Annotated in this window: 54 protein-coding genes (1 of these 54 only partly in view); 37 read left to right on the forward strand and 17 right to left on the reverse strand. The window is 65.6% G+C overall.

Annotation, left to right across the window (positions count from 1 at the left end; translation table 11 throughout):
• Window positions 1–59 precede the first annotated feature (59 nt).
• Entirely contained in the window at window positions 60–1,373 is a 1,314-nt protein-coding gene (locus tag H4P35_RS05900) for an MFS transporter (RefSeq protein WP_056321854.1), read from the reverse strand.
• A gap of 144 nt (window positions 1,374–1,517) precedes the next feature.
• Here H4P35_RS05900 and argE point away from each other — a divergent pair, with 144 nt between their 5' ends.
• The 7 genes from argE (at window position 1,518) to H4P35_RS05935 (ending at window position 9,548) form a co-directional block, all read left to right on the forward strand.
• Complete coding sequence (gene argE / locus H4P35_RS05905) at window positions 1,518–2,669, forward strand: acetylornithine deacetylase (protein WP_062840548.1); 1,152 nt, start codon at window positions 1,518–1,520, stop codon at window positions 2,667–2,669.
• A gap of 120 nt (window positions 2,670–2,789) precedes the next feature.
• Window positions 2,790–3,989, forward strand: coding sequence for a tryptophan synthase subunit beta (trpB, locus tag H4P35_RS05910; protein WP_056322725.1), 1,200 nt, complete (start codon window positions 2,790–2,792; stop codon window positions 3,987–3,989).
• 2 nt (window positions 3,990–3,991) lie between these two features.
• On the forward strand, window positions 3,992–4,855 hold the full coding sequence (trpA, locus tag H4P35_RS05915; RefSeq protein WP_180099034.1) for a tryptophan synthase subunit alpha: 864 nt from the start codon (window positions 3,992–3,994) through the stop codon (window positions 4,853–4,855).
• 37 nt (window positions 4,856–4,892) lie between these two features.
• Window positions 4,893–5,768 (forward strand): acetyl-CoA carboxylase, carboxyltransferase subunit beta, encoded by an 876-nt coding sequence (gene accD / locus H4P35_RS05920; protein ID WP_056321862.1) that lies wholly within the window; start codon window positions 4,893–4,895, stop codon window positions 5,766–5,768.
• A gap of 283 nt (window positions 5,769–6,051) precedes the next feature.
• Entirely contained in the window at window positions 6,052–6,600 is a 549-nt protein-coding gene (locus H4P35_RS05925; protein WP_056321866.1) for an acyloxyacyl hydrolase, read from the forward strand.
• 305 nt (window positions 6,601–6,905) lie between these two features.
• Entirely contained in the window at window positions 6,906–7,913 is a 1,008-nt protein-coding gene (locus H4P35_RS05930; RefSeq protein ID WP_226848406.1) for a tripartite tricarboxylate transporter substrate binding protein, read from the forward strand.
• Window positions 7,914–8,000: 87 nt separating this feature from the next.
• Window positions 8,001–9,548 carry a UxaA family hydrolase gene (locus H4P35_RS05935; protein WP_226848407.1) on the forward strand — a complete coding sequence of 516 codons (1,548 nt, stop codon included), beginning with the start codon at window positions 8,001–8,003 and terminating at the stop codon, window positions 9,546–9,548.
• Between the two features lie 100 nt (window positions 9,549–9,648).
• Here the strand turns inward: H4P35_RS05935 and H4P35_RS05940 are convergent, their stop codons facing one another.
• Window positions 9,649–10,584: a dihydrodipicolinate synthase family protein gene (locus tag H4P35_RS05940; protein ID WP_056321873.1), complete on the reverse strand. Its 936-nt coding sequence runs from the start codon at window positions 10,582–10,584 to the stop codon at window positions 9,649–9,651.
• Between the two features lie 159 nt (window positions 10,585–10,743).
• Between H4P35_RS05940 and H4P35_RS05945 the strand changes: the two genes are divergently transcribed.
• On the forward strand, window positions 10,744–11,640 hold the full coding sequence (locus tag H4P35_RS05945; protein ID WP_056322728.1) for a LysR family transcriptional regulator: 897 nt from the start codon (window positions 10,744–10,746) through the stop codon (window positions 11,638–11,640).
• 98 nt (window positions 11,641–11,738) lie between these two features.
• Here the strand turns inward: H4P35_RS05945 and H4P35_RS05950 are convergent, their stop codons facing one another.
• Complete coding sequence (locus H4P35_RS05950; RefSeq protein WP_226848408.1) at window positions 11,739–14,822, reverse strand: Rne/Rng family ribonuclease; 3,084 nt, start codon at window positions 14,820–14,822, stop codon at window positions 11,739–11,741.
• Window positions 14,823–15,346: 524 nt separating this feature from the next.
• Here H4P35_RS05950 and H4P35_RS05955 point away from each other — a divergent pair.
• The 4 genes from H4P35_RS05955 (at window position 15,347) to msrQ (ending at window position 18,778) form a co-directional block, all read left to right on the forward strand.
• A complete protein-coding gene (locus H4P35_RS05955) occupies window positions 15,347–16,309 on the forward strand; it encodes an RluA family pseudouridine synthase (RefSeq protein ID WP_370638957.1) in 963 nt (320 codons plus the stop codon).
• Between the two features lies 1 nt (window position 16,310).
• A complete protein-coding gene (locus H4P35_RS05960) occupies window positions 16,311–16,973 on the forward strand; it encodes an HAD family hydrolase (RefSeq protein ID WP_180099038.1) in 663 nt (220 codons plus the stop codon).
• A gap of 184 nt (window positions 16,974–17,157) precedes the next feature.
• Window positions 17,158–18,120 (forward strand): protein-methionine-sulfoxide reductase catalytic subunit MsrP, encoded by a 963-nt coding sequence (msrP, locus tag H4P35_RS05965; protein ID WP_226848409.1) that lies wholly within the window; start codon window positions 17,158–17,160, stop codon window positions 18,118–18,120.
• Window positions 18,121–18,130: 10 nt separating this feature from the next.
• The gene (gene msrQ / locus H4P35_RS05970) at window positions 18,131–18,778 is read left to right on the forward strand and encodes a protein-methionine-sulfoxide reductase heme-binding subunit MsrQ (protein WP_370638958.1); all 648 of its coding nucleotides are present in this window, start codon (window positions 18,131–18,133) and stop codon (window positions 18,776–18,778) included.
• Window positions 18,779–18,791: 13 nt separating this feature from the next.
• Here msrQ and H4P35_RS05975 read toward each other — a convergent pair whose 3' ends face one another.
• The 3 genes from H4P35_RS05975 to H4P35_RS05985 are packed head-to-tail and all read right to left on the reverse strand — an operon-like array spanning window position 18,792 to window position 20,889.
• A complete protein-coding gene (locus tag H4P35_RS05975; RefSeq protein WP_226848410.1) occupies window positions 18,792–19,577 on the reverse strand; it encodes an N-acetylmuramoyl-L-alanine amidase in 786 nt (261 codons plus the stop codon).
• A gap of 2 nt (window positions 19,578–19,579) precedes the next feature.
• Window positions 19,580–20,290 (reverse strand): SAM-dependent methyltransferase, encoded by a 711-nt coding sequence (locus H4P35_RS05980; protein ID WP_226848411.1) that lies wholly within the window; start codon window positions 20,288–20,290, stop codon window positions 19,580–19,582.
• A complete protein-coding gene (locus H4P35_RS05985) occupies window positions 20,287–20,889 on the reverse strand; it encodes a Maf-like protein (protein WP_226848412.1) in 603 nt (200 codons plus the stop codon). Before H4P35_RS05985 ends, H4P35_RS05980 begins: the two co-directional genes overlap by 4 nt.
• Before the next feature lie 72 nt (window positions 20,890–20,961).
• Between H4P35_RS05985 and H4P35_RS05990 the strand changes: the two genes are divergently transcribed.
• The 19 genes from H4P35_RS05990 (at window position 20,962) to H4P35_RS06080 (ending at window position 38,024) form a co-directional block, all read left to right on the forward strand.
• Entirely contained in the window at window positions 20,962–21,669 is a 708-nt protein-coding gene (locus H4P35_RS05990; RefSeq protein ID WP_226848413.1) for a DUF177 domain-containing protein, read from the forward strand.
• Between the two features lie 52 nt (window positions 21,670–21,721).
• Complete coding sequence (rpmF, locus tag H4P35_RS05995) at window positions 21,722–21,904, forward strand: 50S ribosomal protein L32 (RefSeq protein WP_006218037.1); 183 nt, start codon at window positions 21,722–21,724, stop codon at window positions 21,902–21,904.
• Window positions 21,905–21,963: 59 nt separating this feature from the next.
• Entirely contained in the window at window positions 21,964–23,031 is a 1,068-nt protein-coding gene (gene plsX / locus H4P35_RS06000) for a phosphate acyltransferase PlsX (protein ID WP_056321895.1), read from the forward strand.
• Entirely contained in the window at window positions 23,031–24,017 is a 987-nt protein-coding gene (locus H4P35_RS06005; protein WP_056321898.1) for a beta-ketoacyl-ACP synthase III, read from the forward strand. Before plsX ends, H4P35_RS06005 begins: the two co-directional genes overlap by 1 nt.
• Before the next feature lie 96 nt (window positions 24,018–24,113).
• Entirely contained in the window at window positions 24,114–25,049 is a 936-nt protein-coding gene (gene fabD / locus H4P35_RS06010; protein ID WP_226848414.1) for an ACP S-malonyltransferase, read from the forward strand.
• Window positions 25,050–25,052: 3 nt separating this feature from the next.
• Window positions 25,053–25,805 carry a 3-oxoacyl-ACP reductase FabG gene (gene fabG / locus H4P35_RS06015; RefSeq protein WP_056321905.1) on the forward strand — a complete coding sequence of 251 codons (753 nt, stop codon included), beginning with the start codon at window positions 25,053–25,055 and terminating at the stop codon, window positions 25,803–25,805.
• Window positions 25,806–25,996: 191 nt separating this feature from the next.
• Entirely contained in the window at window positions 25,997–26,236 is a 240-nt protein-coding gene (acpP, locus tag H4P35_RS06020) for an acyl carrier protein (protein WP_003813816.1), read from the forward strand.
• 183 nt (window positions 26,237–26,419) lie between these two features.
• Window positions 26,420–27,649 (forward strand): beta-ketoacyl-ACP synthase II, encoded by a 1,230-nt coding sequence (gene fabF / locus H4P35_RS06025; RefSeq protein ID WP_056321908.1) that lies wholly within the window; start codon window positions 26,420–26,422, stop codon window positions 27,647–27,649.
• A 1-nt stretch (window position 27,650) separates the two neighbouring features.
• Window positions 27,651–28,145, forward strand: coding sequence for a hypothetical protein (locus H4P35_RS06030; protein ID WP_226848415.1), 495 nt, complete (start codon window positions 27,651–27,653; stop codon window positions 28,143–28,145).
• A complete protein-coding gene (rpoE, locus tag H4P35_RS06035; protein WP_008161984.1) occupies window positions 28,142–28,741 on the forward strand; it encodes an RNA polymerase sigma factor RpoE in 600 nt (199 codons plus the stop codon). Before H4P35_RS06030 ends, rpoE begins: the two co-directional genes overlap by 4 nt.
• A gap of 12 nt (window positions 28,742–28,753) precedes the next feature.
• On the forward strand, window positions 28,754–29,266 hold the full coding sequence (locus tag H4P35_RS06040) for a sigma-E factor negative regulatory protein (RefSeq protein WP_056321916.1): 513 nt from the start codon (window positions 28,754–28,756) through the stop codon (window positions 29,264–29,266).
• A complete protein-coding gene (locus tag H4P35_RS06045) occupies window positions 29,266–30,354 on the forward strand; it encodes a MucB/RseB C-terminal domain-containing protein (RefSeq protein ID WP_226848416.1) in 1,089 nt (362 codons plus the stop codon). The genes H4P35_RS06040 and H4P35_RS06045 overlap by 1 nt, the downstream gene beginning before the upstream one ends.
• Window positions 30,355–30,392: 38 nt before the next feature.
• A complete protein-coding gene (locus tag H4P35_RS06050) occupies window positions 30,393–31,874 on the forward strand; it encodes a DegQ family serine endoprotease (protein WP_056321921.1) in 1,482 nt (493 codons plus the stop codon).
• A gap of 291 nt (window positions 31,875–32,165) precedes the next feature.
• Entirely contained in the window at window positions 32,166–33,959 is a 1,794-nt protein-coding gene (gene lepA, locus H4P35_RS06055) for a translation elongation factor 4 (protein ID WP_062840561.1), read from the forward strand.
• A gap of 22 nt (window positions 33,960–33,981) precedes the next feature.
• A complete protein-coding gene (gene lepB / locus H4P35_RS06060) occupies window positions 33,982–34,869 on the forward strand; it encodes a signal peptidase I (RefSeq protein ID WP_056321926.1) in 888 nt (295 codons plus the stop codon).
• A gap of 2 nt (window positions 34,870–34,871) precedes the next feature.
• Window positions 34,872–35,633 (forward strand): ribonuclease III, encoded by a 762-nt coding sequence (rnc, locus tag H4P35_RS06065; RefSeq protein WP_056321930.1) that lies wholly within the window; start codon window positions 34,872–34,874, stop codon window positions 35,631–35,633.
• On the forward strand, window positions 35,630–36,520 hold the full coding sequence (era, locus tag H4P35_RS06070; RefSeq protein ID WP_056321933.1) for a GTPase Era: 891 nt from the start codon (window positions 35,630–35,632) through the stop codon (window positions 36,518–36,520). Before rnc ends, era begins: the two co-directional genes overlap by 4 nt.
• Window positions 36,513–37,100 carry a DNA repair protein RecO gene (gene recO, locus H4P35_RS06075; protein ID WP_175122946.1) on the forward strand — a complete coding sequence of 196 codons (588 nt, stop codon included), beginning with the start codon at window positions 36,513–36,515 and terminating at the stop codon, window positions 37,098–37,100. The genes era and recO overlap by 8 nt, the downstream gene beginning before the upstream one ends.
• Window positions 37,101–37,115: 15 nt before the next feature.
• Window positions 37,116–38,024 (forward strand): LysR family transcriptional regulator, encoded by a 909-nt coding sequence (locus H4P35_RS06080; protein WP_226848417.1) that lies wholly within the window; start codon window positions 37,116–37,118, stop codon window positions 38,022–38,024.
• Between the two features lie 9 nt (window positions 38,025–38,033).
• Here the strand turns inward: H4P35_RS06080 and H4P35_RS06085 are convergent, their stop codons facing one another.
• From H4P35_RS06085 to H4P35_RS06125, 9 genes are all read right to left on the reverse strand, one after another.
• The gene (locus H4P35_RS06085; RefSeq protein ID WP_226848418.1) at window positions 38,034–39,134 is read right to left on the reverse strand and encodes a pyridoxal-phosphate dependent enzyme; all 1,101 of its coding nucleotides are present in this window, start codon (window positions 39,132–39,134) and stop codon (window positions 38,034–38,036) included.
• A 3-nt stretch (window positions 39,135–39,137) separates the two neighbouring features.
• Window positions 39,138–40,118, reverse strand: a complete 981-nt coding sequence (locus H4P35_RS06090; protein WP_226848419.1) for a succinylglutamate desuccinylase/aspartoacylase family protein — start codon at window positions 40,116–40,118, stop codon at window positions 39,138–39,140.
• A 43-nt stretch (window positions 40,119–40,161) separates the two neighbouring features.
• Entirely contained in the window at window positions 40,162–41,118 is a 957-nt protein-coding gene (locus tag H4P35_RS06095; RefSeq protein ID WP_226848420.1) for a tripartite tricarboxylate transporter substrate binding protein, read from the reverse strand.
• 90 nt (window positions 41,119–41,208) lie between these two features.
• Entirely contained in the window at window positions 41,209–42,498 is a 1,290-nt protein-coding gene (locus H4P35_RS06100; RefSeq protein WP_226848421.1) for an NTP/NDP exchange transporter, read from the reverse strand.
• A gap of 4 nt (window positions 42,499–42,502) precedes the next feature.
• Window positions 42,503–43,420 carry an aldo/keto reductase gene (locus tag H4P35_RS06105; RefSeq protein ID WP_180099049.1) on the reverse strand — a complete coding sequence of 306 codons (918 nt, stop codon included), beginning with the start codon at window positions 43,418–43,420 and terminating at the stop codon, window positions 42,503–42,505.
• Window positions 43,421–43,519: 99 nt separating this feature from the next.
• A complete protein-coding gene (locus tag H4P35_RS06110; protein WP_056321955.1) occupies window positions 43,520–44,230 on the reverse strand; it encodes a Bax inhibitor-1/YccA family protein in 711 nt (236 codons plus the stop codon).
• 85 nt (window positions 44,231–44,315) lie between these two features.
• Entirely contained in the window at window positions 44,316–44,729 is a 414-nt protein-coding gene (locus tag H4P35_RS06115) for a hypothetical protein (RefSeq protein ID WP_226848422.1), read from the reverse strand.
• Window positions 44,730–44,784: 55 nt separating this feature from the next.
• Entirely contained in the window at window positions 44,785–45,246 is a 462-nt protein-coding gene (locus tag H4P35_RS06120; protein ID WP_180099051.1) for a DNA polymerase III subunit chi, read from the reverse strand.
• 22 nt (window positions 45,247–45,268) lie between these two features.
• A complete protein-coding gene (locus H4P35_RS06125) occupies window positions 45,269–46,777 on the reverse strand; it encodes a leucyl aminopeptidase (protein ID WP_128827676.1) in 1,509 nt (502 codons plus the stop codon).
• 57 nt (window positions 46,778–46,834) lie between these two features.
• Here H4P35_RS06125 and lptF point away from each other — a divergent pair, with 57 nt between their 5' ends.
• Window positions 46,835–47,938, forward strand: a complete 1,104-nt coding sequence (gene lptF, locus H4P35_RS06130) for an LPS export ABC transporter permease LptF (RefSeq protein ID WP_226848423.1) — start codon at window positions 46,835–46,837, stop codon at window positions 47,936–47,938.
• Window positions 47,939–47,965: 27 nt separating this feature from the next.
• On the opposite strand, the gene H4P35_RS06135 is transcribed toward lptF, so the two are convergent.
• Window positions 47,966–48,886: a LysR family transcriptional regulator gene (locus H4P35_RS06135; protein ID WP_226848424.1), complete on the reverse strand. Its 921-nt coding sequence runs from the start codon at window positions 48,884–48,886 to the stop codon at window positions 47,966–47,968.
• A 214-nt stretch (window positions 48,887–49,100) separates the two neighbouring features.
• Here H4P35_RS06135 and H4P35_RS06140 point away from each other — a divergent pair, with 214 nt between their 5' ends.
• The 4 genes from H4P35_RS06140 (at window position 49,101) to H4P35_RS06155 (ending at window position 53,477) form a co-directional block, all read left to right on the forward strand.
• Window positions 49,101–50,318, forward strand: coding sequence for an ABC transporter substrate-binding protein (locus H4P35_RS06140; protein ID WP_063955259.1), 1,218 nt, complete (start codon window positions 49,101–49,103; stop codon window positions 50,316–50,318).
• Between the two features lie 93 nt (window positions 50,319–50,411).
• Window positions 50,412–51,905, forward strand: coding sequence for a CoA-acylating methylmalonate-semialdehyde dehydrogenase (locus H4P35_RS06145; RefSeq protein WP_056321975.1), 1,494 nt, complete (start codon window positions 50,412–50,414; stop codon window positions 51,903–51,905).
• Window positions 51,906–51,999: 94 nt separating this feature from the next.
• A complete protein-coding gene (locus H4P35_RS06150) occupies window positions 52,000–52,944 on the forward strand; it encodes a CysB family HTH-type transcriptional regulator (protein WP_226848425.1) in 945 nt (314 codons plus the stop codon).
• Window positions 52,945–53,153: 209 nt separating this feature from the next.
• Window positions 53,154–53,477: a DUF2325 domain-containing protein gene (locus H4P35_RS06155; protein ID WP_035212827.1), complete on the forward strand. Its 324-nt coding sequence runs from the start codon at window positions 53,154–53,156 to the stop codon at window positions 53,475–53,477.
• 194 nt (window positions 53,478–53,671) lie between these two features.
• On the opposite strand, the gene H4P35_RS06160 is transcribed toward H4P35_RS06155, so the two are convergent.
• Window positions 53,672–54,331: a C40 family peptidase gene (locus tag H4P35_RS06160; RefSeq protein ID WP_056321982.1), complete on the reverse strand. Its 660-nt coding sequence runs from the start codon at window positions 54,329–54,331 to the stop codon at window positions 53,672–53,674.
• A 289-nt stretch (window positions 54,332–54,620) separates the two neighbouring features.
• Between H4P35_RS06160 and H4P35_RS06165 the strand changes: the two genes are divergently transcribed.
• Window positions 54,621–56,090 carry the 5' portion of a propionate--CoA ligase gene (locus H4P35_RS06165; RefSeq protein ID WP_255616265.1) on the forward strand. Its footprint extends 420 nt past the window's final position, so only the first 1,470 of its 1,890 coding nucleotides appear in the window; the start codon lies at window positions 54,621–54,623; the stop codon falls past the right edge of the window.

Genomic DNA, 56,090 nt, shown 5'->3' on the forward strand with positions numbered 1-56,090 from the left:
CGCCGCTGCCGGAGATCGCCCCGCGCGCTGAACAACGCGGGGCGGGGGCGGTTCAGGCCTCAGTGCTCCAGGTCTTCATGCGCGCGATCACGCATGTAGAACGCGGCAACCAGACCCAGGGCCACGCCAAACATCACGTAGTAGGCGGGCGCCATGGGCGAGCCGGTGGTCTTGATGAGCCAGGTCACGATGAACTGCGCGAACCCGCCAAAGATCATCACGGCCACGTTATAGGCCAGCGACAGGCCCACCGAACGCACGCGCGCCGGGAACAGCTCGGCCATCACCGTGCTGAACACACCAAAGAACGCCGACACGAAAATGCAGACCACGACCTGCACGGTCAGCAGGCGGCCGATCGACGGCGCGTCCGACAGCCAGAAGTACAGCGGGTACAGCACGATCAGGTAGCCGATCAGCGAGCCGATCACGAGCGGACGGCGGCCGATGCGGTCGGACCAGGCGCCCATGAACGGGGTCAGCACCACCATCAGCGCCGCGCCCGCCATCTGCACCAGGAAGGTCTGGTTCAGCGGCAGCATCAGCACCTTGGTCGAATAGGTGACCAGATACGTGAAGGTGATGTAGATGGACACCGTGGCCGTCACCACCAGGCCCACGCCGATCAGCGTCTCGCGCGTGTGGGTGCGCAGCATCTGACCCAGCGACAGGCGCTTGACCTCGCCGCGCTCGGCGGCCTGGCGGTCGGCTTCCTTCATCTGCTTGAAGGCGTCCGTTTCGTCGACGTTGCGGCGGATATAGATGGCGATCGGCACGATCACCAGGCCGAAGGCGAACGGCAGGCGCCACGCCCAGTCGGCGATCTGCTGCTCGGTGAAGAACTCGGTGATCAGCGTGCCGCAGGCCGCGCCAATCAGCAGCGCCAGCATCTGGCCCGCCATCTGCCACGAGCCATAGAAGCCGCGCTTGCCGTTGGGCGCCATTTCGATCAGCAGCGCCGTCGACGTGCCGAATTCGCCGCCGGCCGAGAAGCCTTGCAGCAGACGAGCGATGAGGATGAAGATCGGCGCCAGGATGCCGGCCGCGTGGTAAGTGGGCGCCACCGTGATCAGCGCGATGGACACGGCCATCAGCGAGGTCACCAGCACCATGGCGGCCTTGCGGCCCTTGCGGTCGCCGTACAGGCCCAGGATGATGCCGCCCACCGGGCGCATGAAGAACCCGACGCCGAAGATGGCGGTGGTCATGAGGATGGCGTTCAGTTCGCTGCCGGGGACGCTGGGGTCCGTGGGAAAGAACAATTTGGCGATGATCGGCGTCATGAACGCGAACACCAGGAAGTCATACCATTCGAGGGCGTTGCCGATTACCGCTGCCACGATGTTGCGTGTGGGGACTGCTTTGTGCTGCACGGGATCTCCTTGGGGGCTTTTTAAAATCCGGCCGACATTCTAGGCGGTGCCGCCCCGGGCCGTCCCGGCAATCGTCCGGATGGGGGCCGAGACGCGGCCGCTGCCTGGCTTTACACTGCGTCTTTTCCCCACGAGAGTAGTGACATGAACGCGCGCACCTGGCTGGAAACGCTGGTTGGCTTTGACACCACCAGCCGCAATTCCAATCTTGCCCTGATCGAAACCGTCCGTGACTGGCTCAAGGGCCAGGGCGTCGAGGCATGGCTGGCGCACAACCCCGAGCGCACCAAGGCCAACCTCTTTGCCACGCTGCCGGCGCAAGACGGCAACCAGCAGGGCGGCATCGTCCTGTCGGGCCACACCGACGTGGTGCCGGTGGACGGCCAGGACTGGAGCACGGACCCGTTCAAACTCGTCGAAAAAGACGGTCTGCTCTATGGCCGCGGCAGCTGCGACATGAAGGGCTTCATTGCCGGATCCCTGGCTCTGGTGCCGGAATTCATGGCCATGCCGCGCAAGAAGCCCATCCACCTGGCGTTCTCCTACGACGAGGAAGTCGGCTGCGCGGGCGCGCCGTACATGCTGGCCGACCTGCACGAACGCGGCATCCGTCCCGAGGGCTGCGTCGTGGGCGAACCCACCGGCATGCAGGTCGTGGTGGCCCACAAGGGGATCAATCTCTTCCGTTGCAAGGTCCACGGCAAGGCGGCCCACTCGTCGCTCACGCCCCGCGGCTGCAACGCCATCGAATACGCCGCCCGCCTGATCTGCCGCATCCGCGACCTCGCGGACAGCTTCAAGGCCAACGGCCCCTACGATCAGTTCTACGACGTGCCGTTCTCCACGATGACCACCAACCAGATCCGGGGCGGCATCGCGGTCAACACCATTCCCGAACTGTGCGAATTCACCTACGAATTCCGCAATCTGCCGGGCATGCGTCCCGACGACATCCAGGCCGAAGTCGAAAAATACGTGCGCGAAGAACTGCTGCCGAAGATGAAGGCCGAATTCGACGGCGCCAGCATCGAAATCGAGACCGGCGCGGCCGCGCCCGCCCTGGAAGCCTCGGAAGAAGCCGCCATCACCCAGCTCGTGCGCGCCCTGACCGAAGACCGCGCCACGCGCAAGGTGGCCTACGGCACCGAGGCGGGGCTTTTCCAGGGGATCGGCATTCCCACGGTGGTCTGCGGCCCCGGCCACATCGAACAGGCCCACAAGCCCAACGAATACGTGGCGCTGGACCAGCTTGCCGCCTGCGAAACCTTCCTGCGCCGCATGGGGCAGTCGCTCTGACGAGCGGACCTCCTGGGGGCGGGCGGCACGCCGGTGCCGTCCGCGTCAGGTAAAATGACGGGTTGCAAACCGGATTTGCGGCCGGCAGTGGCCTGCCGCGATGCCGGGGGAGATGCTTTGGTGAAACCTTACGACTTTCCGGATGCCAAGGGCCATTTCGGGCCCTATGGCGGTGTTTTCGTGGCGGAAACGCTGATGCACGCGCTCGATGAACTGCGCGCGTCCTATGACCGTTATCGGGTCGATCCCGCCTTCCTGGAAGAGTTCAACTACGAACTCAAGCATTTCGTGGGCCGGCCCAGCCCCGTCTACCACGCCCGGCGCTGGTCCGAGCTGGTCGGCGGCGCCCAGATCTGGTTCAAGCGCGAAGACCTGAACCACACCGGCGCGCACAAGATCAACAACTGCATCGGCCAGGCCCTGCTGGCCAAGCGCATGGGCAAGCCGCGCGTCATCGCCGAAACCGGCGCGGGCCAGCACGGCGTGGCCACCGCCACCGTCGCGGCCCGCTACGGCATGGAATGCGTGGTGTACATGGGCAGCGAAGACGTGCGCCGCCAGGCCTCCAACGTCTACCGCATGAAGCTCTTGGGCGCGACCGTGGTGCCCGTGACTTCCGGTTCGCGCACCCTGAAGGACGCGCTGAACGAAGCCATGCGCGACTGGGTCACCAACATCGAAAACACGTTCTACATCATCGGCACGGTGGCGGGTCCCGACCCCTATCCCCGCATGGTGCGCGATTTCCAGACCGTCATCGGCAACGAATGCCTGACGCAGATGCCCGAGGCCATCGGCCGCCAGCCCGACTACGTCGTGGCGTCGGTGGGCGGCGGCTCCAACGCCATGGGCATCTTCCATCCCTACATCCCCCACGAAGAAGTGCGCCTGATCGGCGTCGAAGCGGCGGGCGAGGGCATGGACAGCGGCAAGCACGCCGCATCGCTGGCCGCGGGCCAGGTGGGCGTGCTGCACGGCAACCGTACCTACGTCATGCAGAACGCGGACGGCCAGGTTCAGGAAACGCATTCGGTCTCCGCCGGCCTGGACTACCCGGGCGTCGGCCCGGAACACGCGTGGCTCAAGGATTCGGGCCGCGCCGAATACGTCGGCATCACCGACGAGGAAGCCCTGAAGGCTTTTCACGATTGCTGCCGCATCGAAGGCATCATGCCCGCACTGGAGTCCTCGCACGCCATCGCGCAAGCCGTCAAGATGGCCGCCACGCTGCCGCGCGACGCCGTGATCCTGGTCAATCTGTCGGGCCGCGGCGACAAGGACATGCACACCGTCGCCGAACGCGCCGGCATCGAGCTCTGAACATGACAACCCGCACTGATCGCATTGCCGCGGCTTTCGCGCGCACCGCAGAGTCCGGCCGCGCCGCGGCCCTGATTCCCTACATCGCCGCCGGCGATCCTTCCCCCGGCGCCACCGTGCCGCTGATGCACGCGCTGGTAGAGGCCGGCGCCGACGTCATCGAACTGGGCGTGCCGTTCTCGGATCCCATGGCCGATGGCCCCGTCATCCAGCGCGCCGCCGACCGCGCCATCGCGCAGGGCGTGGGCCTGGCCCGCGTGCTCGAACTGGTGGCAGATTTCCGCCAGCGCGACACCGCGACGCCGGTGGTGCTGATGGGCTACGCCAATCCCATCGAACGCATGGGGCAGGCGGAATTCGCCAGCCGCGCCGCCGAGGCCGGCGTGGACGGCGTGCTGGTCGTGGACTATCCGCCCGAGGAAGTCATCGAGTTCGCCGCCACCCTGGGTGAGCACGGCATTGCGCCCATCTTCCTTTTGGCGCCCACGTCCACCGAAGAACGCATCAAGGCCGTCGCCACGGTGGCGCGCGGCTACGTGTATTACGTGTCGCTCAAGGGCGTGACGGGCGCGGGTTCGCTGAACACCGACGACGTCGCCGACCGCGTGGCCCTGATTCGCCGCCACGTCCGCGACATTCCGGTCGGCGTGGGATTCGGCATCCGCGATGCCGAAAGCGCCCAGCGCGTGGCCCGATCGGCCGATGCCGTGGTCATTGGCAGCAAACTGATTGAAACCATGGAGCAGGCGGTCGCCAACGCACCGGCTGCCCAGCAAACCGACGCCGCAGTCGCCGCCGCCAGCGGCTGGCTGCGCACCATCCGGCAGGCGCTGGATCAAGTAAAACGAGAGAACGCGTCGGCCTGAGCGGCCGGGTCGCGATCTCAAACGGGATGAATACTCAATGAGCTGGATCGATAAACTCCTGCCTCCTCGCATCAACAAAACCAGCGACAGCGGCGCCCGCCGCGTGCCCGAAGGCCTTTGGGTGAAATGCCCGTCGTGCGAATCGGTGCTGTATAGCGAAGACCTGGCAGCCAACCTTCACGTCTGCCCCAAGTGCGACCACCACATGCGGATCGGGGCTCGCGCCCGGATCGATTCGCTGCTCGACATGGAAGGCCGCGTTGAAATCGGCCAGACCACGCGTTCGGTCGACACCCTGAAGTTCAAGGACACGCGCAAGTATCCCGAGCGCCTGCAAGAGGCCGTCAAGGCCACGGGCGAATCCGACGCGCTGGTGGTCATGAGCGGCTCGATCCGCGGCGTGCCCGCCACGCTGGCCTGCTTTGAATTCGAATTCATGGGCGGCTCGATGGGCTCGGTGGTGGGCGAGCGCTTTGCGCGCGGCGCGCAGGCGGCCCTGGACAACAAGACGCCGTTCATCTGCGTGGCCGCTTCGGGCGGCGCGCGCATGCAGGAAAGCCTGCTGTCGCTCATGCAGATGGCCAAGACGAACGCCATGCTGACCCGCCTGTCGGCCGCCGGCCTGCCGTTCATCAGCGTCCTCACCGATCCCACGATGGGCGGTGTGTCGGCCAGTTTTGCGTTCATGGGTGACGTCGTCATTGCCGAACCCAAGGCGCTGATCGGCTTTGCCGGCCCGCGCGTGATCGAACAGACCGTGCGGGAAAAGCTGCCGGAAGGCTTCCAGCGCGCGGAATTCCTGCTGCAAAAGGGCGCCATCGACATGGTTGTGGATCGCCGCCAGCTCCGCGAAGAAATCGCCCGCCTGCTGGCGCTGCTGACCAATCAGCCGGCCGACGTGGTTACTGCCTGACAATGCTGCCGGCCGCGCTGCCGCATGACGGCCGCGCCGGCTTAGGAAATGCCGCCGGCGGCTTCGTGCTTCGGGCGGCATTTTTGTTTTTGTGCGCAGGTTTAAAGCTTGGGCACGCCACTTGCTAAGGCGGCCTAGCGCAAAATCGCAAGCTTGAATTACGCGTGGCCCGGAACAGTCTTTTTCATGTCGGTTTGTTGCCATATTGCGACAGGCGTAAGGCGGCTTGGTCCGGATTTTGCTAATGTTCCCCGTTAGTCCAGAAATAGATGGAGTTAATCCCATGCAGTCGACGAAGAAGAAAATGCTGACGCGCCTTGCCGGCCTGGCCCTGGCAGGCGTTGCCACCTTTGCCAGCGCCCAGTCGTCCGAGGGCACGCAGGGCGGCGTCAGCCTGCACTACGGCATTGGCGATCACTACAAGCGCCTGACCCTGAACTACGAGACTGCCTCGCTCTGGACCTATCAATTCGGCGGCAACTGGGGCCGGCTGGACCTGACGCCGGAATTCGGCGCCTCGTACTGGCAGGCTGACGGTTCGCGTTCGCCCGGCCATGTGTGGCAGTTCAGCGCCATCCCGATGTTCCGCTGGTGGACCGGCGAACGCTTCTACATCGAAGCGGGTATCGGCGCCACGCTGTTCTCCAGCACGCGCTTCGCCGACGAAAACATCAGCACGGCCTTCCAGTTCGGCGACCACGTCGGCGTTGGCTTCCTGCTCACGCCGAACAACCGCATCGGCGTGCGCTATTCGCACTTCTCGAATGCCAGCATCAAGCGCCCGAACCCGGGCCTGGACGTGGTGCAACTCACCTACACGTACCAGTTCTGATCGCATCGTGACGTCCTGAGCGTTCCCGCCTGCCGGAACGTCCCGGGCGAAGATCTTGAAAACCACCCGTTCGCGGGTGGTTTTTTTTGTGCCCCGCCTCGGACGCCGGTGCTCCCTCGGCTACCCCTGAAACCACAAAAAAAATTATCGTTTGACTGCGTGTTCACGTACTTGTTGGTGTTGAGTGCAATGGCCAGAATGCCCTGGCAACACCCAAAACCACAACGAGCCGTCGTGGGAGGCTTCGATCCGCCGCTGTATGCGTGATCGGGGCAGGGCCCGGCAGGCGGCACACGGAGACGCAGATGAAATACCCCTGTATGAAGGCGCGCCGCTTGGCGCGCATTGCCGGCGCCGCCGGCCTCGCCCTGTCGCTGGCGGCCGCCCCGGGCGCCGTGCTGGCCGACGAATTTCCCGCCAAGCCCCTGCGCATGGTCGTGGGCTTCGCGCCGGGCGGCGGCGCGGATATCGTGGCGCGGCTGGTGGGCGCCAAGATGGCCGACAGCCTGGGTCAGCAGGTGGTGGTGGAAAACCGCGCCGGCGCCACGGGCACGATCGCGGCCGACAACGTGGCCCGCTCGCCCGCCGATGGCTACTCGCTATTCCTGGGATCGCAATCCACCATGGTCGTGGCGCCATCCCTGTTCCCCACGCTGCCGTTCAAACCCGAGACCGATTTCGAGCCGGTCTCGCAGATCGTGACGATGCCCCTCATCCTCGTGGTCAACCCCGCGATGATCGATGTGAAAAGCGTCGGCGAGCTGACCGAGCACATCCGCAAGGCGGGCAACGGCGCGCTCAGTTATGCGTCCTCCGGCCAGGGCGGCCCGCAACACATCGCGGGTGAGTTGTACGCGCACCGGGTCGGCACCAAGGTCACGCACGTGCCCTACAAGGGCGAATCGGCGGCGATCGCCGACGTGCTGGGCGGGCACGTGCCCTACATGTTTGCGAACCTGCCGGTGGCGCTGCCGCACATCGCCTCGGGCAAGGTGCGTCCGCTGGCGATCACCAGCCTGAAGCGCGATCCCAAGGCGCCGCAGATTCCCACGCTGGCCGAATCGGGCTTCAAGGACTTCGAGGTGTCGACCTGGTACGGCGTGTTCGCGCCGGCCAAGACGCCCAAGCCGGTGATCGAGAAGCTGTCCAATTCCATCCGCTCCGCGCTGGCGCAACAGGACATGCAGGCCAAGCTGAGCGAGCAGGGGTTCACGGTGGTGGGCAGCGATTCGGCGGCCTTCAGCCAATTCGTGGGCGCCGAACTGCCGCGCTGGTCGGTGCTGATCCGCGACATCGGCATCAAGCCGGAATAACGCGGTCACCACGTGCTGGCGCCCCTGGGCGGGCGTCAGCGGGAGCCGTTCACCGGCGGCTCCCATTCATTCACCCGAGACAATGACATGATCGACTTCACCGAAAAACGCGCCGCCGGCCCCGTCATCCGGCTGCATTCCGCAGACAACGTCGTGGTGGCGCGCGTGCCCATCGGCATCGGCACTGCCGTGCCCTCCGAAAACCTTATCAGCCGCAGCCAGGTGCCCGCCGGTCACAAGATCGCGGCGCGCGATCTGCGCGCCGGCGAACCCATCCTGAAATACAACGTCTGCATCGGCTTTGCCGCCACCGACATCCCGGCGGGCACGTACGTGCATTCGCACAACATGGATTTCCAGGAATTCGACCGCGACTATGCGCACGCGCGGGACTACGTCCCGACGCAAATCCTGCCCGAATCGGAGCAGGCGCAATTCCAGGGCATCGTGCGCGCCAACGGGCAGGTGGGCACGCGCAACTACATCGGGATTCTTGCCACGGTGAACTGTTCGGCCACGGTGGTGCATCGGATTGCGGCCGCGTTCACACAGGATGTCATGGACGCCTATCCCAACGTGGATGGCGTGGTGGCGTTGAGTCACGGCATGGGCTGTGGCATGGAGATGTCCGGCGAGCCGATGGATCTCTTGCGGCGCACGATGGGAGGATACGCCTGTCATGCAAATTTTGCGGGCGTGCTGATCGTGGGCCTGGGGTGCGAACGCAATCAGCTCGATGCGTTGCTCAAGGACCAGGGCCTGGAGGCGGGCGCGCGGCTGCAGACCTTCATCATGCAGGAGACGGGCGGCACCCGAAAAACGATCGAGGCCGGCGTCGCCGCGGTGAAGGCGATGCTGCCGGCCGCGAACGACGTGCGGCGCGAGCCGGTGCCGGCGCGGCACCTGAAGATCGGCCTGCAATGCGGCGGATCGGATGGCTTTTCGTCGATCACCGCCAATCCGGCGCTGGGCGCGGCCATGGATATCCTGGTGCGGCATGGCGGCACCGCCATCCTGTCGGAGACGCCGGAAATCTATGGCGTCGAGCATACGCTGACGTCACGGGCACGCAACCGCGAAGTCGGCGAGAAGCTGGTCCAGCGCATCCGCTGGTGGAAGGAAGAGTACTCGCCGGGGCGCGACGTGCAGATCAACGGCAAGGTCAGCCCGGGCAATCAGATGGGGGGCCTGGCCAACATCTTTGAAAAATCGTTGGGCTCGTCGATGAAGGGCGGCACCACGGCGCTGATGGAGGTCTACCGCTACGCGGAACCTGTCCGGCAGCCGGGCATGGTGTTCATGGACACGCCGGGGTTCGATCCCGTGTCGGCAACGGGGCAGATCGCGGGCGGCGCCAACATCATCTGCTTTACGACCGGCCGCGGCTCGATGTTCGGCGCCAAGCCGGTGCCCTCGATCAAGCTGGCCACCAATACGCCGATGTTCGACCGGCTGACTGAAGACATGGATGTCAACTGCGGCGACATCCTGGACGGCACGGCAACGCTGCAAGAGGTGGCGCAGCGGATCTTCGAGGAAATCCTGCGGGTGGCCTCCGGCGACCGCAGCAAGAGCGAGTTGCTGGGACTGGGGGACCACGAATTCGTGCCCTGGAATATCGGCGTGGTGAGCTGACCGCCTTGCAAGACGGCGGCGCCGCGGACGGTCAGCGTATTTGACCGTCCGCGTTTGGGATCGTCCGCGTGTTGACCCTTTGCGTGTGGTGCAAAAACGCTCAGGCGTCGGACAGCGCGGCGGCGCCCGGCATCTCAAACCCGTTTGCCTGCAACGCGGCCTTCAGCCCCTCTGTCTGCGAGGCATTCAGTTCCACCAGCGGCGGCCTTACCGTGGCCCAAGCCGCATCGCCGGACTTCCAGGCGATGGCCGCCTTCATGGCGGGAATCATCGGAAATTGCTGGAACACGTTGCGCGTGGCGTTCAGGCCCGCCTGACGCTCGTCGGCATCCGCCTCTTGCCAGCGCTGCTGGAGCGCCACGATCGGACCCGGATTGACGTTGCCCGTGGCCGTGATGCAGCCCACGCCGCCCGCGCGCAGGGTCTGCAGCAGGAATGCCTCGCTGCCCGCATAGACCTGGAATCCGCGGGGCGAAAAGCGCTCGATCATCGCGGCAGTGTTGGCCCAATCGCCGCCGCTGTCCTTCACGCCGGCGACGATGCCGGGATAACGATCGAGCAGACGCTCGATGAGGGCCAGGCTCAGGGGCACCTGGCTCACGGGCGGGATGTGATAGAGATACATGCGCAGCTTGTCGTCGCCCACGCCCTCGATCAGCTCGGCGTAGTACCGGAAAAGGCCTTCGTCGCTGACCCCTTTGTAATAAAAGGGCGGCAGGACCAGCACGCCCATGCTGCCGCTGCGCACGGCATGCTGCGTCAGCGAAATGGCATCGGGCAGCGCGCAGGCGCCCGTGCCCGGCATCAGCGCCGACGGTTCCACCCCCGCTTCGAGCAGCGCGTCCAGCAGCGTGTGCTTTTCTTCCAGCGACAGCGAGTTGGCCTCGGAGTTGGTGCCGAAGATGGCCAGTCCGACGGACTGTTCGCGCAGCCAGCGGCAGTGCTTTACGTAGCGCCCCAGTGCCGGGCGGTAGCGCTCGTCGAACGGCGTCAGGACAGGAGAAAAAACGCCGGGAATGCGGGCAGGGGTCGTCATGTCTCTACTCGTTATTGGAAGGATGGAAAAAGCGCGCCGCGGTCGCGCGGCTGCGATTTCCGATTCTGGCATTGATCTGTCCTGCGAACATCTGCTGTTTAATGGCTTCAATCCATAAAATTGTTGTGGTTTGCCACACGTCAAGAAAAGGGGGAGACCGTGGATACGCGCTATGTGCAGAGCTTTGTGTCGGTCATCGAGAGCGGCTCGCTCGCCGAGGCCGCGCGGCGGCTGGACCTGACCCCCGCCGCCATCGCGGCGCGCGTGCGCACGCTGGAAGAAGAGCTGGGCGCCACGCTGATCAAGCGTGTGGGCCGCAGCGTCAAGGCGACCGAAGCCGGCCTGAAGGTGCTCGAGCGCGCCCGCAGCGTGCTGCGCGAGGTGCGCGATCTGCGGGCCAGCGCCGCGGACGACGCGCCGCTCGGCGAGCTGCGCCTGGGCGTCTCGGCGTCGGCCTTGACCGGCATCATGCCCATCGTGCTGGCCCGGCTGTACCGGCGCATGCCCAAGCTGGCGGTCTTCATGGAACCTGGCACTTCCAACCATCTGTACCACCGCGTCATCAATGCAGACCTGGATGCGGCGTTCATCGTCAAGCCGCAATTCAACCTGTCCAAGGGCTATGCCTGGAAGCAGGTGACCGAGGAGCCGCTGGTCGTGCTTGCCCCGCCCGACACGCCGGGCAACGACGCGCACGAGCTGATGCGCACGCAACCCTTCATCCGCTACGACCGCAATGTCTGGGGCGGGCGGCTGGCAGACCAGTACCTGCGCCAGCATGGCATTGCGCCCCGCGAGCGGCTGGAGGTCGATGGCCTGATGGGCATTGCCTGCATGGTCTCGGAGGGGCTGGGCGTGTCGCTGGTGCCGGATTGGGCGCCGGATTGGCTCGACAGCCGCCGCGTCAAGCGTGTGCTGCTGCCCGGCCGAGCGCCGCTGCGCCGGATGGGCATTCTGTGGGCGCGTCACATGCCGCATTCGGCCCTGGCGGAAGCCTTTGTGGAGGAAGCGGGCCGCGCTCTGGATCCGCAGGCGCGCCATTCGGCAAGCGACTGACGCCGCTCGAGGCAAAAAAACACCCCGCAGACCGTTTCCGGTGTGCGGGGTGTTGTGCTTCTCAGGGCCAGGCCCTGGGGGCCTGGCGGTCTAGCGGCTTAGTGGCGCGTTTCGACCTGAACCAGCGGCTCGTTCGAGACGGGCGTCACGGGCTTGCGCTCGCGGCCCAGGCGAGCCGGCGCATACGAGGCGGCAATGCGTTGCTGCGTCTGTGCGTGGCGTTCCGGATCGGTTTCCACCCACTTCAGGCCAGCGGCGTTGACCACGTCGTGCAAGGCCTGCGCCTTGGCGGCGGGGGCAGCGGCGGGCACCACGATGGGCTGCTGCGCGCTGGCCGGAGCCGCCGGCGCGGGGGCCGGCGCGACGGGCGCGGGGGCGGGCGCAGCTGCCGGGGCCGGGACCACCGGCTCGACGGCGGGCGCTTCCACGGGCGCCTGCACCGGCGCGGCGGGGACCGAAGCCTCGCTCGCGGGTTGCACGGCGACCGGCGGGGTCGCTTCGGGAGCCGTCTGGACCGGTTGGGCGGCGGGTTCAGCCGGGGCCTGGGTCAAGGGTTCGACTGCGGGCTCGACTGCAGGCTCTGCGGCGGCCTGGACAGGTTCAGCCTTGGGCGCTTGAACCGGTTCGGCCGGGGCTTGCTCGGGCTGCGCGGCGGTCTGCACGGGCTGGGCCGGCGCTTGAACCTGCTGGGCCGGGGCGGGCGCTGCCTCGGCGGCTGCGGTTTGAACCGGCTCAGCGGCTTGGGCGTCAACGCCTTCGGCCTGCTGCTCGCCAGCGTCTTCGGCGCCGTCTTCCTGCTGCTCGTCGCTGCCGGCCAAGCCAGCTTCGTCCTGGCTGCGGCGGCCACGGCGGCTGCGGCGGCGGCGGCGCTTGCGCTCCGGATCGGCCGCGCCTTCGGCGCCTTCAACGCCCGGGATCGCGTCGGCGGACAGATCGTCGGCGTCAGCGGTGTCCATGGCAGCTTCGGCGGCGGGCTTGGCATCCGACTTGGTGTCGGGCAGCGCGGTGGCGACCGTCTGGGCCAGCGCGGCGACCATGCTTTCCTGTTCGCTCATCGGCGCGTCGGCCTGGCCTTCCTCGCGGCGGTTGCGGCCACGACCACGACGGCGGTTGCGGCCTGCGCCGGTGTCCTCGCCATTGAGCTCAGGGGTTTGTTCAGGACGGGCGGACGCCAGGGCTGCCTGGGTGGCGGCCGGCGTGTCGCGCTCGCCGCGGCCTTCGCCACGGTTGTTGCGTTCGCCGCGTTCGGCGTCCGAGCGGCGATTGCCACGCACGTGGTGACGGCCGCCTTCGGTGGCCTCGGCGCCTTCGCCACGGCCTTCGCCGCGGCGATTGCGGTTGCGGTCGGAACCGTGGCGTTCACCGCGGCGGTCCTGGCCGTCGTGACCGTTACGGCCCTTGCCACGGGCCGGAGCGGCGCGCTTGGCGGTTTCCTCGGCGGCGGCAGGCGCGGGCTTGGCGGGTTCGGAGCCGCCGGTCAGCCAGCCGACCAGCCGCTTGAACAGACCGCCCAGACCGGCGCCTGCTGCGGGCGCGGCAGGTGCTGCGGCCGGCGCTGCGGGCGTGGAGACAGGAGCGGGCTGCGAGGGCGTGATGCCCTTGACCAGGGCTTCCGGGCGCGACTTGATTTCGCTTTCGCGGGGTTGCCAGGGCGCGTCCGTGGCCGGCGCTTCCACCAGTTCGAAGCTGGTCTTCACTTCTTCCAGGCGGGGATCGTCGTGGCGCAGGCGCTCGATGTGGTGGTGCGGCGTTTCCAGATGCTTGTTGGGGATCAGCATCAGGTTGACCTTCAGGCGGGCTTCCATCTTGGTGATGTCGGCGCGCTTTTCGTTCAGCAGGTAGGTGGCCACGTCGACGGGCACCTGGGCGTGGACCGCCGCGGTGTTCTCCTTCATGGCTTCTTCCTGCAGCAGGCGCAGCACGTGCAGGGCGCTGGACTCGGCGTCGCGGATCACGCCGGTGCCGTTGCAGCGCGGGCAGGTGATGTGCGAGCCTTCGTTCAGGGCGGGGCGCAGGCGCTGGCGAGACAGTTCCATCAGGCCAAAGCGCGAGATCTTGCCCATCTGGACGCGGGCACGGTCGAAATGGAGGGCATCACGCAGGCGCTGTTCGACGGCGCGCTGGTTCTTGCTGTCTTCCATGTCGATGAAGTCGATGACGATCAGGCCGCCCAGGTCGCGCAGGCGCAACTGGCGGGCCACTTCGTCAGCCGCTTCCGAGTTGGTGCGCAGCGCGGTTTCCTCGATGTCGGCGCCGCGGGTCGAGCGGGCCGAGTTCACGTCGACGGACACCAGCGCTTCGGTGTGGTCAATGACGATGGCGCCGCCCGAGGGCAGTTGCACGGTGCGCGAGTAGGCCGTCTCGATCTGGTGTTCGATCTGGAAGCGCGAGAAGAGGGGGATGTCGTCACGGTAGCGTTTGACGCGCTGGACGTTGTCCGGCATCACCACGCTCATGAAGGCGGTGGCCTGGTCGGCGATCTCGTCGGTATCGATCAGGATCTCGCCGATTTCCGGCGAGAAGTAATCGCGGATCGCGCGGATGACCAGGCTGGATTCGAGGTAGATCAGGATGGGCGCGGAGTTGTCGCGCGCGGCGCCGTCGATGGCGGTCCAGAGCTGCAGCAGATAGGACAGGTCCCATTGCAGCTCTTCGACGTTGCGGCCGATGCCTGCGGTGCGAGCGATGATGCTCATGCCCTGGGGCAGATCAAGCTGCTCCATCGTGTCGCGCAGTTCCTGGCGGTCCTCACCCTCGACGCGGCGCGAAACACCACCACCGCGGGGGTTGTTGGGCATCAGGACCAGGTAGCGGCCGGCCAGCGAGATGAACGTGGTCAGGGCAGCGCCCTTGTTGCCGCGTTCTTCCTTTTCGACCTGGACGATCAGTTCCTGGCCTTCGCGCAGAGCGTCCTGGATACGGGCGGTGCGGACATCGACGCCTTCCTTGAAGAAGCTGCGGGCAACTTCCTTGAAGGGCAGAAAGCCGTGGCGATCCTCGCCGTAGTTGACGAAGCAAGCTTCGAGGCCGGGTTCGATCCGGGTGATGACACCTTTGTAGATGTTGCCTTTGCGCTGTTCGCGGCCGGCAGTCTCGATGTCAAGGTCGATGAGTTTTTGCCCATCGACGATAGCGACGCGTAATTCTTCCTGATGCGTCGCATTAAACAGCATGCGCTTCATGAGAGGGTTTCTCCGTTGTCATGACGCGCCGATATCGGCGCGTGACCTCGGGCCACTCGGGCTGCGGCTGAAGCGGGCAAGAAGATGCGGACCGTACCTGGGCGGCGCCCAGGCGTATCCGCCGCGGGTCAGGCGGGCACGTCGTGCCGTGGGGCACGGGGTTCTTTCAGCAGGAGGGTCAGCTTCACTGAATGTGGTTTGACGGAGTTGTGCTGGGGAACGGCAGCTGCGGTCGGATTGGTTGCCTACACGCAGCTGGTGCTTTAAATATGCGACGATTCTTGCAGTGCTTCAGAGCCGCTTGCGGCATGCAACGGACCTGCCGGAAAAGCGGGCAAGATGAATGCCACACCACTATTCCACAGGGCTCGGTTGCGCCGGCGACCAAGAGACCCAGGGGTTGAGTGAGCAGGCAGTACAATGGCGGCCCGCGCGCTCGACGGAGTTGCGTGTTGGTTGCATCTCTACGCCAGGCGGCTTGTTCAGCCCCTTTAGGCTGTCCCGATTATATGTCGCTTTCCGCAATGCGCAAAGAAACTTCCTCCCCTGTATCCGCCTCTAAAGCAGCCCCCGCCGTCCGCATGGTCGAAGTGGGCGCCGAGCACGCCGGCCAGCGCCTGGACAACTTCCTCATGCGGCTGTGCAAGGGGGTGCCCAAGACGCATATCTACAAGGCCATCCGGGGCGGCGAAGTGCGCGTCAACAAGGGACGCATCCAGGTCGATTACCGGGTGCAAGAGGGCGATGTGGTCCGCATTCCGCCCTTGCGCCTGCCCGACCCCGGCAAGCCCCGCCCCGTGCCCGCGGCCGAATTCCCCATCGTGTTTGAAGACGATGCGATGCTGGTGGTGGACAAGCCCGCCGGCGTGGCGGTCCACGGGGGCAGCGGCGTGTCGTTCGGCGTGATCGAGCAATTGCGCGCGGCCCGTCCCCAGGCAAAGTTCCTGGAATTGGTGCACCGGCTGGACCGCGAGACCTCCGGGCTGCTGATGGTCGCCAAGAAGCGCAGCGCGCTGTTGGCCCTGCACGCCATGCTGCGCGAGGGCCGGAGCGACAAGCATTACTTCGCGCTGGTCGAGGGCGATTGGGTGAACGATCGCCAGCACATCAAGCTGTCCTTGTCCAAATGGACCACGCAGTCGGGCGAGCGCCGCGTCAAGGTGGACCCGGACGGGCAGACGGCGCACACCATCGTCACGCTCAAGCAACGTTTTGGCGGTTACAGTCTGGTCGACGCCGAGCTGCGCACCGGGCGCACGCACCAGATCCGCGTGCATCTGGCCGCAAGCGGCTTTCCCATCGTCGGCGACGACAAATACGGCAGTGACGACGTGCGGGCGCAATTTGCGCGCCAAGGCTTCAACCGCATGTTCCTGCACGCCCACAGCCTCACCCTTCCTCACCCCCTGACGGGCGAGGTCATGACACTGACCGCCGAGCTGCCGCCTGCTTGCCGGAACATACTGAAATCACTGGAGTCTGCCTGATATGTCGTATTCGCTGGTCGTCTTTGACTGGGATGGCACCCTGATGGATTCCACGCACAGCATCGTGGCCGCCATCCAGGGCGCGTGCCGCGACCTTGAGCTGGCGGTGCCGTCCGCCTCCGAGGCCAGCTGGGTCATCGGCCTTTCCCTCGAAAGCGCATTGCGACGTGCCGTCCCCGAATTGACGCAGGCCATGTTGCCGCGCTTCCTTGAACGCTATCGCACCCACTACCTGCTGCGCGATCCCGAATTGCGCCTGTTCGAGGGCATCAACGAGTTGCTGACCGACCTGGCCAACCAGAACGTGCGGCTGGCGGTCGCGACGGGCAAAAGCCGCGTCGGTCTCACGCGTGCGCTGGCCGCCACCGGCCTGGGCCCCCTTTTTGACGCTACCCGCACCGCCGACGAGACCTTCAGCAAGCCGCATCCGGCCATGTTGCACGAATTGATGCAGGAGCTGGACGTGGATCCGTCGGGGGTCATCATGGTGGGCGATACCTCGCACGATCTGCAGATGGCCTGCAATGCGGGCGTGCACGGTCTGGGCGTTACCTATGGCGCGCATACCTTGAAAGAGCTTCAGGGGTGTGCCCCCCAAGCCGTGCTCGACTCAGTGCCGCTGATGCGTGAATGGCTGATGCCGCGCGTCGTCGCAGGCGGTTAACCGGTTGCAGGCAAGGGGCGGCAGGAACGTCCGCCCGGCAGGCAGGTCTATCCGGAAGGTGCGCCGCGTGTATTGCGTGGGGGTTTCATGTTGCAGGCCGGCGGCGTGGAATAACTTGGTCCCGTCCTTCGTCCATGATTGATGCGGGGCGCGCGCAAGGCGCGCTGCCATACCGGAGATTACGATGCTGATACGCAAGCCCGACGACGTTCTCCCTTCCGAGATCACCTCCGAGGCGGTGTGGCGATCCCGCCGCGACCTGATGCTGCGGGCCGGCGCCGCTGCGGCGGCTGTCGGGTTATCCGGCTGGGCAACGCGCGCCGCGCACGCCCAGGAGGCCGGTGCGCTGCCCGGCAAGCCCAGTCCCGCGTTCAGCGTCATGGACAAGCAGACGTCGCTGTCGGATGTCACGTCGTACAACAATTACTACGAGTTCGGCGTAGATAAGGGTGATCCGGCCAAAAATGCCGGCAAGTTGCAGACGCAGCCGTGGACCGTCAGCGTCGAGGGCGAGGTCGGCAAGCCCCGCACCTTCACCATCGAAGATCTGCTCAAGCTCGCGCCAATGGAAGATCGCGTGTATCGCCTGCGCTGCGTCGAAGGCTGGTCGATGGTCATTCCATGGGTGGGTTATTCCCTGTCCGAAGTGCTCAAGCAGGTGGAGCCTACCGGCAACGCCAAGTATGTCGAGTTCGTCACTGCCGTGCAGCGGGAAAACATGCCCGGCGTGCGTACGGCCATCCTGGACTGGCCCTACGTGGAGGGACTGCGCCTCGATGAGGCCATGCACCCGCTGGCGATGCTGGTCTTCGGGGTTTATGGGCGCGTGCTGCCCAACCAGAATGGTGCGCCGCTGCGGTTGGCGGTGCCCTGGAAGTACGGTTTCAAGTCCGGCAAGTCGCTCGTGAAGATCCGGCTGGTGGAAAAGCCGCCGGTGACTTCGTGGGTGAAGTCCGCGCCCCAAGAATACGGCTTTTACGCCAATGTGAACCCCAACGTCGCGCATCCTCGCTGGAGCCAGGCCACCGAGCGGCGCATCGGCGAGGACGGCCTCTTTAGTCCCAAGCGCAAGACCTTGATGTTCAACGGCTATGGCGACCAGGTGGCATCGCTCTATCAGGGCATGGACCTGAAGGCCAATTATTGAGGGCGCCTCCGTGTCTGTGACGCCCCGCGCGGCCCCGGCTGCGGCTTACCCGAAGGCGCAGCTTTCGGCCCGCACCGTCGGTCGCTTCAAGCCGCTGCTGTTTCTGTTGGGCATCGCGCCCTTCGCCCGCTGGATATGGCTGGGCGTGAACAATGGGCTCACTGCCAATCCGGTGGAATTCCTGACCCGATCCTCGGGGACCTGGGCGCTGGTCTGCCTGCTGGTCACGCTGGCAATCACGCCGCTGCGGCGATTGACGGGCCAGCCCGCGCTGGTGCGCGTGCGGCGCCTGTGCGGGCTGTTCGCGTTCTTCTACGCCGCGCTCCATTTCATGGCCTGGGTATGGTGGGATCGTGGCTTCGATCCGGCGGCAATGGTGCGTGACATCGCCGAACGCCCCTTCATCATGGTGGGATTTTCCGCCTTCGTGTTGATGACGGCCCTGGCTGCAACGTCAACGCAGTGGGCGATGCGCCGGTTGGGAAAACGCTGGCAGACGCTGCATCGGGCCATCTACGCGATTGGCCTGCTGGCGATCTTGCACTACTGGTGGCACAAGGCCGGCAAGAATGACCTGACAGAGCCGGCCATCTACGCCGCCGTGCTGGCGGTGCTACTGGGGTGGCGCCTCGCCGCCTGGTGGCGGCGGCGGGCGTAGGGCGGCAGCGAGGCTACAGGATGGCCAGCATGATGGCCGCGGTTTCCGCGTCGGGCTGGCCGTCGTGCAGGGTAGGGCGGTAGTGCATCTGGAAGGCGGCCAACGTGTTGATCGTGGCACGGTCCAGCACGCCGTCCTGGGGGCACGCGTAGCCTAGCCGCAGAAGCTGCTTCTGAAACCACGCGATGTCCGGAACGCCCTGGACCTGCAGGCGCGCCAGGTGCTCGGCCGCGCCAGCCTCGTTGTACCAGCGTCCTATCCCCGCATCCGCCAGCGACTTCCACGGAAAGAGGGGGCCGGGGTCCACCTTGCGTTGCGGCGCGATATCGCTGTGGCCCACCACGTTTTCCGGTGCGATGTTGTGCCGTTGGACGATGTCGCGCAACAGGATGGTTAGCGCCCGCACCTGGCGGCTGTCATAGGGATGCCAGACGCGCTCGCCGTTGCTCCCCTCGGTCCAGCCGGGATTGACGATCTCGATGCCAATGGACGTGCTGTTCATCGCGATGTTGCCGTACCAGGAGCTGGCCCCGGCGTGCCATGCGGCGCGGTTTTCGTCGACCAGCCGGTACGCGCGACCGTCCAGGTCAATCAGGTAGTGGGCGCTGACTTTGCCTTTTGACAGCAGGCGCAGCGACTCGGCGTCGTCGACCGTGGTGTAGTGCACGACCACGGACCGCACCCGGCTGCTCTGGCTGGCAGCGGTGATGGAGGTGTCCAGATCAAGGCCGGCGGGGCCGCGCGCGGCGCAGCCCGCCAGGAGCGCCGCGGCAAGCAGCGTGCAGGAAAGGCGGATCATGGTCAGCGGGCCAGGTACAGGAACAGCGTGGGCAGCTTGTCCAGCTGGGGCGCGGGCAGCTTTTTCCAGTCGGCCACCGTGTGCGTGACCACCCATTCGTCCGCCGTCGTCATCGAGCGTGCCACGCAGAGCTTGGTGTCGCCCTTCAGGGTGGCGATCAGCGTGGCGAACATCGCGGCATTGCGGTAGGGCGTTTCGATCAGGAGCTGCGTCTGGTTGTGGCGGGCAGAGTGCTGCTCCCAGGCGCGCAATTGCTTGGCGCGCTCGCCGGGGTCCACGGGCGCGTAGCCATGAAAGGCGAAGCGCTGCCCGTCCAGGCCGCTTGCCATGAGACCCAGGAGGATGGAAGAGGGGCCCACCCAAGGCTTGACGGGGATCCCCAGGCGATGGGCCGCGTCCACGACCTTGGCGCCGGGGTCGGCGACGGCCGGGCAGCCCGCCTCGGAAACCAGCCCGATTTCCGCGCCGCGCCTGGCCGGCTCGAGCCATGCCTTGATCTGCGCGGCATCAGCCTTGTCGGTCAGGGTGTGGATGGTGATTTCCTGCAGCGGCCGGGTGGTTCCGACAAGCTTCAGAAAGGCCCGCGCCGTCTTGGCGTTCTCGGCGATATACGTGTCCAGCCGGCCGGCCAGCGCGCGCACGTCCGTGGGCAGCCAGCGCTCGGGTGGGGCTTCGCCCAGGCTGACGGGAATCAGGTGCAGGGCGCCGGTCATGCGGGCGCTCCCGGGGCGTCGAGAGGATCCAGTCCGAAAGTGGCCAGCATGCGCGTCAGCTCGATCAGCGGCAGGCCTATGATGGCGGTGGGATCGTCGCTCTGGATGCTTTCCATCAGAGCAATGCCCAGGCTTTCCGCCTTGGCGCTGCCTGCGGTATCGTAAGGTTCCTCGGCCCGCAGATAGGCGTCGATGGCATGGTCAGGCAGTTGGCGGAACCGGCAGCGGGTAATGACGTCGGCCTTTTCCACCCGGTGGCCATCGGTCACGGCAAGCGCACTGTGAAATTCGACCATCCGGCCCGACAGGGCGCGCAGTTGCGCCTGTGCCCGCGCGAAGTCGCCCGGTTTGCCGATTGGGGTTCCATCCATGGTCGCCACCTGGTCAGAGCCGATCACGATGCTGCCCGGCTGGCTGGTGGCCACCGCCATTGCCTTGGCAACGGACAGGCGCAGCGCCAGTGCCTCGGGGGTTTCGCCGGATTGTGGCGTTTCGTCTACATCAGGGGAAATCGCGGTGAAGGGCAGGCGCAGGCGCGACAACAGTTCTTTGCGGTATCGCGAGCTGGACGCGAGGATCAGGCTAGGCTTTGAGGGCATGCGGCATTTGACGGTAATACGTAAGTCACAGTATTATCTAACGTTTTGCGGCATTTTTGCAGGAACATCAACATGACACCGAAGGGAAAGCCTGGCGACTTGGGTCGCCGCGCGGACGGATCGGCCGGTGCTGGTGTGAATGCAGCACCGGCGGACAAAGCTCTGGAAGCCGCGCCCGTGGAAACCGGTGTAAAGCGCATCGACGCCTTTGCCTTTGCTCGACTGGGCAAGAGCGCGCAGGGCGCCATCGCCTTGGTGCGGCTTGGCCGCGTGGTTGACGGCTTGCCCGAGCAACCGCGGGGCGAAGCCGGGCTTGTGACCTGGTCCGTGCAAGGCGAAGAAGGCAAGACCGGCTTGCTGTTGGGCCAGCCGATTTTGCGCCTGCATGTGCGGGCGAATCCGGTGGTGATGTGCCAGCGGTGCAATGTGCCGTTTGCCTATCCGGTGGACAGCGAAGTCGTGCTGCAACTGGTCAAATCCGAAGACGACCTCGACGACGATCATTCCTTTGCCGATCACGGCGACGATGACGACGACGAGGGCGACGAAGGCGTAGGAAGGGATTCTGTGGCCCACCTGCCTGAAAAGGTGGTGGGTTCGCATCATTTTGATCTGTTGGCCCAGATCGAAGATGAGCTCATTCTGAGCATTCCGTATGTGCCCAAGCATGATGTATGCCCGGGCGCGCAGGCCAAGGCCAGCGAAGCTCCTGAAGAGGAGCCCGCTGTCAAGCGTCCGTCGCCGTTTGCGGTGCTGGAACAACTGAAGCACAAAGATTGAGATCAACATCGGGCCGCATCGCGTACAATGCGCCCCGTTTCTAGGAGTCATCATGGCCGTTCAACAAAACAAGAAGTCCCCCTCCAAGCGCGGTATGCACCGTTCGCACGATTTTCTGGTGGCCCCGTCGACCGCCATCGAACCCAACACCGGTGAAACGCACCTGCGTCACCACATCAGCCCCAACGGCTTCTATCGTGGCCGCAAGGTCCTGAAGACCAAGGCCGACGAATAAGGCCCCCGGGCCGAACTCGTACTCGGACCATTTCGGCTGAGCGCTGATACCTGGCACCCGTGATACGCATCGCCATAGACTGTATGGGCGGAGACTTCGGTCTGCCCGTCACGATTCCGGCTGCGATCGAGTTCGCCCGGCAATTTCCGGACACCCGGCTATTGTTGGTCGGGCTTCCCGACGCCATCGAAGCGGCGCTCGCCGAGCACCGCAACGTGGCGCGCGATCGCATTGAGATCGTGGCGGCTTCCGAAGTCGTCACCATGGACGACCCGGTCGAGGTCGCCCTGCGCCGCAAAAAAGACTCCTCCATGCGCCTCGCTGCCCAGTCCGTCAAGGATGGGCGGGCGGACGCCTGCGTTTCCGCGGGCAACACCGGCGCCTGGATGGCCATTTCCCGTTATGTGCTCAAGACGCTGGACGGCATTGACCGCCCGGCGATCGCCACGTCCATTCCGAACCAGACGGGCCGCGCCACCACGGTGCTGGACCTTGGCGCGAACGTGGACTGCACGGCCGAGCACCTGCTGCAATTCGCCATCATGGGCGCCGCGCTGTCGCAGGCGGTGGACCATCGCGACAACCCCACCGTGGGTTTGCTGAACATTGGCGAAGAAGTCATCAAGGGCAACGAAGTCGTCAAGGAAGCCGCCGAGCTTCTGCGCGGCAGCCCGCTGAACTTCTACGGCAACGTCGAAGGCAATGACATCTTCAAGGGCACGGTCGACGTCGTCGTCTGCGACGGCTTTGTCGGCAACGTCGTGCTCAAGTCCGTCGAAGGACTGGCGAAGATGCTGTCCAGCATCATTCGCGAAGAGTTCAAGCGCAATCTGATCACGCTGATCGCCGGCGCGGTGGCCAAGCCTGTGCTGAACCGCCTGCGCAACCGCGTGGACAACCGCCGCTACAACGGCGCAGCCTTGCTGGGCTTGCGTGGCGTGGTCATCAAGAGCCACGGTTCCGCGGACGTTTACGCCTTCGGTTTTGCCTTGCAACGCGCCCGCGAAGCCGTAGTGAGTAAACTGCTGGAGCGCACCGCGCAGACGGTCGCTCAAATTACCAAGCGCGTTCAATCCGGCGATCGCCCCTCGGCGGCGTCGCCCAACGTGGCTGGGGATACCGCTTGATGGATACCGCAATGAAATACTCCGTGATCGCGGGCACCGGCAGCTTCCTGCCGGAACGCGTGGTTTCGAATGACGAACTGGCTGCGGAACTGGCGACGCGCGACATCGCCACCTCGGACGAATGGATTGTCGAGCGCACGGGCATCCGTCAGCGCCATCTGGCCGAGCGTGGGGTGACCACCAGCCAGCTGGCCACCGAGGCCTCGCGCCGCGCGCTGGCCGATGCGGGCGTCGACGCTTCCGAAATCGACCTCGTCATCGTGGCCACGTCCACCCCCGATTTCGTGTTCCCCAGCACGGCTTGTCTGGTGCAGGCCAACCTCGGCGCCAAGGGCTCGGCCGCGTTCGACGTGCAGGCTGTGTGCAGCGGCTTCGTCTACGCGCTCACCACCGCTGACAGCTTCATCCGCGCGGGCCGCGCGCGCTGCGCGCTGGTGATCGGCGCCGAAGTGTTCTCGCGCATCCTCGACTGGAACGACCGCAGCACCTGCGTGCTGTTCGGCGACGGCGCAGGCGCCGTGGTGCTCAAGGCGTCCGACAAGCCCGGCATCATGGCCGCGCAACTGCATGCCGACGGCAGCCAGATGAAGATCCTGAGCGCGGCCGGCAACGTCGCTTATGGCGACGTCACGGGCGATCCTTTCCTGCGCATGGACGGCCAGGCCGTCTTCAAGCAAGCCGTCACCGTCCTGGACCGCTCCGCACGCGACACCTGCGCCGAAGCCGGCGTCACCGTTGCCGACGTCGATTGGCTGATCCCGCATCAGGCCAACGTGCGCATTCTGAATTTCCTTGCCCGCAAGCTGGACGTGCCGGTCGAGAAGGTCGTCATCACCGTCGACAGTCACGCCAACACGTCCGCGGCCAGCGTGCCGCTCGCGCTCGATGCCGCGCGCCGCGACGGCCGCGTCAAGCCGGGCCAGCTCATCCTGATGCAAGGCGTCGGCGGCGGATTCACCTGGGGCTCGGTACTGGCCCGCATGTAAGGGCGTGCCCGGGCTGCGGCGGCATGTGTGCCGCCGGCGGCCTGAGAGCGCGCCTGGCATCCCACACAGACACTGAATCAATCCACACGCTCAATCATGAAAATCGCTTTTGTCTTTCCTGGCCAGGGTTCGCAAGCTGTCGGCATGCTGGACGCCTGGTCCGGCGTGGCTGCGGTCACCGACACCGTGGCGCGTGCCTCCGAGGCCCTGGGACAGGACCTGGGCGCGCTGATCGCGCAGGGTCCCGCGGAACAACTGAACCTGACCACCAACACCCAGCCGGCCATGCTGACCGCTGGCGTGGCGTTCTACAACGCATGGGTGGCCGCGGGCGGCCGCAAGCCTGATGTCGTGGCCGGCCATAGCCTGGGCGAATACGCCGCGCTGACTGCCGCGGGCTCGCTGACGCTGGAAGACGCTGTGCGCCTGGTGCGCGTGCGCGCCGATGCCATGCAGGCCGCCGTGCCGGTCGGCACCGGCGCCATGGCCGCCATCCTCGGCCTGGACGACGATGCCGTGCGCGCCGCGTGTGCGCAAGCCGCGCAAGGCGAAGTCGTCGAAGCCGTCAACTTCAATGCGCCGGCGCAAGTCGTGATCGCCGGCCACAAGGCCGCCGTCGAACGCGCCTGCGAACTGGCCAAGGCCGCCGGCGCCAAGCGCGCCTTGCTGCTGCCCGTTTCCGCGCCGTTCCATTCCAGCCTGCTCAAGCCGGCCGCCGACGTGCTGGCTGGCGCGCTTGCCAGCGCCGCCGTGTCCGCGCCGCAGGTGCAGGTCATCAACAACGTCGATGTGGCCTCGCCCACGGAACCCGGGGCAATCCGCGATGCGCTGGTGCGCCAGGCGTGGCATCCTGTGCGCTGGGTCGAAACCCTGCGCGCCATGAAGGCGCAAGGCATCACGCACGTCATCGAGTGCGGTCCCGGCAAGGTGCTCACCGGCCTGACCAAACGCATCGACCCCGAACTCACCGGCCTGGCCATCACCGATCCCGCTTCGCTGGAAGCGGCTTTGGCTGCCGTCAACGGAAACTGATCAATGGACAACACCTCGACCGAACTGCAGGGCAAGATCGCGCTCGTCACGGGCGCCACGCGCGGCATTGGCCGGGCGATCGCCCTGGAACTGGCCGCACGCGGCGCAACCGTCGTTGGCACTGCCACGTCGGAATCGGGCGCGGCCGGCATCACCGAAGCGCTGGCGCCGTTTGGCGGCCGCGGCGTGGTGCTCGACGTGACCGACGCTGCCGCTTGCGATGCGCTGATCGACGCGTTGGGTAAGGAAGGCGGCGGTCCGCACATCCTCGTCAATAACGCCGGCATCACCCGTGATACGCTGGCGATGCGCATGAAGGACGACGACTGGTCGGCGGTCATTGACACCAACCTCGCGTCGGTCTTCCGCCTGTCGCGCGCCGTGCTGCGCAGCATGATGAAGGCTCGTTGGGGACGCATCATCAACGTGACTTCCGTGGTGGGTTCCAGCGGTAACGCGGGCCAAGCCAACTACGCCGCCGCGAAGGCCGGCGTGGCGGGCATGTCCCGTGCGCTGGCGCGTGAACTGGGCAGCCGCAACATCACCGTGAACTGCGTGGCCCCTGGCTTCATCGATACCGACATGACGCGTGCGCTGGGCGAAAACCAGACCGCGGCGCTGCTGCAGCAGATTCCGCTGGGCCGTCTGGGCTCTCCGACTGACATTGCGCATGCCGTGGCCTTTTTGTCCGGGCCTCAGGCGGGTTACATTACCGGCACCACCCTGCACGTCAACGGCGGGATGTACATGCAATAAATCACGAATCGCGCGTCGCCGCCGGGCAACCGGCAAGGCGGGGCGCGATTCTCCGGAAACGCCGCACATGGTCTTCCCGCGCCGCTCTCGGCGACAGAACAAATGCGCGGTGTTATTTTTGTCACGGTCAGGCGTTGCATCACTCCGCGCTTGGCTATAATTCGCGGGATTTTTCCCAATTGGAGATCTGCATGGAAAGCATCGAACAGCGCGTCAAGAAGATCGTCGCTGAACAACTTGGCGTCAACGAAGCCGAGATCAAGAACGAGTCCTCCTTCCTTGACGACCTCGGTGCCGATTCGCTCGACATGGTCGAACTGGTCATGGCCCTCGAAGACGAATTCGAGACCGAGATCCCCGACGAAGAGGCCGAAAAGATCACGACCGTGCAACAAGCGATTGACTACATCAATTCGCACGGTAAGCAGTAAGCTCAGCCTATATCGTCCTGGTTGCCCGATATCGTCGGCCAACCTGGAATCAGGGCGGTTTCAGGAGTGCCGTGTGGTCCACCGGCAGGCAAGGCGTCATAACGCCTCGCCTGCCTTCATGTGGTCCACACGCGCAGCGCATCCCGAAAACCGCCTTTCTTTTGTCTGTTTGAGGAGTCATCCGTGAAGCGACGTGTCGTCATCACCGGCCTGGGTATCGTTTCCCCCGTAGGAAATGATCTGACCACCGCTTGGGACAATATCGTCAACGGACGTTCTGGCATCAGCCGCATCACCCGTTTCGATCCCTCGGCCATCACCACCCACATTGCTGGCGAAGTCAAAGACTTCGACATCAGTACCTATATTTCGGCCAAGGAAGCCCGCCAGATGGATACGTTCATCCATTACGGCCTGGCTGCCGGAATGCAGGCCTGGCGCGATTGCGGCCTGGAAGTCACCGAAGAAAACGCCGAGCGTATCGGCGTGATCGTGGGGTCCGGCATCGGCGGTCTGCCGCGCATCGAAGAAACCCAGGTCGAGTACCTTGCCAAGGGCCCGCGGCGCATTTCGCCGTTCTTCGTGCCGGGTTCGCTGATCAACCTGATTTCCGGGCATCTGTCGATCGCCTATGGCATGAAGGGCCCCAGCTACGCCGTGGTGTCGGCCTGCACGACCGGCCTGCACTGCATCGGCGATGCAGCCCGCCTGATCGAATACGGCGATGCCGACGTCATGGTGGCCGGCGGCGCCGAGTCGACCGTGTCGCCGCTGGGCATCGGCGGCTTTGCCGCCATGCGCGCGCTGTCGACCCGCAACGATGACCCTCAGACCGCTTCGCGTCCCTGGGACCGCGACCGCGACGGCTTTGTGCTGGGCGAGGGCGCAGGCGTCCTGGTTCTGGAAGAGTACGAGCACGCCAAGAAGCGCGGCGCGCGCATCTACGGTGAACTGGCTGGCTACGGCATGAGCTCCGACGCTCACCACATCACCGCGCCGGACAAGGACGGCCCGCGCCGCGGCGTGATCAACGCGCTGCGCAACGGCGGCCTGAATCCCGAAGACGTCCAATACGTCAACGCGCACGGCACGTCCACGCCGCTGGGCGACAAGAACGAAACCGATGCGCTGAAGCTGGCGTTCGGCGACCACGCCAAGAAGCTGGTGGTCAACTCGACCAAGTCCATGACGGGCCACCTGCTGGGCGCGGCCGGCGGCATCGAAGCCGTGTTCACGACCTTGGCCGTCTACAACCAGGTTTCGCCCCCGACGATCAACATCTTCAATCAGGATCCGGAATGCGATCTGGATTACTGCGCCAACGAGGCGCGGCCGATGAAGATCGACGTGGGCCTGTCCAATTCGTTCGGCTTTGGCGGCACCAACGGCTCGATGGCCGTTCGCCGGGTCTGATTTGGAAGGCTCGGTCGGGGGGCGCTGGTCATTCCGCGTGCCAGTCTCGCCGCCCAGGAGCGCCGTCGCGCTCTTCGGGCTGGCCCTGTCCGCGGCCGTGGCCTGCGTGCTGACGGCGGCATCCTGGCAGGGTCATGCCTGGATGGCCGCCGCGTCGCTCGCGCTTCTGTTTCTGTTGGCCGGGCTGTTACACTCGGCACGGAGCACCCCGTCCCCGGTAACGGCGCTACGCACCGCGACCGGGGCTGACCATTGGCAGCTACGCCGGCCGCAAGGCTGGCAGGATGCGCTGCTGCTGGATCAGCAACGGGGGCCAGCGTGGCTGACGCTTGTTTTGCAGCCCTTGCCCACCGGGAGTACGGCCTTTACCACCAGCAAAATCACCCTCACCGTCTGGAAGCACACGTTGCGACCCGAATCCTGGCGCCGTCTGCGCCTCGTCGCGGGCACGGCGCGGCAGGCACAACCTGCGCGTCGTTTGCGGGAGGCCTCATGAGCGAACGCGAAGTCGACGCAGAGCTCGTAGCGCGCGTGCAGCGGGGCGACAAGAAGGCCTTCGATCTCCTGGTGCTGAAATACCAGCGCAAGATTCTCCGCCTGCTCGCCCGCATGATCCGCGATCCGGCCGAAATCGAGGATGTGGCGCAGGAAGCCTTCATCAAGGCCTACCGCGCCTTGCCCCAATTCCGTGGCGAAAGCGCCTTCTACACCTGGCTTTACCGCATCGCCATCAACACCGCGCGCAACTGGCTTGCCTCGCAGGGACGCCGCCCCAGCGCACCCAATGCGATTGAAACGGAAGACGGTGAAACTTTTAACGAAACCGACAACCTAACGGATATAAGCACGCCGGAATCCATGGTTGCCAGCCGCGAAATCGCCGAGACGGTGAACGCGGCCATTGAGGAATTGCCTGAAGAATTGCGCACCGCAATTGTCCTGCGTGAAATCGAAGGTATGAGTTACGAAGACATCGCCCAGAGCATGGACTGCCCGATCGGTACGGTGCGCTCCCGCATTTTTCGTGCGCGTGAAGCCATTGCCACCAAGTTGCGTCCACTGCTCGACACCGATGTCGAGCGTCGCTGGTAAGGAGTGGCAGTCATGCAAATAGCAGCCAAATCCGTTGAAATCACCGAGTCTTCCTGGGAAGAATCGGTTTCCGCCTGGATGGACGGAGAGGATTCCGACGATATTCTTCCCAGTCTGTTGTCCAAAGAGGGACGTCAGACTTGGGACACCTATCATCTGATTGGTGATTCCCTGCGCAACGCCGATCTGGCGCTGACGCCCAGCGCGGCCTTTTCGGCCCGGCTGGCGCGCGCGTTGGACGCGGAATTGCCCATCGTAGCGGCGCCTCGGCGCCGCTCTCCTTTGCGCATGGGCCTGTCGGGCCTGGCCGTCGCCGCCGCCGTGGCCACGGTCGCATGGGTGGCGCAGCCGTACGTCACCGGCTCGCCTTCGACGGACGTCCGCGTGCTGGCCGACGCCAGTTCGTCGGGCTCGGCCTCGGCGTCCGACGACTCGGGCCTGCGTGATTACCTGGAGGCCCATCGCCAGATGGCCGGCCCCAGCGCGGTCCGCCAGGTGTCGTTCGATGGCGGAGCGGGACGCTGATGGCGCTTGTGCTTGCATCACGCTGGCCGGTATTGGGACGCGCTGCCTCGTGGCACGCTTACCGCGCCGGCTGGTTCGCCGCCACGCTCCTGACTGCTTTCCTTGCCGCGCACGGTCCCGCGGCCGCCGCCGGCGCCACGCCAGCCGGCCAGACCGAAGACGTGGTGCAACTGCTCACGCGCATCCAGCAGGCGGCCCGCAAGCAGGATTACGCCGGCGTCTTCATGTATCAGCAGGGCGATGTGATCCAGTCCTCGCGCCTGGTGCATGTCCTTGACGGCACCGGTGAGCGCGAACGCCTCGAGATTCTTGACGGCCAGCCGCGCGAATACCTGCGTCACAACGACGATGTGCAGTGCCTGATCCCCGAGCGCAAGACGGTGCTGATCGAGCGCCGCCGCGGCGATCGCTTTCCCGGCCTGCTGCTGGGCGACGCCGCCAATCTGTCCGAACACTACAAGATCCGCACCGAGCCCACGCCGCATCGCGTCGCGGGCCGCGAATGCCGGCTCATCACGATCGAACCCCTGGACAAGCTGCGCTATGGCTATCGCCTGTGCGCGGACGTCGAAACCAATCTGCTGCTGAAGGCCCAGACGCTGAACGCCGCGCGCGGCGTGGTCGAGCAGGTGTCGTTCACTTCGCTGCGATTGGGTTCCGAAGTGGATCCGCAGTCGCTGTCCTCGCGCTGGAACACGCGTGACTGGAAGGTGCTCGAGGCCAACATGAAGCCCGTGGACCTTGCGGCCCAGGGATGGCGCATTCCGGCGCCCGATGGCTTCAAGACGATCATGCAGGTGTCGCGCGCCATGAAGCGCGGATCGCCCGTCAGCCAGATGGTGCTGTCCGACGGCCTGGCGGCGATTTCGGTCTTCATCGAGCCCTACGACAGCCAGCGCAATCACCAGCCGTTGCATGGCGCGTCGCAGCGCGGCGCGATCAACGTCTATGGCGCGCGCATCGCGGACTTCTGGTTGACGGCGGTCGGCGAAGTGCCCGCCGCCACGCTGGAACAACTTGCGCAAGCCACTGAGTACGTGCCGCCCGCACCCGCGGCAGCCGCACCCGCGGAGGGCGGGGCCAAATGATTCCCGCCGTTCCGCAAGCAGCAATTTCGGAGTGACATATGAAAGCAATGACGGTCTCGAACGCTTTTTTCCGGCGCTTTCTGGCGGCTGTCGCGGCGGGGACGATGCTGTCCACCGCCTATGTGCCCGTGACGGTGGCGCAGACGACGGCGCCGGCCGCGGTCGGTTTGCCCGATTTCACGGCTATCGTTGAAAAGGCCGATCCGGCCGTCGTCAACATCCGCACCACGGCCACCGTGCCCGTGCGCGGGGGCAATGGCCCCGGCGGCAGCGATCCCTACGAACTGTTCCGCTGGTTCTTCGGCCCCGAATTCCAGCCTCCCGGCCAATCGCCCAATCCGCGCCAGCGTCCGCAGCCGACGCCGCCCGAAGAGCGCACCGTGCCGCGCGGCGTGGGGTCGGGCTTCTTCATCTCAGCCGACGGCTACATCCTGACCAACAACCACGTCGTGGTCGACGCGACGGACATCTATGTCACGCTGACCGACGGACGCGAGTTCAAGGCCAAGGTCATCGGTACGGACGAGCGCACGGACGTGGCGCTCATCAAGATCGAAGCCAAGGACATGACACCGCTGGTCATCGGCAACCCGAAGACGCTGAAGAAGGGTCAGTGGGTGCTGGCCATCGGCTCGCCGTTCGGCCTGGACTCCACCGTGACCTCCGGCATCGTCAGCGCCATCGGCCGCGATACTGGCGAATACCTGCCGTTCATCCAGACCGACGTTGCGGTCAATCCCGGCAATTCGGGCGGTCCGCTCATCAACCTGGACGGCGAGGTCGTGGGCATCAACTCCCAGATCATCTCGCGCAGCGGCGGCTTCATGGGCATCTCGCTGGCCATTCCGATCGACGAAGCCATGCGCGTCGTGGAGCAACTTCGCACGACGGGCAAGGTCACGCGCGGCCGCGTTGGCGTGCAGATCGGCGAAGTCGGCAAGGATGTGGCCGAGGCCATCGGCCTGCCCAAGGCCGAAGGCGCGCTGGTCAGCAGCGTCGAAGCCGAGGGTCCTGCCGAGCAGGCGGGCGTGCAGCCGGGCGACGTGATCCTGAAGTTCAACAAGGAACCCATCAAGCGCTGGTCCGATCTGCCGCGCATCGTCGGTGAGACCAAGCCGGGCACGCGCGCCGACATGGAAATCTGGCGCAAGGGCAAGAGCATGACGCTGTCGGTCAAGGTCGGTGAGATCCCGGCCGAGAAGGCGGCAGGCGCCGGCAAGAAGCCCGCGCCCGAACCCGAAGTCACGAACGCGCTGGGCCTGAGCGTCATCGACGTGCCGGCCGATGTCCAGAAGAAACTGCGCATCAAGGGCGGCGTCCAGGTCAAGGTTGCCGATGGCGCGGCCGGGAAGGCGGGCCTGCAGGAAGGCGACATCGTGTTGGCCCTGAACGACACCGACGTGACCGGCGCCAAGCAGTTCGGCGAACTGGTCGCCAAGCTGGACAAGAGCCGCGCGACGGGTCTGCTGGTGCGCCGCGGCGACCAGACGCAGTGGGTGGCGGTACCTGCCGGCAAGTGATGTGACGGCCCTGCCGGCCGGTGCCCTCGGGCGCCAGGTCCGGCCGGCGGCTCGGCCGGACACCGGCGGGCGCTGGTATCTCAGGGCGCTTTTTGTCCCGGGGCGCAGCCGTGACAAATAAAATGGCTCAAGACCGGCTAAAATGGCTGGTTGCCGCAAGAGGGGGCGCCAGGCGCCCCCTCAGTTATGTCCGGGCCTAGCCCGTCAGCGCCTCACACCTCGGCCGTGCACACTCCGGCGGCGGTGTCTCCCGGCAATATGCCGTCTGTTCCGTCCCTTATAAATTCAAGCATGCAGCATATCCGCAACTTTTCCATCATTGCCCACATCGATCATGGCAAGTCGACCCTGGCTGATCGCCTGATCCAGCGCTGCGGCGGACTGGCGGATCGCGAGATGTCGGCGCAGGTTCTCGATTCCATGGAAATCGAGCGCGAGCGCGGCATCACCATCAAGGCCCAGACGGCTGCCCTGCATTACAAGGCGCAGGACGGCAAGATCTACAACCTGAACCTGATCGACACCCCGGGGCACGTGGACTTCTCGTACGAAGTCAGCCGTTCCCTGTCCGCCTGCGAAGGCGCGCTGCTGGTGGTGGACGCGTCGCAGGGCGTGGAAGCGCAGACCGTGGCCAACTGCTACACCGCGATTGAGCTGGGCGTGGAAGTCGTGCCGGTGCTGAACAAGATGGACCTGCCGCAGGCCGATCCCGAAGGCGCGCGCCAGGAAGTCGAGGACGTGATCGGCATTGACGCCTCGGACGCGGTGCTGGCCAGCGCCAAGACCGGCATGGGCATCGACGAGATCCTGGAAACCATCGTTGCCCGCGTTCCCGCGCCCAAAGGCGATCCCGACGCGCCGCTGCAGGCGCTGATCATCGATTCGTGGTTCGACAACTACGTCGGCGTGGTCATGCTGGTGCGCATCATCAACGGCGTGCTCAAGCCCAAGGACAAGATCCTGCTGATGGCGTCCGGCGCCACCCACCTGTGCGAGCAGACGGGCGTGTTCACGCCCAAGTCGCAGCAGCGTCCGCATCTGTCGGCGGGCGAGGTGGGCTTCATCATCGCCGGCATCAAGCAACTGGAAGACGCCAAGGTCGGCGATACGGTGACGCTGGCCAACAAGCCGGCCGCCAACCCGCTGCCGGGCTTCAAGGAAGTCAAGCCGCAGGTGTTCGCCGGCCTGTATCCGGTGGAGAGCTCCGAATACGACCAGCTGCGCGATTCGCTCGAAAAGCTCAAGCTCAACGACGCCGCGCTGATGTTCGAGCCCGAGGTGTCGCAAGCGCTGGGCTTCGGGTTCCGCTGCGGCTTCCTGGGCCTCTTGCACATGGAAATCGTGCAGGAGCGCCTGGAGCGCGAATTCGACATGGACATCATCACCACCGCGCCGTCGGTGGTGTACGAGGTCGAGCAGCGCGACGGGTCCGTGATCACCGTGGAAAGCCCCTCGCGCATGCCCGAGATCGGCAAGATCCAGGACATTCGCGAACCCATCGTGAAGGTCACGCTGTTCATGCCGCAGGACTATGTGGGCCCCGTCATGACGCTGTGCAACAACAAGCGCGGCGTGCAGGTCAACATGAGCTACCACGGCCGCCAGGTCCATCTGGTCTATGAGATCCCGCTGGCCGAAATCGTGCTCGACTTCTTCGACAAGCTGAAGTCGGTGTCGCGCGGTTATGCGTCGATGGACTACGAATTCCTGGAGTACCGCTCCGCGGACGTGGTGCGTGTCGACCTGCTGATCAACAACGACCGCGTCGATGCGCTGGCCGTCATCGTCCACCGCAGCAATGCGCGCCACCGCGCGCGCGATGTGGTGACGCGCATGCGCGGCCTGATCCCGCGCCAGATGTTCGACGTGGTCATCCAGGCGGCCATCGGCGCGGAAATCATTGCGCGCGAGAACGTGAAGGCGCTGCGCAAGAATGTGCTGGCCAAGTGCTACGGCGGCGATATCTCGCGCAAGAAGAAGCTGCTTGAAAAGCAGAAGGCGGGCAAGAAGCGCATGAAGCAGGTGGGCAGCGTGGAAATTCCGCAGGAGGCGTTCCTTGCCATCCTGCAAGTGGAAGACAAATAGAACCCCAGAAGGCGATTAGCTGATGAGTTGGAACTTTGCCCTGATCCTTTTTATTCTGCTGGTGGTTACCGGCGTCATCTGGGCGCTCGATCTGGCCGTGCTGCGCAAGGGGCGAGAGCGCCGGGCGCAGGCCGCGATGGCGCAGTACGACACGGCGTTGGTGGGCGACGCGCAAGAGGCCGAGCGTCTGCGGCGCGAAGCTGGCGACGCTGCCCGGCGCGTGCCCTGGTGGGTCGAGTACGCGGTCAGCTTTTTCCCCGTCATTCTGTTCGTGTTCATGCTGCGCTCGTTTGTCGTCGAGCCGTTTCGCATTCCGTCCGGATCGATGCTGCCCACGCTGCAATCGGGCGATCTGATTCTGGTGAACAAATTCAGCTATGGCCTTCGCCTGCCGGTGATCGACAAGAAGGTCATTCCCATCGGCTCGCCGCAGCGCGGCGACGTGTTCGTGTTCCGGTATCCGGTGGATCCGGACGTCGATTACATCAAGCGCGTGGTGGGCCTGCCCGGCGACGAGGTCGCATACATCGACAAGAAGCTGTATGTCAATGGCGAACTGGTGCCGCATGTGCGCGATGGCGACTATTTCGAGCCGGATCGTGTGTCGTATATTGCGCAATATAAAGAGAAGTTAGGCGACGTTGAGCACAAGATCCTGCTCGATGAGAATGTTCCTCAACGCTATACCCCGCAGGAGTGGCGTTTTCCCTACCGCGAAAACTGCCAATACAGCCACAATGGGGTACGCTGCAAAGTACCCGAAGGGAATTATTTCGCCATGGGCGATAATCGGGACAACAGCGCGGATAGCCGGTATTGGGGGTTTGTCCCGGAAGCCAACATCGTCGGCCGCGCCTTCTTCATCTGGATGAACTTCAGCGATCTGAGCCGCATCGGCCGATTCAACTGATTATGTCGCTAGCCACGCTAGAAAACCGCCTGGATCACCACTTCGGTGATCCAGCCTTGCTTGAACAGGCGCTGACGCACCGCAGTCACGGGGCGCGCCATAACGAGCGATTGGAATTCCTTGGGGATTCCGTGCTGAACTTCGTCGTGGCGGCGATGCTGTTCGAACGCTACTCGAAGATCGACGAGGGCGATCTGTCGCGCCTGCGCGCCAACCTGGTCAAACAGGCATCGCTGGCCGACATCGCCCAGCGGCTGGAGTTGTCCCAGTACCTGCGCCTGGGCGAGGGCGAGCTCAAGAGCGGTGGATTCCGCCGGCCTTCCATCCTGGCCGACACGGTCGAGGCCATCTTCGGCGCCGTCTTCCTGGATGCGGGCTTTGACGCGGCGCGCCGCGTGATTGTGCGCCAGTACCAGCCGGTGCTGGCGTCGGTGGATCCCAAGACGCTTGGCAAGGACGCCAAGACCCTGCTCCAGGAATTCCTGCAGGGCCGCAAGATGGCCCTGCCGCTGTATACGGTGGTGGCCACGCACGGCGCGGCCCACAGCCAGCAGTTCGAAGTCGAATGCGCCATTCCGGCGCTCGATATCAAGGTGATGGCGCCTGGCGCCAGCCGTCGCGCCGCCGAGCAATCCGCGGCCAAGCTGGCGCTTGAGGCCGCGCTGGCCGTCAGCCCGGCCGCCAAGGCTGCCCGCAAATCGGGCAAGGCGCGCAAAACCGCGCAATTGTCGCTGCCCGTGGCAGTGGCTCAAGAGACTAAATGAGCGATACCCCTTTTCGTACCGGCTTCGTTGCCATCGTTGGCCGCCCCAATGTGGGTAAATCCACGCTGACGAACGCCCTGATCGGTTCCAAGATCTCCATCGTCTCGCGCAAGGCGCAGACCACCCGCCACCGCATCCACGGTGTGCTCACGCGCGAGCACGAACAGTTCGTGTTCGTCGATACTCCGGGTTTCCAGACCCGCCACGGCGGGGCCATGAACCGCATGATGAACCGCGTCGTGACGCAGGCGCTGGCCGACGTCGACGTGGTGGTGCATGTGGTGGAAGCCGGCAAGTGGTCGGAGGGCGACGCCAAGTTGCTGCCGCTCCTGCCCAATCCCGAGCGCACGATTCTGGTGGTGTCCAAGATCGACGCCCTGAAGAACCGCGACGACCTGTTCGCGTTCGTCTCCAAGATCATGGCGCAGCATCCGTTCGGCGCGGTGGTGCCTGTCAGCGCCACCAAGAACCAGCAACTGGATCAACTGCTCGACGAAATCGCGTCGCGCCTGCCGGAAGGCGAGCCGATGTTCGAGGAAGATACGCTCACCGATCGTCCCATGCGCTTCATCGCGGCCGAACTCGTGCGCGAAAAGATCTTCCGCCTGGTGGGCGACGAACTGCCCTATGGCTGCACGGTCGTCATCGAGCAATGGGAAGAGACTGCCAAGGGCGCCACCATCAATGCCTGTGTCGTCGTTGAACGCGACAGCCACAAGCCGATCCTGCTGGGCACCGGCGGCATGCACATGAAGCGGATCGCCACGGAGGCGCGGCAGGACATCGCCAAACTGCTGGACAAGCCCGTGCATCTGGAGGTTTACATCAAGGTGCGCAAGGGCTGGTCCGACCGCGAGGGTGCGCTGCGCGATCTGGGTTATGAGTAGACGGGCGCCACGCGTCCAGGATCGCCCGGGGTTCATGCTCCACGCCACGGCGTGGCGTGAAACCTCTCTGATTGTTCAGACCTTCTCCCGCGATCACGGCTGCGTGGCCATGGTCGCCAAGGGCGCCAAGCGCCCTTATTCCGTTTTGCGCCCCGTCCTGTCAGCTTTTCAGCCGCTACTGCTGTCATGGACCGGCAACGGCGAGGTCAAGACGCTGACCCGCGCCGAGATCGCCGGCATCCGGCCGCTGGCCGGCGCCGCGCTGATGTCGGCGTGGTACATGAACGAACTGCTTCTGCGCCTTCTGCCCCGCGAGGACGCCCACCCGCTGCTGTTCGATGCGTATGACATGGCGCTGCAGCAATTGTCCGCCGGCACCCGCGCGGCCGGTGCGCTGCGCCGATTTGAGTGGACTCTGCTGCGCGAGACGGGCTACGGCGTGGACGAAGCGCCGCCCGATTTCGACGATCCGGCGATCGAGCCCGCGCTGCGCACCGACCTGCGCGCGCGCCTGGCCGAAATTCTGGCGGGCCGTCCGCTTTCCACGCGGCGCGTGCTGCTGGACCTGCAGCGCATCTGATTGCGGCCCGGCCTCATGACGTTCACGCTCAAGCAGGTCGAAACCTTCCGCACGGTCTACGAAACCGAAAGCGTGACCGCTGCCGCGCGGCGTCTGGACGTGTCGCCCGCAACCGTCAGCGCGACGCTGGCCGCGCTGGAAGCCAGCATCGAGCTGCGCCTTTTCGAGCGCGTGCGCCAGCGGATGCAACGCACGCCCGAGGCTACCCTCCTGTACGAAGAGATCCGCCGCCTGAATGTCGGACTGGAAAGCCTGGGACGCAAGATCCGGGCGATACGCGGCGCCGCGCAGCCGCGGCTGCGGATCGGCTGCATCCACGCCTACAGCGGCGCCATCGTCACCGACGCCATCTCGCGCTTTCGCGTGCGCTACCCCGATACGCCGCTTTACTTGCAGATACGCGATTCCAACACCTTGCGCGACATGGTGGTGTCTGGCGAGCTGGATCTGGCGGCAGTGGCCGACGAATCCGAACTGGAAGGGTTGCGCGGGCATCGACTGGCAAGCTTGCGGGCGGTGGCGGTGTTTCCGGCCGGACACGCGCTGGCGCGGCTGGAGTCGGTGAATTTTTCGCAGTTGGCCGACGTCGATGTGATTGCGCTGAACGCCGAGGACGGCTCGCGCAAGCGGCTGGATGCGCTGTTGCGCCAGGCCGGCCAAAGCTTGCGTGTCGCGATCGAGACGCCGTATTCCAGCACGGTCTGTCAGCTTGCGCTGGCGGGGCATGGCGTGGGCATCGCCAATCCGGCAACGGCGCTAGGCATGGAGGCTGCGGGACTCAGCTTCCGGCCGCTTCAAGCCGCCGTGCATTTCGAATGCCACATGATCGTGCATGGCAGCCGCCCTTTGTCCGAAGCCGGCAAGTTCTGGGCGACGTGCCTGCGCGCCGCCCTGGCCCCGCTGATCGATCGATTCGGCGTGTAGCAGTGGCGGTCAGCCCCGGCGCCCGTCCGAGGTCAGCATCAACACCACCGCCGACTCCGCGTCGAGCTTGCCGGCGCGCCTGAGCCGCGCCACGGCCGCCAGGGCGGCGGCCGACGATAATTCCGCACCCAGGCCCATGCGTTCAAGGCGCAGGCGCGCGTCGCCGGCTTGCGCATCGGATGTCTCCACCGGCATGCCGCCCGAGCGCGACAGCGCCTCCAGGGCCTGCAGCGTGCACGTGCCGCCCGCAATGGAGTATTGCTGTGTCGCGCTTTCCCACTGGCCTCGGGCATCGCCGGTCGTGAGTGCGCGTGACAGCCGGGCGTAGGGTTCCACGGCGTGTAGCCGGGGCAGGCGCGTAATGCGGCCAGCCGCCAAGAGGTGCTGCCAGCCCAGGTAGATGCCCCACAGCAGGTCGCCGCGCGCCGTCGGCACGATGATGTCCGTGGGCACGCCGCAGTCGTCCAGGATCTCCTGGGCGATGGGCTTGTAGCCTTCAACGCCGTAGGGATGCGTGCCCACCGGCGGATTCAGGTAGTTCGTGCCCGCGAATGCGCCGTGGTTGCGGCACAGGTCGGCCACGTAGGGCCAGCGGCCCAGGCTGTCTTCGAACGCCCGCAGCCGCGCGCCGAAGCGCTCCATGGCTTCGCGTTGCAGTGGCGGGCAGTTGCGGGTGATGGCGATGTCGGCTTCCAGGCCCGCCGCGGCGCAGTACGCGGCCAGCGACACGCCCGCGTTGCCGCTGGAAGCCGCCGCCACGCGGGTGGCGCCAGCCAGCCGCGCGCGCGATACCAACTGCGCCGACATGCGGTCCTTGTGGCTGCCTGTGGGATTGGCGCTTTCGCACTTGAGCCACAACGCGCCCACGCCTTCTTCACGCGCCAGGTCGGGCGCGGCAAGGCAAGGCGTGCTGCCTTCGCCCAACGTCACGGGCGACAGCACGGGCAGCGGCATGACCTCGTCCACCGCGTGCGCGTCATACTGGCACTCCAGCGTGGCGGGGTGGCCAGCCGCCAGGCAAGCGGGACAGCCTTCGGGGTAGTCGCCTGCGGGCCAAAGGGTTGCGCAGCGGATGCAGCGCAGGCCGGTCAATCTGGGGTTCATCTGCATGAGTCAGTATCTTGTTGCAAGAGCGTCCAAGGGGAGGGCGGGGGCGACCTGCAGCAGGCAATCGCCGTCGTCGCTGCGCGCGATGGGTCGAAGGCACACCACCGTGCCGGCCTGCGGGCTGAGCAGGGCGCGCGGCGGGGCGTCGGGCCGTGCCGGTTCGATCAGGCGTCCGATGCGCTGGTGCGCGTCCACGGATTGTCCCAGTTCCACGGCGGGGACGAAGACGCCGGATTCACGTGACCGCAGCGTCGCGGCGGGCGTGTCGAGGTCGTAGAGGCGGACTTGCGCGGCGGAGGCGGGCGCCCGGCCAGGCAGCAGCCCCAGTTCGGCCAGGCAGCCCAGCAATCCGTCCCGGCAACGGTCCGCCAGCAACTGGCTGGTCTCTCGGCCGCCGCCGATCTCGGCAGACAGACGCAGCACGCCGTGCCGGCTGGCTGCGGCGGGCATGGAACCGGCTTCGCCGCCACGAAAGAACACGCAGTCGGGCAGCCCGAACGCGCGCGCGAGCGCGGGCAGGCGTTCGTCGTAGGGGTCGTTGCCGTAGCGGGTGATGACCGACGACGGCAGGTAGCGCAGCGACGCGCCGCCGCTGTGCACGTCCACCAGGGCCTGTACGCGGGGCAGCAGGCGCGCTTCCAGGGCGGCTGCCACGCTTTCGGTGTAGCCGCGCGCTGGTTCGCCGAGGAAGGCGCGGTTCAGGTTGCCGCCGTCAGACGGGGACAGCCGGGTGCCGGCAAGCGATGCTTCCGCGTTGACCGCGGGCAGCAGATAGACGGTGCCGCGCTGCAGGATGTCCGGCAACTGATGCCACAGATCCAGGATGGCGGCCTGGCCTTCCCATTCGTCGCCGTGCACGCCGGCGATCAGCGCGACGGCGGGCCCCGGGCCTGCCTCGATCCGCAGGACGGGAATCGTGATGCGACGGTATGCCGACGCGTTGGTGGCGGCGGCCACGGAAAAATCCTCGCGAGTTACGCTGGCCATGCGGGGGCTCCGGGGAAAGGCGTCGGACGCGCGGGGGCGCAGGTCAATCCAGCGTGGCGGCCTTGATGATGCTTTCCCACTTGGGCAGCTCCTTTTTGATCTGGGCCTGAACATCCTGCGGCGTGCCGCCCAGGGGCTCCTGAGAGCGGCTGCGCAACTCCCGGCTCACGGCGTCGGAGCGCAGCGCCTGATTCAGCGCGGCGTTCAGCCGCGAGATCGCGGCGGGCGGCGTGCCTGCCGGGGCAACCAGCGCGCTCCACGCGGACTGCTCGTAATCCGGATAGCCCTGTTCGGCCACCGTTGGCACGTCGGGATTGGACGCGGCGCGCTTGCGGGTGGTCACGGCCAGCGCGCGCAGGCGCCCGTCCTTCAGATTGCCGATCAAGGGCGGCAGGTTTTCCATCATGGAATCCACATGGCCGCCCAGCAGGTCCGAGAGCTGCGCGGCGGTGGCCTTGTACGGAATCTGGCGCACGGCGGCGCCGGTCTGGGCAATGAAGAGCTTGACGCCCACTTCGCTGGTCGTGCCCGGGTCCGCCGAGGTCATGGTCAGGCGGTCCGGCTGCGCGCGGCTGGCCTCGATGAAGCCTTTCAGGTCCCGATACGGCGAGGCGGCGTTCACGACGATCACGTTGGGCGTCTCGGCAACCAGGCCGATGGGTTTCAGGTCACGGTCCAGATCGTATAGCTGCTGCTTGAAGAGGTAGCGGTGCAGCACCAGCGTGCCGACGTGGGCATAGCCGATGGTGTAACCGTCCGCGGGGGCCCGGACCACGGCTTGCGTGCCGATGCGGCCGCCGGCGCCCACGCGGTTTTCAACGACGACCGGCTGTCCAAGCAGGCGGCTCATTTCCTGGCCGATGAGGCGGGCCGTGATGTCGGCATTGCCGCCCGCGGCGGCCGGCACGATCAGCGTGATGGCGCGTTCGGGGTAATCGGCGTGCGCAAGAGGGGCGGCGAGGCAAAGCAACAGGGCGGCAAGGCAGGCAGAGCGTTTCATGACGTTTCCCGAGGCGTTGAGGGCTGCGCCATTGTGCGACCGCACGCCGCGGCTGCCGTTTGGTTGAATCACATGGTTATTTAATTAAATCTAATCAAGATCGCCGTTTCGCCGGTCGGCCTGCTTGCCCAACCCATGACCCACTGCAGCCGCGCACAGCGCCACCACCGCGCCCAACAGGGCGATCAGTGCCGCGCCGTAACCCAGCGTGTCGATGCCGGCCTTCACCCAGCCGCTGGCGGCGTCGCCGCCGCGATAGACCACGGTGTCGATGACGTTCTTTGTCTTGTACTTGTCCTCGGGCGTGACCGCCGTGAACAGCATCTCGCGCCCTGGCCGGATCAGCGCATACTCGCCGGCGCGGCGCAGGATCATGGCGGCCGCCAGCACGGCGAACACGGGGAAGGCCGCCAGCGCCAGAAAGGCGACCGCCACCGCCAGCGGGACGGCAGTCAGCAGGAACCGCAATCCCAGGCGGGCGGCCACGCGCCCGGTGATGAAGATCTGCGACAGCAGTGCGAGCGTCTGCACGGTGAAATCCAGCGCGCTGAAGACACGGATGCGCTGGGCGGTGTCGGGGAACGCGTCCGCGACCAGCCGCGCCTGTTCCATGTAGAGAAAGGTGTTCAGGGTGGCCAGCAGCACGACCAGCAGGGAAATGCCCAGCAGGTAACGGGACTGGAAGATGCGCGACAGCCCGGCCAGGATGCCGCCTTCGATGGGACGCTGCATGTCTGCAAGGCCGACGTCGGGCCGGGATGCGGCGCGCCACGCCAGCAGCCATTGCTTGAGCGGCAGCGTGGCGGTCAGCAGCAGGGCCGACAGCACCAGCAAGCCCGCCGGGCCCAGCACGCCCGCCAGCAGGGCGCCAAGCAGCGGGCCGCAAAGGCCACCCGCACTGGCGCCCGCGGCAATCAGCGCGAACAGCCGCTTGGCCGATTCCATGCGGAACACGTCGGCCATGAGGCTCCACGCGATGGAGACGACGAACAGGTTGAACACCGATAGCCAGACGTAGAACGCGCGCGCGGCCCAGACGCTGCCGGGTTGCTGGTGGAGCAGGGCGGCAAAGCCCACCATCGTCAGCGCGAAGATGGCGTAGACCCAGGTCACCAGCGTGGCGCGCGGCACGCGGTTGGATATCCAGCCAAACATCGGCACGACGGCCAGCGTGGCAAGGAAGGTGGCGGTGAACAGCCATTGCAACTGGTTCACGCCCGCCTGGATCCCCATCGTTTCCCGGATGGGGCGCAGCATGAAATAACCGCAGAAAAGGAAAAAGAAGAACGCGAAGCCGCACGCGGCAGGCGCGAGCTCGGTTTCCTGGATGCCCAGCGCCCGTGCGGCACGGGCACGCCAGGACAGAGGGGCGGCCGCCATCGCGTCAGGCGAGCAGTGCGGCGATGCGGTCGCGCAGCGCGGCGTCGGGCTGGCGGCCAAAGCCGGCGCGCGCATTGTCCGCCATGTTGGCGGGCTTGGACGTGGCGGGGATGACGGCCGTGACGGCGGGATGGCCAATGATGAATTTCAGGAAGATCTGCGCCCAGGAGGTGCAATCGATCTCGGCGGCCAGCTTGGGCAGCGCCACGCCCTTGACCTGGCGGAACAGCGCGCCGTCTTCGAACGGCCGGTTGATCAACACCGCGACGCCGTTGGCCTGGCACGCGGGCAGCAGGCGTTTTTCGGCGCTGCGCGAGGCGATCGACAGGTTCACCTGCAGGAAATCGGGCTTTTCCTTTTCGACCAGCTCGGTCAGGTCGTCGTGCGCATGGTCCGTGTAATGCGTGATGCCGATGTAGCGCGTCACGCCCTGCTGTTTCAGATCGCGCAGCAAGGCGAGCTGGTTGCGGGTGTCGATCAGGTTATGGACCTGGATCAGGTCCAGCTTGTCGCTGCGCAGCGCCTGTTGCGACTCCCGGACCTGGCGCATCGCGGATTCGTGGCCGCGCGTGCTGACCTTGGTCGCCAGGAACACGCGCTTGCGCAGGCCGCCTTCGCGGGCCACGAGGGCGCCGGTGACGGCTTCGGCCTGGCCATAGCTGGGCGCCGTGTCGATCAGGCTGCCGCCCGCCTTCATGAGCGTTTCAAGCACCTGGGCCAGCGGCGCCATGGCCGCGGCGTCGCCGGGCGACACGTTGAACGTGTCCGCGGTGCCCAGTCCCACCACGGGCAGGGTCTCGCCCGACGACGGAATCGGGCGCTTTAGCATGGCCTGCCCCGGCGTGGCTGCCCATGCCGGCCACGCGGCCCCCATTAGGGCTGCGCTGGCGGTGGTCTGCAGGAAGCGGCGGCGGTCAGGCATGGCAAGGCTCCGGCTATTCAAGAGGAAAGGGGGCGGCCCAATGAAAAAGGGCCTACATGTGCATGCAGGCCCTTTCGGTGCTGGTCTGACGACGCCGCGTTACTCGCGGTTGCCGCCGAAGATGCCCAGCAGCATCAGCAGGTTCGAGAAGACGTTGTAGACGTCCAGGTAGATGGCCAGGGTGGCCGAGACGTAGTTGGTCTCACCGCCGTTGACCACGCGTTGCAGGTCCACCAGCATGAACGCCGAGAAGATCACGATGGCGAGCACCGAGATGGTCAGCATCAGGGCCGGCAGTTGCAGGAAGATGTTGGCCAGTGCCGCCACCAGGATCACGACCGCGCCGATGAACAGGAATTTCTGCAGCCCCGACAGATCGCGCTTGATGGTCGTGGCCAGGGTGGCCATGGTGCCGAACACGATCGCGGTGCCGCCGAACGCCGTCATGACGAGCTGCGAACCGTTGCTCATGCCCATCACGAAGCCAAGCAGACGCGAAAGCATGACGCCCATGAAGAACGTGAAGGCCAGCAGCAGGACCACGCCCAGCGAGCTGTTCTTGTTCTTCTCGATGGCGAACATCAGGCCGAAGGCGCCGACCAGGAAGACGATGGCCGACAGGCCGGGGCTGGCGCCCATGACGCGGTTGATGCCGGTGTAGAGGCCGACGGCCGCGCCCAGGACCGTCGGGATCAGCGACAGGGCAAGGAGCCAGTACGTATTGCGCAGGACCTGGTTGCGAGCGACCTCGCCCGGCGCGCCGGCGACCGCGCCGGAACGGTTAAAAGGGGACGGACGATATTCGTTCATGGAGAACTCCTGTATACGGCAAATATGGTGATTGCCTAGAAGGCTTAGATGCGAAGGATACCTTACAGTTCCCTGAAGAATCCAGTCAGCCTTGCCTGACCTCATTGAGCACACGGGAAACGATAGCAGGCAATTCCGCATCCATGCGTGCCTGTAATTGCCTCACGGCGTCGGCAAGTGCCTGTCGCATGACCTGTTCCACCTCGGCCTGCAAGCGGGCGGCGAGCACGGTGGCGTCCGGCAGGGCGCGCAGTGCAGAGGCGGCGGGCGGGGGCTGGTACGCGGTCGGCGCCGGGCTGGCGGCTGGCGCAGCAGGCCCGTCGTCGTCAGCCACATCCGTCAGCACGGGGAACGGGTCGTGCTCGTAAACCGGGCCGGCCTCGTCGGCCAGTTCGGTCAAGAGCGGCGCATCGGCGTCGTCGTCCGCCGGGTCGTGGAACGAGGGCTCGGCGCGATGAGTCAGGGTGGGGATGCCGGGGTCGGGTGTGCGAGCGGGCATGGAAACTCCCGAGATTCTGGTGGACGCGGCGCGCGGGCGCGCGTGGGGGGACGGTTCAGCCGTCTTGGGCCTTGCGGCTCAGGTCGTGGCTTTGCGGCACATGACCGGCCGTCTGGTAGGTGCGCCAGCGCTGCCTGGCCGCCTGCTTGTCGTCCGGATCGTCCGAGACGATTTCAAGGAGGCGTTCGAAAGCGTCGAAGCCGGGCGGGCAATCGTCGTCCAGATTCAGCAGCCAGGGCTGCGGCTGATCGGGCTGCCCTGCCGCCTGCAAGGCCTGCAGCGGCTCTCCGGCGGTAAGCACCACCGGCGTTTCAGGGGCCAGGGGGTCGTTTGCCAATACGTGCGGCACGAACGCCGTGTCGTCGAACGCCCACAGCATCCGGTCGAACGCCGCCAGGCGCGAACCGTCTTTACAGTACACCACCAGCCGCTGGCCTGCCAGGACGCGCTTGCGCACGACCTGGCAGGCCATGCGCAGGCGGTCGGGCGCGCCGAATGCGAAATCGATGCGCGTCATGGGGCGTTCGGCGTCAGTCGCTTCAAACCTGGTCCAGCAGGTATTGCATCAGGAGCGGCACCGGACGGCCGGTCGCGCCCTTGTCCTTGCCGCCGCGCCAGGCTGTGCCGGCGATGTCCAGGTGCGCCCAGGGGTAAGCCTTGGCAAAGCGGGACAGGAAGCACGCCGCGGTGACGGCGCCGGCCGGCGGACCGCCGATGTTGGCCAGGTCGGCGAAATTGGACTTGAGCTGTTCCTGGTAGGCGTCGTCCATGGGCATGCGCCAGGCGGTGTCCAGCGCACGGCGGCCCGCCGACGCCAGGGCGTCAGCCAGCGCGTCGTCCTTGGAGAACAGGCCCGTGTTGACGTTACCCAGCGCGACGACGCAGGCGCCGGTCAGCGTGGCGATGTCGATCACGGCAGACGGCTTGAAGCGTTCCGCGTAGGTGAGGGCGTCGCACAGGACCAGGCGGCCCTCGGCGTCGGTGTTCAGAATCTCGATGGTGAGGCCGGCCATGCTGGTGACGACGTCGCCCGGCTTGTTGGCCTTGCCGCTGGGCAGGTTCTCGCAAGCGGGAATCAGGCCGACGACGTCCAGCGGCAGTTCCAGTTCGGCCAGGGCGCGGAACGAACCCAGCACGCTGGCGGCCCCGCACATGTCGTACTTCATTTCGTCCATGGTGGCCGCGGGCTTGAGCGAGATGCCGCCGGCGTCGAACGTGATGCCCTTGCCGACCAGCACGATCGGGCCTTGCGCGGACTTGGCGCCCTTCTTGGCGGTCTTGGCGCCGGCGTGGCGCAGGACGATGAAGCGCAGCGCTTCCTCGGAGCCGCGGGCGACGGACAGGAACGAGCCCATGCCCAGCGCTTCGACCTGCTTGCGGTCCATGACCTCGACCTTCAGCGACTTGAATTCTCGCGCCAGGCGTTTGGCGGTGTCGCCGAGGTAGGTGGGGGTGCAGATGTTGCCCGGCAGGTTGCCCAGCGTGCGGGTCAGTTCCATGCCGTTGGCGATGGCGCTGCCTTCGCGCAGGCCTTTCTGGGCTTGCGTGGCGTCGGCGCGCTCGACGACCTGCACGATCTTCTTGAGCTTGGGGCGCGCGTCGCGGTCGGGCTTACCGAAGCTTGCGTCGTAGTAGTAGGCCGCGCCGCCGGCCGCGATCGCGGCGCTGCGGGCGCGCGTAATGACGTCGATGCCGGCGATGGGGTTGGCGACCAGCGTGGACACGCCTTCGGTGAGTTGGGCCGAGACGCAGGCCGAGGCAAATGCCTGTTCGGCCGACGCGTGAGTGCGGGCCGAATATTCATCCTGCTTGCCCAGGCCAACCAGGACGACACGCTGCGCGGAGACGCCCGGCAGCGTGCGCAGCGTCAGGGTCGAGCCGGCGCGGCCGCGGAATTCACTTTTGACCACCGCACGGACGGCGCCATTGGAAGCGCGGTCGATGATGTCGGCGGCGGGGCTCAACACGCCGTCCGCGTACACGCCGACGGCGAGGGCGGCGGTTTTGACCTGGTGCAGGGAAGCAGTGGTCTGTGTGCTAAATTCCATGAGGGTTTCCCGTGTGCGTCTGTGTATGATGCGGTCGATTATCCCGCATATTCTCCCATGTCTCTATTCAAACGCTCTGTCGTCAGCGAGATCACCAGTCACGCTGGCGTTGTCTTTTCCACGTTGCTCGTCGTGTGGCTCAGCGTGCTTCTCGTGCGCCTGCTCGGCGAGGCCGCGGGAGGCAACATCGGAGCGGACGTGGTGGTGGTGCTTGCCGCGCTCTCTACCATCACCGCGCTGCCGACCATTCTGGCGGTCTCGATCTTCATTGCCGTGCTGACCACGGTCACGCGCAACTACCGCGAATCCGAAATGGTGGTGTGGTTTGCCAGCGGCCTGTCGCTGGCCGACTGGCTCAAGCCCGTGCTGCGCGTGGCGGTGCCCGTCGCGATCGCCGTGGCGGGGCTGACGCTGGTGGCCTCGCCCTGGGCCTACCGCCAGATCGGCGAATACCACGAACGCTTCGAGCAGCGCTCGGACCTGTCCAAGGTCACGGCCGGCCAATTCGCCGAGTCTTCGGGCGGCAATCGCGTGTTCTTTGCCGAAGACCCGGTCAATCCCACCGACGAACTTGGCAATGTGTTTGCGCGTGAGATCGGTCCCGAATGGCTGAGCGTGCTGACCGCGAGCAGCGCGCATATCGAAACCCTGCCCAACGGCGACCGTTTCCTGGTGCTGGGCGAAGGGCATCGCTACGACCTGAAGCCTGGCACGCCGGCGTTGCGCCTCGTGCACTTCGAAAAATACGGCCTGCGCCTGGAAAGCAAGGGGGGCGGCGACCCGGTGGCCGAGGCCCGCGCGGCGGCAGAGCGTTCCTCGAAGGCGCGCAGCACGCCGCAACTGGTCGAGGACAACACCAACAGCAGTTGGTCCCAGGTGATGTGGCGGATTTCGCTGCCGCTTGCGGCGCTGAATCTTGCGCTGCTGGCCATTCCGCTTGGCGCGGTGAATCCGCGGCTGGGGCGTTCGGGCGACCTGCTCATCGCCGGTCTGGTCGGTCTGCTCTACATGAACCTGATCAACCTGTCGCGCGCCTGGATCTCCAACGGCAAGCTCAGTTTCGGTCTGGGGGTATGGGCCATCCACGGCGCCGTTGCGCTGTTGACCGTCTTCCTGCTGATGCGCCGCCTGCGCGTCAAGGCGCCCAAGAACAACACCTAGCAAGACAGGCGCCGTCATGCGCGCCTGTCAGGGCAGATACTTCATCGTCCCGCGCCGGCCTGCCAGCAGGTCGGCGTTTTTCAAGACCGATTTGCGGATGAACTCCCACAGCGCGGTCACGCGCTTGAGCTTGCGCAGGTCTTCATGGCAATACATCCAGAACGAGCGCGTGATGGCGATCTCGTCTTCCAGCACCGGCTTTAGCCGCGGATCTTGTGCCGCGATGAAGCACGGCAGGATGGCGAGCGACTGGCCTTGCAGCGCCGCGTGGTATTGGGCCACGACGCTCGTGCTGCGCAACACCACCTTGCTTGCCGGCAGCAGGTCTTCCAGATAGCGCAGGCGCTCGCTGAACAACAGCTCGTCCACATAGCCAATGAACGTGTGATCCGCCAGGTCTTCGCGGCGAGTGATGGGCGCATGGTTGGCCAGATAACCCGGCGTGCCGTACAGCCGCAACGTGTAGTCGCACAGCTTGCTGCACACGTACGGGCCGCGCTGCGGCCGTTCGATGGTGATGGCCAGGTCGGCTTCGCGCTTGGACAGGCTGACAAAGCGCGGCACGGGCAGGATGTCCAGCGTGATGTGCGGATAGCGCCGCTGGAAGTCGGCCGCGAGCGGGGTCAACACGTAGCTGCCAAAGCCTTCGGTGGCGCCGATGCGCAGGTGACCCGACAACGCCTGTCCGATGCCGGACAGGTTTTCGCGCGCCGTGTGCACCACGCTTTCCATTTGCTCGGCGTGGACGAAGAGGCGCTGGCCGTCGTCCGTCAGCACGAACCCCGCGCTGCGCGACTTCTCGAATAGCAGCGTATCCAGCTCGGTTTCCAGCGCCCGGATCCGGCGCGACACGGTGGTGTGCTCCACGCCCAGCTTGCGCGCCGCAGCGCTGACGCGCTGGGTGCGGGCCACTTCCAGGAAATACCGCAGGCTGTCCCAATCAAGCAAGATCCGTCGCTCCAGGCCCCCGGCAGCATGTTGCGCCGGCGACATTTTTGTATGTGCATGAATGCACAAGGAATGTGCATTTCTGGTGTTGCTTGTTGATTTTCACACATCTACACTGGTTCGGCTGGCCTTGGGCTATGCCCTGGGACCGCAGGCCGCGAAGACGGCGCCACAACGCTACTACTCAGCGCATAAAAACTCAGGAGACAAATCCATGAAATTGCACGCACGCGGGCTCGCCGCAGGCTTGTGTCTGGGCGCCGGTTTACTTGGGCAGGCCCAGGCGGCGGACAAGCCGCCAGTGAAGATCGGCATTCTGACGGATATGTCCGGCACTTACGCCGGCATGGGGGGCGCAGGCTCGGTCGCGGCGGCGCAATTGGCCATCGACGACTGCCTGGCCGCGGAGTGCAAGGGCATGAAGATCGATCTGGTGTCCGCGGACAACCAGAACAAGGCCGACGTGGGCGCCGCCCGGGCACGCGAATGGTTCGACCGCGACGGCGTCACCGCCATTGCCGACCTCACCAATTCCGCAGTCGCGCTCGCCGTGCAGGGCATTGCCCGCGAAAAGAACAAGGTCGTGATGTTCTCCGGCCCGGCCACCACGGCGTTGACCAACAAGGACTGCTCGCCGGTCGGCTTTCACTGGATGTTCGACACCTACTCGCAGTCCGCGGGCGGCGCCAAGGCCACCGTGCGCGAGGGCGGCAAGTCCTGGTTCTTCATCACCGTCGACTACGCGTTCGGCCATTCGCTGGAAGCCGACACGGCCAAGGCGGTGAAGGCGCTGGGCGGCACGGTGGCCGGCAATGTGCGCCACCCGCTGAACGCGCCCGACTTCGCGTCCTATCTGCTGCAGGCGCAGAGCTCCAAGGCGCAGGTGGTGGCGCTGGCCAATGGCGGCCAGGACACCGTCAATGCGGTCAAGCAGGCGCGCGAGTTCGGCATCGTGGCAGGCGGGCAGCGGCTGGTTTCCCTGCTGATCTTCCTGTCGGACCTGCGTGCGCTCGGCCTGGAGAACGCGCAGGGGCTGTCCTACGTGGATGGTTTTTACTGGGATTACGACGACGCCACGCGTGAGTGGTCGGGGCGCTTCGAGAAGGCGTTCCGCGGCCTGAAGCCCACGATGACGCAGGCGGGCGTGTATTCCAGCGTGCTGCATTACCTGCGCGCGGTGGCCGCCGCCAACAGCACCGACGGCAAGGTCGTCGCCGACAAGATGCGCGAGATCCCCATCAAGGATCCCATCATGCGCAATGCGTCGATCCGCCCGGACGGCCGCGTGATCCACGATATGTACCTGTACGAAGTCAAGAAGCCCGCGGACTCCAAGGGTGGCTGGGACTATTCCAAGCTGGTGGCCACCATTCCGGCGGCCGAAGCCTTCCAGCCCCTGGCCGATTCGACCTGCCCGCTGGTGAAGAAATAGCGCCAAGCCCGCGGGCGCTGTCCCGCGGGCGCGGCTCGATCCAAGAACGCGGATTTTCATCCGCATCGACTACGCAGTGTGAGGAGCAACAAAATGAGTGAAGTCCCGCGCGTTCCGCTACTGATCGGCGGCAAGCTTGTGCAGTCCAAAACCACCGAATGGCGAGACGTGATCAACCCCGCCACCCAGGAGGTCGTTGCCAAGGTGCCCTTCGCCACGCGTGAAGAACTGGACCTGGCCGTCTCCAACGCCAAGGAGGCCTTCAAGACCTGGCGCAACGCCGGGCAGGGCACGCGCATGCGCGTCATGCTCAAGTTCCAGGAACTGCTGCGCGCCAATACCGGCAAGCTGGCCGAGATGATCACCCGCGAACACGGCAAAACGCTGCCGGACGCCGAGGGTGAAGTCGGCCGTGGCCTGGAAGTGGTCGAGCACGCCTGCTCGATCGCCAACCTGCAACTGGGCGAATACGCGGAGAACGCGGCGTCCGGCATCGATGTCTACACCCTGATTCAGCCGCTGGGCGTGTGCGCGGGCATCACCGCGTTCAATTTCCCGGTCATGCTGCCGTGCTTCATGTTCCCCATCGCCGTGGCGTGCGGCAACACGTTCGTGTTGAAGCCTTCTGAGCAGGATCCGACGTCGTCGCTGTTCCTGGCGGAATTGGCGCTGGAAGCCGGCCTGCCGCCGGGCGTGCTGAACGTGGTGCACGGCGGTCCCGAAACGGCCAACGGCCTGTGCGAGCACCCCGACATCAAGGCGGTGTCGTTCATCGGCTCGACCCGCGTGGGCACCGAGATCTACAACCGCGCGTCAGCCGCCGGCAAGCGCTGCCAGTCCATGATGGGCGCGAAGAACCACTGCGTGGTCCTGCCGGATGCCGATCCCGAAGTGGCGCTGAACCAGCTGCTGGGCGCCGCCTTTGGCGCGGCAGGCCAGCGCTGCATGGCCTCGTCCGTGGCGGTGCTGGTAGGCGAAGCCCGCAACTGGCTGCCCGACTTCGTCGAGCGCGCCAAGAAGCTCAAGGTCAACGCGGGCACGGATCGCGAAGCCGACCTGGGTCCGCTGGTGTCGCCCAACGCCAAGAAGCGCGTCGAAAGCCTGATCCAGAAGGGCGTGGACGAAGGCGCCAAGCTGCTGCTGGACGGCCGCAACCTGAAGGTGGCCGGCTTCGAGGAAGGCAACTTCGTCGGCCCGACCGTGTTCGACGGCGTCGCTGAGAACATGACCATCTACACGGAAGAGATCTTCGGGCCGGTCCTGTGCTGCGTCGGGGTCGAGACCCTGGAAGACGCGGTGGCGTTCATCAACCGCAACCCCAACGGCAACGGCGTCGCGCTGTTCACGCAGGACGGGGGCGCGGCGCGCTACTTCCAGAACAACATCGACGTGGGGCAGGTGGGCATCAACGTGCCGATCCCCGTGCCGGTGGCGTGGTTCAGCTTCACGGGTTCGCGTGGCTCCAAGCTGGGCGACCTGGGCCCCAACGGCAAGCAGGCGGTGCAGTTCTGGACGCAGACCAAGACGGTGACCGCGCGCTGGTCGGCACACGCCAAGACCGTGAACACGACGATCTCGATGCGCTGAAAGAGGGACGCCTTGCTCCTAAGCTTATATCGATAATTCATATAGCAAGGCGTTCTTATTACTTATAATTGGCCGGTCTATCAGGGGCCAATTAATGAACCTCCAGCAATTTCGTTTCGTGCGTGAAACCATCCGGCGCGACTTCAACCTGACTGAAGCCGCCCGGATGCTCTACACGTCGCAGCCCGGCGTTTCGAAGGCCATCATCGAGTTCGAGGACGAGCTGGGCATCAAGATCTTCGAACGTCATGGCAAGCGCATCAAGGGGCTGACCAAGCCCGGCCTGGCCGTGTCGCAGGTGATCGATCGCATCATGCGCGAGGTCGACAACCTGAAAAAAGTCAGCGACGAATTCGCACGCCGCGACGAGGGCGGCCTGGTCATTGCCTGCACCCACACGCAGGCGCGCTATCTGCTGCCCCGCGTGATCCCCGCGTTCCGCAAGCAGTTCCCCAAGGTTCACCTGTCGCTGGCCGAGGGCAGCCCCGCCCAACTGGCGGAGATGGTGCTGCATGAACAGGCGGATCTGGCGCTGGCGACCGAGTCGCTGGCGCTGACGCCGGGCCTGGCCACGCTGCCGGTCTACGCGTGGGAGCACACGGTGGTGGTGCGGCCCGATCATCCGCTGGCCGAGCTGACCTCCAGCGCCGCCAAGCGCCTGTCGCTGGCGCAACTGGCCGAATACCCCATCGTGACCTACGACCGGGCCTTTACCGGCCGCAGCACGATCGACGAGATCTTCGCCAACCAGGGCATTCATCCGGACATCGTGCTCGAAGCGATCGACGCCGATGTGATCAAGACCTACGTGGACGTGGGCCTGGGCATCGGCATCATCGCGGGCGTTGCCTATGATCCGCGCCGCGACTCGAGTCTGGTCGGCCTGCCCGTGGGACACCTGTTCGGCACGCATACCACGCGCGTGGGCGTGAAGGCCGGCGTGTTCCTGCGCGACTACGTCTACACCTTCCTGGAGATGCTGGCGCCGTCGCTGACCCGGGCCGTCGTCACCGACGCGGTGCAGGGCACGCCGAAGTAGTACGCATCGCCGCAAGGAGCGCGACAAGGCGCGACGTCTTCAAGACGTCGCGTTTTTTTTGCCTGTTCTTCGGGGAGAAGGGGTGAGATGGCTATCCCATTCGACAAGCTCATAAAAATAATTAAATAAGAACTGATCTCATTTAAGTTGACGAAAAAATAGGAATCATTATCATTACATCCAGGCTCAACGACCCAGTGAGGTAAATCATGACGGCAGGACTTAGTGCAGTGGTAGTGGGCGCCGACCGCCTCGGCAATATTCCCGATCTGCTAAAAGGTCACAACATCTCGATCACGCATCACATCAGCGGGCGCGATCCCTCGCATCAAAAGAAGACGTTGCAACTGCCTTCCGGCACGCAACTGGTCATTCTGCTGACCGATTTTCTTGGCCACAATGTCATGAAGACCTTCCGCAACGCGGCGCAGCGCGGCGGCATCCGGGTCGTGGCTTGTCGCCGTTCCGTGTGCAGCATGCAGCAAGCCCTGCAGCAATGCGGCCTGTGCCCGCGCGCCGGCACCGTTCATTGACGGGACGCGTCTTGCCGCGCATCCAAGACAAACTGGGGAGGCCGATACGGCCTGCGGCCTGATCGCCGCGAAGAGAAAAAACAAAAACGCCGCCGGACGGAAAGTCGGGCGGCGTTTTGCATTTGGACGATGGCGGCAGGTTGGCCTGCGTGCGAAGATGTTGCCCAGAAGACGGGCGGGGGCTGGCAGGGCGGTCAGTTGGACGCGCGGGCCGACGCCATCAGGGTGTTGTCCAGGCGGCGGGCGCCGTTGTAGCGCTTGGACCAGTAGGCCATGGTCATGCTTTCGACGCGCACCACGCCACCGGCGCTGGGGGAATGCACGAAGCGGTCGTCGCCCAGGTAGATGCCAACGTGGGAATAGCGGCGGCCCATCGTGTTGAAGAAGACGAGGTCGCCGACCTGCAGTTCGTTCTTGGCGACGGCCACGCCTTGCTGGGCGATTTCGGCGGCGTTGCGGGGCAGCTTCAGGCCCAAACCGCGTTCGGCCGAGTAAGCGACCAGGCCGCTGCAGTCAAAGCCGGTTTCGGGGGTACTGCCGCCGAAGCGGTAGCGGATGCCCAGGTGATTCAGGGCTTCGCTGACCATGGCGTTGTCGCTGCCGACACCCGAATGGGTGCGCTGGCGTTCACGCTTGAATTTCTGGACCACCAGCATGCCGATCGGGTCATCGGCGGTGGCAACCCATTCCATCTCGTAGGGATCGATCTCGGACGTATGGGCGGTTGACTTTTGACTAGTGCTTGCACAACCGGCCAGTCCCGCAAAGCAAGCAACCAACGCGAGCATGCGCAGACCGCGCTTTGCATGGCCAGTGGTTGAATTGAATCGCGCGGGGTTGGAGTGTCGATGCATTCGCCTGGGGATGAATCACTGAATGACAGCAAAAACCCGCGCTTTAGCCGCGGATGGGGCCGAAATGTCAGCAAATTCAACAATTATGTGCAACTTCGCGGGGATTCTACCAAACTTTTAAGGCCGATTCGTGACGTAACGGCCCTAAATATCCATGCAGCGTGGACATCTGGAAGAATTTTTTGACTTGCGGCAAGCCTCGTGCAAGGTTTGCCTACCAGAATGGCTGAAAAGATTAGACAAAAAATCAATCAGCCTTAAGGCCTATGAACAATACCAGGAGACAAACATGCAAAGAACCCGGGATTTCCACTATCGCTCGGTTCATGACCGCGACGCGTTCTGGCGCGAAGAGGCCACGCGCATTCACTGGGAAACGCCATTTGACAGTGTGCTGGACTTCTCGCGTCCGCCCTTCGCCAAGTGGTTCGTGGGCGGGCGCACCAACCTGTGCCACAACGCGGTAGACCGCTGGCTGCCCACGCAGGCGGACAAGCCGGCCCTCATCTGGGTGTCCACGGAAGTGGATCGCGAACAGGTCTATACGCGGCAGGACGTCTTTGAAGAAGTGAACGCCGCCGCCGCCATGCTGCGCGAACTGGGGGTGGGGCGCGGCGACCGGGTCCTGCTTTACATGCCCATGGTGCCCGAAGCGGTATTCACGATGCTGGCGTGCGCCCGGATCGGCGCGGTCCACTCGGTGGTGTTCGGCGGGTTTGCATCCGTGAACCTCGCGCAGCGCATCGACGACGCCGCGCCCAAGGTGGTGGTGTGCACGGACGGCGGCTCGCGCGCCGGCAAGGTCGTGCCGTACAAGCCGCTGCTGGATCGTGCGTTGGGCCTGGCCAAGTCGCCGCCCGCGTCGGTGGTGGTGTTCGATCGCGGTCTGGCGCCGTTCGAGCCGGTGGCCGGGCGCGACCTGGACTACGCGACGCTGCGCGAACGCCACCGCGGCGCCCGGGTGCCCGTCGAATGGCTGGAATCGTCCGAGCCCAGCTACATCCTTTACACCTCCGGGACCACCGGCCGTCCCAAGGGCGTGCAGCGCGACACCGGCGGCTACGCCGTGGCGCTGGCCTCGTCCATGGAATACCTGTTCAACGGCCGACCTGGCGACACCTATTTTTGCACCAGCGACATCGGCTGGGTGGTGGGGCATTCCTATATCGTCTACGGACCGCTCATTGGCGGGCAATCGACCATCCTGTACGAAGGGACGCCCGTGCGCCCGGATGGCGCGATCCTCTGGAAGCTGGTCGAGCAGTACGGCGTGAATACGCTCTTCTCGGCGCCCACGGCCGTACGCGTGCTCAAGCGCCAGGATCCCGCGCTGCTCAAGCGGCATGACCTGTCCACCCTGCGCGCGGTCTACCTGGCCGGGGAGCCGCTGGACGAGCCGACCGCGCAATGGATCTCCGAAGGGCTGGGCAAGCCCATCATCGACAACTACTGGCAGACGGAATCGGGCTGGCCAATCCTGTCGGCGCAGCCCGGCATCGAAAAAGTCCCCACCCGGTTCGGCAGCCCCTCGTTCCCGGTCTACGGCTTTGATGCGCGCATCGTCAGCGAGTCCACGGGCGAAGACCTGGGTCCCGAGCAGAAGGGCGTGGTGGCCATCGTGCCGCCGCTGCCGCCCGGCGCCATGTCCACCATCTGGGGTGACGACGCGCGCTTCGTCGAGACCTATTTCACGTCGATTCCGGGCCGGCAGGTGTATTCGACCTTCGACTGGGGGCGGGTGGACGCCGACGGCTACTGG

Origin of the sequence: Achromobacter sp. 77 (assembly GCF_020541125.1) — a bacterium.
Classification (GTDB): domain Bacteria; phylum Pseudomonadota; class Gammaproteobacteria; order Burkholderiales; family Burkholderiaceae_B; genus Achromobacter; species Achromobacter mucicolens.

What these genes read in the sequence shown, in the direction of transcription:
- rpmF (WP_006218037.1), top strand. Translation starts at nt 21,722, where the DNA reads ATGGCCGTTCAACAAAACAAGAAGTCCCCCTCCAAGCGCGGTATGCAC.
- H4P35_RS06110 (WP_056321955.1), bottom strand. Translation starts at nt 44,230, where the DNA reads ATGAACGAATATCGTCCGTCCCCTTTTAACCGTTCCGGCGCGGTCGCC.
- trpA (WP_180099034.1), top strand. Translation starts at nt 3,992, where the DNA reads ATGACAACCCGCACTGATCGCATTGCCGCGGCTTTCGCGCGCACCGCA.
- fabD (WP_226848414.1), top strand. Translation starts at nt 24,114, where the DNA reads ATGAAAATCGCTTTTGTCTTTCCTGGCCAGGGTTCGCAAGCTGTCGGC.
- H4P35_RS06105 (WP_180099049.1), bottom strand. Translation starts at nt 43,420, where the DNA reads ATGCCTGACCGCCGCCGCTTCCTGCAGACCACCGCCAGCGCAGCCCTA.
- lepA (WP_062840561.1), top strand. Translation starts at nt 32,166, where the DNA reads ATGCAGCATATCCGCAACTTTTCCATCATTGCCCACATCGATCATGGC.
- H4P35_RS06095 (WP_226848420.1), bottom strand. Translation starts at nt 41,118, where the DNA reads ATGAAACGCTCTGCCTGCCTTGCCGCCCTGTTGCTTTGCCTCGCCGCC.
- lptF (WP_226848423.1), top strand. Translation starts at nt 46,835, where the DNA reads ATGTCTCTATTCAAACGCTCTGTCGTCAGCGAGATCACCAGTCACGCT.
- H4P35_RS05925 (WP_056321866.1), top strand. Translation starts at nt 6,052, where the DNA reads ATGCAGTCGACGAAGAAGAAAATGCTGACGCGCCTTGCCGGCCTGGCC.
- H4P35_RS06090 (WP_226848419.1), bottom strand. Translation starts at nt 40,118, where the DNA reads ATGGCCAGCGTAACTCGCGAGGATTTTTCCGTGGCCGCCGCCACCAAC.
- acpP (WP_003813816.1), top strand. Translation starts at nt 25,997, where the DNA reads ATGGAAAGCATCGAACAGCGCGTCAAGAAGATCGTCGCTGAACAACTT.
- rpoE (WP_008161984.1), top strand. Translation starts at nt 28,142, where the DNA reads ATGAGCGAACGCGAAGTCGACGCAGAGCTCGTAGCGCGCGTGCAGCGG.
- H4P35_RS06085 (WP_226848418.1), bottom strand. Translation starts at nt 39,134, where the DNA reads ATGCAGATGAACCCCAGATTGACCGGCCTGCGCTGCATCCGCTGCGCA.
- H4P35_RS05955 (WP_370638957.1), top strand. Translation starts at nt 15,347, where the DNA reads ATGCGCAAAGAAACTTCCTCCCCTGTATCCGCCTCTAAAGCAGCCCCC.
- rnc (WP_056321930.1), top strand. Translation starts at nt 34,872, where the DNA reads ATGTCGCTAGCCACGCTAGAAAACCGCCTGGATCACCACTTCGGTGAT.
- H4P35_RS06160 (WP_056321982.1), bottom strand. Translation starts at nt 54,331, where the DNA reads ATGCATCGACACTCCAACCCCGCGCGATTCAATTCAACCACTGGCCAT.
- H4P35_RS05980 (WP_226848411.1), bottom strand. Translation starts at nt 20,290, where the DNA reads ATGACCGGCGCCCTGCACCTGATTCCCGTCAGCCTGGGCGAAGCCCCA.
- fabG (WP_056321905.1), top strand. Translation starts at nt 25,053, where the DNA reads ATGGACAACACCTCGACCGAACTGCAGGGCAAGATCGCGCTCGTCACG.
- H4P35_RS06140 (WP_063955259.1), top strand. Translation starts at nt 49,101, where the DNA reads ATGAAATTGCACGCACGCGGGCTCGCCGCAGGCTTGTGTCTGGGCGCC.
- H4P35_RS05990 (WP_226848413.1), top strand. Translation starts at nt 20,962, where the DNA reads ATGACACCGAAGGGAAAGCCTGGCGACTTGGGTCGCCGCGCGGACGGA.
- era (WP_056321933.1), top strand. Translation starts at nt 35,630, where the DNA reads ATGAGCGATACCCCTTTTCGTACCGGCTTCGTTGCCATCGTTGGCCGC.
- H4P35_RS06145 (WP_056321975.1), top strand. Translation starts at nt 50,412, where the DNA reads ATGAGTGAAGTCCCGCGCGTTCCGCTACTGATCGGCGGCAAGCTTGTG.
- H4P35_RS06040 (WP_056321916.1), top strand. Translation starts at nt 28,754, where the DNA reads ATGCAAATAGCAGCCAAATCCGTTGAAATCACCGAGTCTTCCTGGGAA.
- msrP (WP_226848409.1), top strand. Translation starts at nt 17,158, where the DNA reads ATGCTGATACGCAAGCCCGACGACGTTCTCCCTTCCGAGATCACCTCC.
- H4P35_RS06125 (WP_128827676.1), bottom strand. Translation starts at nt 46,777, where the DNA reads ATGGAATTTAGCACACAGACCACTGCTTCCCTGCACCAGGTCAAAACC.
- H4P35_RS05975 (WP_226848410.1), bottom strand. Translation starts at nt 19,577, where the DNA reads ATGATCCGCCTTTCCTGCACGCTGCTTGCCGCGGCGCTCCTGGCGGGC.
- H4P35_RS06150 (WP_226848425.1), top strand. Translation starts at nt 52,000, where the DNA reads ATGAACCTCCAGCAATTTCGTTTCGTGCGTGAAACCATCCGGCGCGAC.
- H4P35_RS06050 (WP_056321921.1), top strand. Translation starts at nt 30,393, where the DNA reads ATGAAAGCAATGACGGTCTCGAACGCTTTTTTCCGGCGCTTTCTGGCG.
- H4P35_RS06080 (WP_226848417.1), top strand. Translation starts at nt 37,116, where the DNA reads ATGACGTTCACGCTCAAGCAGGTCGAAACCTTCCGCACGGTCTACGAA.
- H4P35_RS05935 (WP_226848407.1), top strand. Translation starts at nt 8,001, where the DNA reads ATGATCGACTTCACCGAAAAACGCGCCGCCGGCCCCGTCATCCGGCTG.
- H4P35_RS05950 (WP_226848408.1), bottom strand. Translation starts at nt 14,822, where the DNA reads ATGAAGCGCATGCTGTTTAATGCGACGCATCAGGAAGAATTACGCGTC.
- H4P35_RS05960 (WP_180099038.1), top strand. Translation starts at nt 16,311, where the DNA reads ATGTCGTATTCGCTGGTCGTCTTTGACTGGGATGGCACCCTGATGGAT.
- H4P35_RS06115 (WP_226848422.1), bottom strand. Translation starts at nt 44,729, where the DNA reads ATGCCCGCTCGCACACCCGACCCCGGCATCCCCACCCTGACTCATCGC.
- H4P35_RS06005 (WP_056321898.1), top strand. Translation starts at nt 23,031, where the DNA reads ATGGATACCGCAATGAAATACTCCGTGATCGCGGGCACCGGCAGCTTC.
- accD (WP_056321862.1), top strand. Translation starts at nt 4,893, where the DNA reads ATGAGCTGGATCGATAAACTCCTGCCTCCTCGCATCAACAAAACCAGC.
- H4P35_RS05930 (WP_226848406.1), top strand. Translation starts at nt 6,906, where the DNA reads ATGAAATACCCCTGTATGAAGGCGCGCCGCTTGGCGCGCATTGCCGGC.
- H4P35_RS05985 (WP_226848412.1), bottom strand. Translation starts at nt 20,889, where the DNA reads ATGCCCTCAAAGCCTAGCCTGATCCTCGCGTCCAGCTCGCGATACCGC.
- lepB (WP_056321926.1), top strand. Translation starts at nt 33,982, where the DNA reads ATGAGTTGGAACTTTGCCCTGATCCTTTTTATTCTGCTGGTGGTTACC.
- H4P35_RS06120 (WP_180099051.1), bottom strand. Translation starts at nt 45,246, where the DNA reads ATGACGCGCATCGATTTCGCATTCGGCGCGCCCGACCGCCTGCGCATG.
- recO (WP_175122946.1), top strand. Translation starts at nt 36,513, where the DNA reads ATGAGTAGACGGGCGCCACGCGTCCAGGATCGCCCGGGGTTCATGCTC.
- argE (WP_062840548.1), top strand. Translation starts at nt 1,518, where the DNA reads ATGAACGCGCGCACCTGGCTGGAAACGCTGGTTGGCTTTGACACCACC.
- H4P35_RS05940 (WP_056321873.1), bottom strand. Translation starts at nt 10,584, where the DNA reads ATGACGACCCCTGCCCGCATTCCCGGCGTTTTTTCTCCTGTCCTGACG.
- H4P35_RS06100 (WP_226848421.1), bottom strand. Translation starts at nt 42,498, where the DNA reads ATGGCGGCCGCCCCTCTGTCCTGGCGTGCCCGTGCCGCACGGGCGCTG.
- H4P35_RS06045 (WP_226848416.1), top strand. Translation starts at nt 29,266, where the DNA reads ATGGCGCTTGTGCTTGCATCACGCTGGCCGGTATTGGGACGCGCTGCC.
- H4P35_RS06155 (WP_035212827.1), top strand. Translation starts at nt 53,154, where the DNA reads ATGACGGCAGGACTTAGTGCAGTGGTAGTGGGCGCCGACCGCCTCGGC.